53 protein-coding genes and 1 tRNA gene (1 of these 54 running past the window's edge) are annotated in these 40,904 nt (G+C 57.1%); 28 read left to right on the forward strand and 26 right to left on the reverse strand.

From position 1 onward, the window contains the following. Window positions 1–1,210 carry the start of an ATP-dependent helicase HrpB gene (hrpB, locus tag ACR0NJ_RS11620; protein WP_480817290.1) on the reverse strand. The gene continues 1,244 nt to the left of window position 1, outside the view, so only the first 1,210 of its 2,454 coding nucleotides appear in the window; the start codon lies at window positions 1,208–1,210; its stop codon lies beyond the left edge, outside the window. Window positions 1,211–1,383: 173 nt separating this feature from the next. On the opposite strand from hrpB, the gene meaB reads away from it, so the two are divergent. From meaB to ACR0NJ_RS11640, 4 genes are all read left to right on the forward strand, one after another. Beyond that, a complete protein-coding gene (meaB, locus tag ACR0NJ_RS11625; RefSeq protein WP_480817291.1) occupies window positions 1,384–2,355 on the forward strand; it encodes a methylmalonyl Co-A mutase-associated GTPase MeaB in 972 nt (323 codons plus the stop codon). Between the two features lie 234 nt (window positions 2,356–2,589). Further along, window positions 2,590–2,877 carry a 50S ribosomal protein L28 gene (gene rpmB, locus ACR0NJ_RS11630; protein WP_480746174.1) on the forward strand — a complete coding sequence of 96 codons (288 nt, stop codon included), beginning with the start codon at window positions 2,590–2,592 and terminating at the stop codon, window positions 2,875–2,877. 365 nt (window positions 2,878–3,242) lie between these two features. Next, window positions 3,243–3,632 carry a hypothetical protein gene (locus ACR0NJ_RS11635; RefSeq protein WP_480817292.1) on the forward strand — a complete coding sequence of 130 codons (390 nt, stop codon included), beginning with the start codon at window positions 3,243–3,245 and terminating at the stop codon, window positions 3,630–3,632. Window positions 3,633–3,671: 39 nt separating this feature from the next. Further along, the gene (locus ACR0NJ_RS11640) at window positions 3,672–4,145 is read left to right on the forward strand and encodes a copper chaperone PCu(A)C (RefSeq protein WP_480817293.1); all 474 of its coding nucleotides are present in this window, start codon (window positions 3,672–3,674) and stop codon (window positions 4,143–4,145) included. Window positions 4,146–4,226: 81 nt separating this feature from the next. Here ACR0NJ_RS11640 and ACR0NJ_RS11645 read toward each other — a convergent pair whose 3' ends face one another. Beyond that, the gene (locus ACR0NJ_RS11645; RefSeq protein WP_480817294.1) at window positions 4,227–4,835 is read right to left on the reverse strand and encodes an HdeD family acid-resistance protein; all 609 of its coding nucleotides are present in this window, start codon (window positions 4,833–4,835) and stop codon (window positions 4,227–4,229) included. 60 nt (window positions 4,836–4,895) lie between these two features. Beyond that, window positions 4,896–5,597: an NAD-dependent deacylase gene (locus tag ACR0NJ_RS11650; protein WP_480817295.1), complete on the reverse strand. Its 702-nt coding sequence runs from the start codon at window positions 5,595–5,597 to the stop codon at window positions 4,896–4,898. 28 nt (window positions 5,598–5,625) lie between these two features. Here ACR0NJ_RS11650 and ACR0NJ_RS11655 point away from each other — a divergent pair, with 28 nt between their 5' ends. Next, on the forward strand, window positions 5,626–6,069 hold the full coding sequence (locus tag ACR0NJ_RS11655) for a low molecular weight protein-tyrosine-phosphatase (protein ID WP_480817296.1): 444 nt from the start codon (window positions 5,626–5,628) through the stop codon (window positions 6,067–6,069). Here ACR0NJ_RS11655 and ACR0NJ_RS11660 read toward each other — a convergent pair. From ACR0NJ_RS11660 to ACR0NJ_RS11675, 4 genes are all read right to left on the reverse strand, one after another. Next, on the reverse strand, window positions 6,066–7,019 hold the full coding sequence (locus ACR0NJ_RS11660) for a LysR family transcriptional regulator (RefSeq protein ID WP_480817297.1): 954 nt from the start codon (window positions 7,017–7,019) through the stop codon (window positions 6,066–6,068). The two genes, ACR0NJ_RS11655 and ACR0NJ_RS11660, sit on opposite strands and share 4 nt — an antisense overlap. 65 nt (window positions 7,020–7,084) lie before the next feature. Further along, complete coding sequence (locus tag ACR0NJ_RS11665; RefSeq protein ID WP_480817298.1) at window positions 7,085–7,393, reverse strand: hypothetical protein; 309 nt, start codon at window positions 7,391–7,393, stop codon at window positions 7,085–7,087. 174 nt (window positions 7,394–7,567) lie between these two features. Then, a complete protein-coding gene (locus ACR0NJ_RS11670) occupies window positions 7,568–8,221 on the reverse strand; it encodes an MT-A70 family methyltransferase (protein WP_480817299.1) in 654 nt (217 codons plus the stop codon). After that, entirely contained in the window at window positions 8,218–8,910 is a 693-nt protein-coding gene (locus ACR0NJ_RS11675) for a BglII/BstYI family type II restriction endonuclease (protein WP_480817300.1), read from the reverse strand. Before ACR0NJ_RS11675 ends, ACR0NJ_RS11670 begins: the two co-directional genes overlap by 4 nt. A 29-nt stretch (window positions 8,911–8,939) precedes the next feature. Here ACR0NJ_RS11675 and lepA point away from each other — a divergent pair, with 29 nt between their 5' ends. The 5 genes from lepA to ACR0NJ_RS11700 all read left to right on the forward strand — a co-directional run bounded on the left by lepA (window position 8,940) and on the right by ACR0NJ_RS11700 (window position 13,371). After that, window positions 8,940–10,739 (forward strand): translation elongation factor 4, encoded by a 1,800-nt coding sequence (lepA, locus tag ACR0NJ_RS11680; protein WP_480817301.1) that lies wholly within the window; start codon window positions 8,940–8,942, stop codon window positions 10,737–10,739. After that, on the forward strand, window positions 10,740–11,942 hold the full coding sequence (locus ACR0NJ_RS11685; protein ID WP_480817302.1) for an AAA family ATPase: 1,203 nt from the start codon (window positions 10,740–10,742) through the stop codon (window positions 11,940–11,942). After that, window positions 11,935–12,345, forward strand: coding sequence for a hypothetical protein (locus tag ACR0NJ_RS11690; RefSeq protein WP_480817303.1), 411 nt, complete (start codon window positions 11,935–11,937; stop codon window positions 12,343–12,345). Before ACR0NJ_RS11685 ends, ACR0NJ_RS11690 begins: the two co-directional genes overlap by 8 nt. 133 nt (window positions 12,346–12,478) lie before the next feature. Continuing rightward, window positions 12,479–12,799 (forward strand): hypothetical protein, encoded by a 321-nt coding sequence (locus tag ACR0NJ_RS11695; protein ID WP_480817304.1) that lies wholly within the window; start codon window positions 12,479–12,481, stop codon window positions 12,797–12,799. Window positions 12,800–12,918: 119 nt separating this feature from the next. After that, window positions 12,919–13,371 carry a hypothetical protein gene (locus ACR0NJ_RS11700; RefSeq protein ID WP_480817305.1) on the forward strand — a complete coding sequence of 151 codons (453 nt, stop codon included), beginning with the start codon at window positions 12,919–12,921 and terminating at the stop codon, window positions 13,369–13,371. 1,090 nt (window positions 13,372–14,461) lie between these two features. On the opposite strand, the gene ACR0NJ_RS11705 is transcribed toward ACR0NJ_RS11700, so the two are convergent. Then, window positions 14,462–14,599: an entericidin A/B family lipoprotein gene (locus ACR0NJ_RS11705; protein WP_480817306.1), complete on the reverse strand. Its 138-nt coding sequence runs from the start codon at window positions 14,597–14,599 to the stop codon at window positions 14,462–14,464. 147 nt (window positions 14,600–14,746) lie between these two features. Further along, window positions 14,747–15,088 carry an ArsR/SmtB family transcription factor gene (locus ACR0NJ_RS11710; protein WP_480817307.1) on the reverse strand — a complete coding sequence of 114 codons (342 nt, stop codon included), beginning with the start codon at window positions 15,086–15,088 and terminating at the stop codon, window positions 14,747–14,749. A 344-nt stretch (window positions 15,089–15,432) separates the two neighbouring features. Here ACR0NJ_RS11710 and ACR0NJ_RS11715 point away from each other — a divergent pair, with 344 nt between their 5' ends. From ACR0NJ_RS11715 to ACR0NJ_RS11740, 6 genes are all read left to right on the forward strand, one after another. Beyond that, complete coding sequence (locus ACR0NJ_RS11715; RefSeq protein WP_480617214.1) at window positions 15,433–16,065, forward strand: ATP-dependent Clp protease proteolytic subunit; 633 nt, start codon at window positions 15,433–15,435, stop codon at window positions 16,063–16,065. 134 nt (window positions 16,066–16,199) lie between these two features. Further along, window positions 16,200–17,465, forward strand: coding sequence for an ATP-dependent Clp protease ATP-binding subunit ClpX (clpX, locus tag ACR0NJ_RS11720; protein ID WP_480817308.1), 1,266 nt, complete (start codon window positions 16,200–16,202; stop codon window positions 17,463–17,465). Window positions 17,466–17,665: 200 nt separating this feature from the next. Beyond that, window positions 17,666–18,028, forward strand: a complete 363-nt coding sequence (locus tag ACR0NJ_RS11725) for a RidA family protein (RefSeq protein ID WP_480817309.1) — start codon at window positions 17,666–17,668, stop codon at window positions 18,026–18,028. Between the two features lie 79 nt (window positions 18,029–18,107). Next, on the forward strand, window positions 18,108–18,491 hold the full coding sequence (locus tag ACR0NJ_RS11730) for an NADH:ubiquinone oxidoreductase subunit NDUFA12 (RefSeq protein WP_480617217.1): 384 nt from the start codon (window positions 18,108–18,110) through the stop codon (window positions 18,489–18,491). A 12-nt stretch (window positions 18,492–18,503) separates the two neighbouring features. Beyond that, window positions 18,504–18,956 (forward strand): outer membrane lipid asymmetry maintenance protein MlaD, encoded by a 453-nt coding sequence (gene mlaD / locus ACR0NJ_RS11735; protein ID WP_480817310.1) that lies wholly within the window; start codon window positions 18,504–18,506, stop codon window positions 18,954–18,956. Further along, the gene (locus ACR0NJ_RS11740; RefSeq protein WP_480817311.1) at window positions 18,953–19,321 is read left to right on the forward strand and encodes a DUF2155 domain-containing protein; all 369 of its coding nucleotides are present in this window, start codon (window positions 18,953–18,955) and stop codon (window positions 19,319–19,321) included. Before mlaD ends, ACR0NJ_RS11740 begins: the two co-directional genes overlap by 4 nt. Here the strand turns inward: ACR0NJ_RS11740 and aat are convergent. The 4 genes from aat to ACR0NJ_RS11760 all read right to left on the reverse strand — a co-directional run bounded on the left by aat (window position 19,276) and on the right by ACR0NJ_RS11760 (window position 22,494). Beyond that, window positions 19,276–19,908 (reverse strand): leucyl/phenylalanyl-tRNA--protein transferase, encoded by a 633-nt coding sequence (gene aat / locus ACR0NJ_RS11745; protein WP_480817312.1) that lies wholly within the window; start codon window positions 19,906–19,908, stop codon window positions 19,276–19,278. The two genes, ACR0NJ_RS11740 and aat, sit on opposite strands and share 46 nt — an antisense overlap. Before the next feature lie 42 nt (window positions 19,909–19,950). Further along, a complete protein-coding gene (gene accC, locus ACR0NJ_RS11750; protein WP_480817313.1) occupies window positions 19,951–21,300 on the reverse strand; it encodes an acetyl-CoA carboxylase biotin carboxylase subunit in 1,350 nt (449 codons plus the stop codon). A 9-nt stretch (window positions 21,301–21,309) separates the two neighbouring features. Further along, complete coding sequence (gene accB / locus ACR0NJ_RS11755; protein ID WP_480817314.1) at window positions 21,310–21,807, reverse strand: acetyl-CoA carboxylase biotin carboxyl carrier protein; 498 nt, start codon at window positions 21,805–21,807, stop codon at window positions 21,310–21,312. A gap of 150 nt (window positions 21,808–21,957) precedes the next feature. Next, on the reverse strand, window positions 21,958–22,494 hold the full coding sequence (locus tag ACR0NJ_RS11760; RefSeq protein ID WP_480817315.1) for a LuxR C-terminal-related transcriptional regulator: 537 nt from the start codon (window positions 22,492–22,494) through the stop codon (window positions 21,958–21,960). A gap of 226 nt (window positions 22,495–22,720) precedes the next feature. On the opposite strand from ACR0NJ_RS11760, the gene ACR0NJ_RS11765 reads away from it, so the two are divergent. From ACR0NJ_RS11765 to ACR0NJ_RS11785, 5 genes are all read left to right on the forward strand, one after another. After that, entirely contained in the window at window positions 22,721–24,016 is a 1,296-nt protein-coding gene (locus tag ACR0NJ_RS11765) for a helix-turn-helix domain-containing protein (RefSeq protein ID WP_480817316.1), read from the forward strand. Window positions 24,017–24,093: 77 nt separating this feature from the next. Next, window positions 24,094–24,474: a response regulator transcription factor gene (locus tag ACR0NJ_RS11770; RefSeq protein ID WP_480817317.1), complete on the forward strand. Its 381-nt coding sequence runs from the start codon at window positions 24,094–24,096 to the stop codon at window positions 24,472–24,474. Further along, the gene (locus ACR0NJ_RS11775) at window positions 24,471–24,779 is read left to right on the forward strand and encodes a hypothetical protein (protein WP_480817318.1); all 309 of its coding nucleotides are present in this window, start codon (window positions 24,471–24,473) and stop codon (window positions 24,777–24,779) included. Before ACR0NJ_RS11770 ends, ACR0NJ_RS11775 begins: the two co-directional genes overlap by 4 nt. Next, complete coding sequence (locus ACR0NJ_RS11780) at window positions 24,779–27,457, forward strand: ATP-binding protein (protein ID WP_480817319.1); 2,679 nt, start codon at window positions 24,779–24,781, stop codon at window positions 27,455–27,457. Before ACR0NJ_RS11775 ends, ACR0NJ_RS11780 begins: the two co-directional genes overlap by 1 nt. A 78-nt stretch (window positions 27,458–27,535) precedes the next feature. Beyond that, window positions 27,536–28,630 (forward strand): FliM/FliN family flagellar motor switch protein, encoded by a 1,095-nt coding sequence (locus ACR0NJ_RS11785; protein ID WP_480817320.1) that lies wholly within the window; start codon window positions 27,536–27,538, stop codon window positions 28,628–28,630. Between the two features lie 6 nt (window positions 28,631–28,636). On the opposite strand, the gene ACR0NJ_RS11790 is transcribed toward ACR0NJ_RS11785, so the two are convergent. From ACR0NJ_RS11790 to ACR0NJ_RS11800, 3 genes are read right to left on the reverse strand one after another with little or no spacing between them, the layout of a single operon-like run. Next, window positions 28,637–29,068 (reverse strand): protein tyrosine phosphatase family protein, encoded by a 432-nt coding sequence (locus ACR0NJ_RS11790; RefSeq protein ID WP_480817321.1) that lies wholly within the window; start codon window positions 29,066–29,068, stop codon window positions 28,637–28,639. A gap of 9 nt (window positions 29,069–29,077) precedes the next feature. Beyond that, on the reverse strand, window positions 29,078–29,509 hold the full coding sequence (locus ACR0NJ_RS11795; protein WP_480817322.1) for a DUF6691 family protein: 432 nt from the start codon (window positions 29,507–29,509) through the stop codon (window positions 29,078–29,080). Further along, window positions 29,509–29,937, reverse strand: a complete 429-nt coding sequence (locus tag ACR0NJ_RS11800) for a YeeE/YedE family protein (RefSeq protein ID WP_480817323.1) — start codon at window positions 29,935–29,937, stop codon at window positions 29,509–29,511. Before ACR0NJ_RS11800 ends, ACR0NJ_RS11795 begins: the two co-directional genes overlap by 1 nt. 384 nt (window positions 29,938–30,321) lie before the next feature. Here ACR0NJ_RS11800 and ACR0NJ_RS11805 point away from each other — a divergent pair, with 384 nt between their 5' ends. After that, window positions 30,322–30,537, forward strand: coding sequence for a hypothetical protein (locus ACR0NJ_RS11805; RefSeq protein WP_480817324.1), 216 nt, complete (start codon window positions 30,322–30,324; stop codon window positions 30,535–30,537). Between the two features lie 9 nt (window positions 30,538–30,546). On the opposite strand, the gene ACR0NJ_RS11810 is transcribed toward ACR0NJ_RS11805, so the two are convergent. Then, window positions 30,547–30,765, reverse strand: coding sequence for a hypothetical protein (locus ACR0NJ_RS11810; RefSeq protein WP_480617237.1), 219 nt, complete (start codon window positions 30,763–30,765; stop codon window positions 30,547–30,549). A gap of 164 nt (window positions 30,766–30,929) precedes the next feature. On the opposite strand from ACR0NJ_RS11810, the gene ACR0NJ_RS11815 reads away from it, so the two are divergent. Further along, the gene (locus ACR0NJ_RS11815) at window positions 30,930–31,196 is read left to right on the forward strand and encodes a DUF2312 domain-containing protein (protein ID WP_170530827.1); all 267 of its coding nucleotides are present in this window, start codon (window positions 30,930–30,932) and stop codon (window positions 31,194–31,196) included. Window positions 31,197–31,211: 15 nt separating this feature from the next. Here ACR0NJ_RS11815 and ACR0NJ_RS11820 read toward each other — a convergent pair whose 3' ends face one another. Beyond that, window positions 31,212–32,087 (reverse strand): hypothetical protein, encoded by an 876-nt coding sequence (locus tag ACR0NJ_RS11820; RefSeq protein WP_480817325.1) that lies wholly within the window; start codon window positions 32,085–32,087, stop codon window positions 31,212–31,214. Window positions 32,088–32,264: 177 nt separating this feature from the next. Between ACR0NJ_RS11820 and ACR0NJ_RS11825 the strand changes: the two genes are divergently transcribed. Next, window positions 32,265–32,340, forward strand: a tRNA-Thr gene (locus ACR0NJ_RS11825). 329 nt (window positions 32,341–32,669) lie between these two features. On the opposite strand, the gene ACR0NJ_RS11830 is transcribed toward ACR0NJ_RS11825, so the two are convergent. Continuing rightward, window positions 32,670–33,473, reverse strand: a complete 804-nt coding sequence (locus ACR0NJ_RS11830) for an alpha/beta hydrolase family protein (protein ID WP_480817326.1) — start codon at window positions 33,471–33,473, stop codon at window positions 32,670–32,672. A gap of 315 nt (window positions 33,474–33,788) precedes the next feature. Here ACR0NJ_RS11830 and ACR0NJ_RS11835 point away from each other — a divergent pair, with 315 nt between their 5' ends. Next, a complete protein-coding gene (locus ACR0NJ_RS11835; protein WP_480817327.1) occupies window positions 33,789–34,808 on the forward strand; it encodes an adenylate/guanylate cyclase domain-containing protein in 1,020 nt (339 codons plus the stop codon). Window positions 34,809–34,952: 144 nt separating this feature from the next. Here the strand turns inward: ACR0NJ_RS11835 and ACR0NJ_RS11840 are convergent, their stop codons facing one another. From ACR0NJ_RS11840 to ACR0NJ_RS11850, 3 genes are read right to left on the reverse strand one after another with little or no spacing between them, the layout of a single operon-like run. Further along, on the reverse strand, window positions 34,953–35,444 hold the full coding sequence (locus tag ACR0NJ_RS11840) for a hypothetical protein (RefSeq protein ID WP_480817328.1): 492 nt from the start codon (window positions 35,442–35,444) through the stop codon (window positions 34,953–34,955). Window positions 35,445–35,503: 59 nt separating this feature from the next. Next, window positions 35,504–35,752 carry a hypothetical protein gene (locus ACR0NJ_RS11845; protein WP_480817329.1) on the reverse strand — a complete coding sequence of 83 codons (249 nt, stop codon included), beginning with the start codon at window positions 35,750–35,752 and terminating at the stop codon, window positions 35,504–35,506. Next, the gene (locus tag ACR0NJ_RS11850) at window positions 35,749–35,991 is read right to left on the reverse strand and encodes a hypothetical protein (RefSeq protein WP_480817330.1); all 243 of its coding nucleotides are present in this window, start codon (window positions 35,989–35,991) and stop codon (window positions 35,749–35,751) included. Before ACR0NJ_RS11850 ends, ACR0NJ_RS11845 begins: the two co-directional genes overlap by 4 nt. Window positions 35,992–36,047: 56 nt before the next feature. Between ACR0NJ_RS11850 and ACR0NJ_RS11855 the strand changes: the two genes are divergently transcribed. Beyond that, entirely contained in the window at window positions 36,048–36,311 is a 264-nt protein-coding gene (locus tag ACR0NJ_RS11855; RefSeq protein WP_480817331.1) for a helix-turn-helix transcriptional regulator, read from the forward strand. A 264-nt stretch (window positions 36,312–36,575) separates the two neighbouring features. On the opposite strand, the gene ACR0NJ_RS11860 is transcribed toward ACR0NJ_RS11855, so the two are convergent. The 3 genes from ACR0NJ_RS11860 to ACR0NJ_RS11870 form a co-directional block, all read right to left on the reverse strand. Next, entirely contained in the window at window positions 36,576–37,355 is a 780-nt protein-coding gene (locus ACR0NJ_RS11860; protein WP_480817332.1) for a DUF3800 domain-containing protein, read from the reverse strand. Between the two features lie 167 nt (window positions 37,356–37,522). Next, window positions 37,523–38,215, reverse strand: a complete 693-nt coding sequence (locus tag ACR0NJ_RS11865) for a hypothetical protein (protein WP_480817333.1) — start codon at window positions 38,213–38,215, stop codon at window positions 37,523–37,525. A gap of 296 nt (window positions 38,216–38,511) precedes the next feature. Further along, complete coding sequence (locus ACR0NJ_RS11870; protein ID WP_480817334.1) at window positions 38,512–39,183, reverse strand: hypothetical protein; 672 nt, start codon at window positions 39,181–39,183, stop codon at window positions 38,512–38,514. A 339-nt stretch (window positions 39,184–39,522) separates the two neighbouring features. Here ACR0NJ_RS11870 and ACR0NJ_RS11875 point away from each other — a divergent pair, with 339 nt between their 5' ends. Together ACR0NJ_RS11875 and ACR0NJ_RS11880 are read left to right on the forward strand one after the other, a co-directional pair. Then, window positions 39,523–39,906, forward strand: coding sequence for a hypothetical protein (locus ACR0NJ_RS11875; protein ID WP_480817335.1), 384 nt, complete (start codon window positions 39,523–39,525; stop codon window positions 39,904–39,906). Next, window positions 39,899–40,378 (forward strand): hypothetical protein, encoded by a 480-nt coding sequence (locus ACR0NJ_RS11880; RefSeq protein ID WP_480817336.1) that lies wholly within the window; start codon window positions 39,899–39,901, stop codon window positions 40,376–40,378. The genes ACR0NJ_RS11875 and ACR0NJ_RS11880 overlap by 8 nt, the downstream gene beginning before the upstream one ends. Here ACR0NJ_RS11880 and ACR0NJ_RS11885 read toward each other — a convergent pair. Then, window positions 40,372–40,602 (reverse strand): HGGxSTG domain-containing protein, encoded by a 231-nt coding sequence (locus ACR0NJ_RS11885; RefSeq protein ID WP_480817337.1) that lies wholly within the window; start codon window positions 40,600–40,602, stop codon window positions 40,372–40,374. The two genes, ACR0NJ_RS11880 and ACR0NJ_RS11885, sit on opposite strands and share 7 nt — an antisense overlap. Between the last annotated feature and the right edge of the window lie 302 nt (window positions 40,603–40,904).

Here is a 40,904-nt window from a genome sequence, read left to right on the forward strand (position 1 = left end):
GATCCAGCGCGCCGAGCATCCCGAGCAACGCCCGCGCTTCGGCCATCGCGCCTTCGGGCGGCGGGGTCAGAAAGGCCAGATCGCCCGCATCTGCGCCCCACAGGGCCAGTTCCAGCGCCAGCCCTGTCAGGTCCGCCGCTTCGATTTCGGCAGGCGGATAGGCGGCCAATGCTCCGTCTTCGCCCTTGGACCACAGCCGGTAGCAAACTCCTTCGGCCACCCGCCCCGCGCGTCCCGCGCGCTGAGTCGCTTCGGCCCGCGTGACCCGTTCGGTCACCAGCCGTGACATGCCCGAGCCGGGATCGAACCGCGCCCGCCGCGCCTGTCCCATATCCACAACCACCCGAATGTCGGGAATGGTCAGTGAGGTTTCGGCAATCGAGGTCGCCAGAACCACCTTGCGCCCGGTTTCCACCGGGGAAATCGCCGCGCGCTGGGCGGCAAAGGGCAGGGCCCCGAAGAGGGGCCGCAGGGCGCAATCCTGCGGCAGGCGGCTGGTCAACCCGGCCTCGGCCCGCCGGATTTCACCCTCGCCCGGCAAAAACACCAACATACCGCCGCCGATGCCGCGCGTTTCATGCTCGGCCTGCACCACCAGATCGACAAGCGCATCCAAGCGCCGGGCCGTTGCGCCCATTGGCCGGTCCAGCCAGCGCGTTTCCACCGAGTAGCTGCGCCCCTCGGACGTCACCAGTGGGGCCTGCATCAACTGGCCCACGGGTTCCGCATCAAGCGTCGCTGACATCGCCAGAAGGATCAGGTCATCGCGCAGCGCCTCGGTAACCTCAAGGCACAGCGCCAGCCCCAGATCGGCGTTCAGTGAGCGTTCGTGGAATTCATCGAAAATCACCGCGCCAATGCCGGGCAGGTCGGGCTCGGATTGCAGCATTCGGTTCAGGATACCCTCGGTCACAACCTCAATCCGTGTCGCCTTTGACACTTTCGCATCGCCCCGCACGCGATAGCCCACGGTCTGCCCGGCGCGTTCGCCCAAGGTCTCGGCCATGCGTTCCGCCGCCGCCCGCGCGGCTAGACGGCGGGGCTCCAGCATCACGATCCTGCCGTCGCATAGGCCAGCCTCGAGCATCGCCAAAGGCACCTGCGTTGTCTTCCCCGCGCCCGGAGGGGCTTGCAGCACTGCACGGCCATGGGCTTTCAGCACGGCCAAAAGCTCAGGCATGGCGTCGTCGATGGGCAGGCGGTGCGTCATTACGGCTTTATCCGTCAAGTGGTAGCCGAGGTCTAGCGCCCCTGTTTCGCATGAGGATCAGCAGCAACAGACTCCGGCACACACTGTGTATGGAAGATTTCGCTACCCGTGCGGGCTGGACAAATCCCCCCCGGCGGCGGCAAGTAGGCGTGTCGCAACAAATCGGGGTCGACATGGACATTGATAGCCTCAGTGACAGGATTTTGAACGGAGAGCGCCGTGCGCTCGCCCGCGCCATCACGCTGGTCGAAAGCGGCCGCGCAGACCACCGCGCGCAGGCAGCCGAGTTGCTGGCCCTCCTGTCGCAATCTGACCGGCAATCCCTGCGCATCGGCCTGTCGGGCACGCCGGGGGTCGGCAAATCCACCTTCATCGAAAGCTTCGGGATGATGCTGACAGGGCAGGGTCTGCGCGTTGCGGTTCTGGCGGTTGACCCCAGTTCGGCCCGGTCTGGCGGCTCGATTCTGGGTGACAAAACCCGGATGGAGCGCCTGAGTCGCGATAAGAACGCTTTTATCCGTCCTTCCCCCAGCCAAACCCACCTGGGCGGCGTCGCCCGCCGGACCCGCGAAGCCATCGCGCTCTGCGAAGCGGCGGGGTATGACGTGGTCCTGATCGAAACCGTTGGGGTCGGCCAGTCGGAAACTGTGGTGTCCGAGATGTCCGACCTGTTCCTTCTGCTTCTGGCCCCCGCCGGAGGGGATGAGCTACAGGGCGTCAAGCGCGGCATCATGGAAATGGCCGACATGATCCTGATCAACAAGGCGGACGGAGACCTGAAGGCAACAGCCACCCGCACTTGCGCCGATTACGCGGGCGCGCTGCGCCTGCTGCGCAAACGGTCGCAGGATCCGGAGGGGTTTCCCAAAGCTATGACCGTCTCGGCGGTTGAGGAACATGGCCTGACTGATGCATGGACCGAAATGCAGACCCTCACCGAATGGCGGCGCGAGGCCGGGCACTGGGCTACAAACCGCGCGGCGCAAGCCCAATACTGGTTCGAGCAAGAAGTGCGCCACGCCCTGTTGGCAAAGCTAGAAACGGCGCAGGCCAAAGCCGATTTGGCGGCGCTGAACGAAAAGGTGTCAAAAGGCCAGATCAGCCCCGGAGCCGCCGCGAAGAAGATGCTGGCGAGCCTCACCTGACAAAGGCACCACAACCCCTTCATCTTTTCCCAAATACTCCCGCCGGAGGCATGGCCCGCAAGGGCCATTTCCATGCCAAAGACCAATGTCGAAGAATTCCTGCGATCCGTCTTGACCCTTCCGGCGATTCCCACTACACGCATCCAACCAGTTTTCGGGCGCGACTTCGGGTTGCGCCCCTTGTGATTTGGCCGCGGGCGGTTTGCCCGGCCTCCAGAAACAAAGGAAGAAACCATGTCGCGCCGTTGCGAACTGACCGGAAAAGGCCCGATGACTGGCAACAATGTCAGCCACGCCAAAAACAGAACTCGTCGTCGTTTCCTGCCCAACCTGAACGACGTTACCCTGCAGTCGGAAACCCTGGGCCGTGGCGTCAAGCTGCGCATCTCGGCGGCTGCGCTGCGTTCGGTGGACCACCGCGGTGGTCTGGACGCGTTCCTGGCCAAAGCCAAGGACGAGGACCTGTCCACGAACGCGCTGAAAGTGAAGAAAGAAATCGCCAAGGCACAAGCCTCGGCCTAAGCCTTTCGCACTTATTGAATTTTAGCCCTGTGCCCCCTTGGCGCAGGGCTTTTTCGTTATGGCGACCAAGCCTTTTTCGATTGTTCGTAATTTTTGAACAAAAGTTGGCGTTTCGTGACGTTGTTCACAGACGCCGCCCCGCCGCTTGGGCCAAACTGAGAGCACTCAATTGACGGGGCGAATAAATGACATTTAAGAGTTTCAATTTTTTTACCGTGCTTTCGTCGCTGTACCGCAACACGTTTACGACCTGTAACCGGATGCAAAGATGGGTGAACCGGTCGCATACAAGCCTTACAAAAGGCTCGGTCAAACGGCGGGGCATAGACTACTGAAAAACGGCTTCAAGCGCGACGGTTTGGCGCTTGAAGCCATTTGATGTCCGGGCCTATACCATCCGAAGGATGAAAACCGGGTTCGCCAAAATTCTACCTTTTGCGCTGTCGCTTCTGTTGATTGTGACAGGACAGGGCATTGCCGCATCGCGCGGGGTCAACAATGCTGTCGGCCAGATGGTGCTGTGCACCGGGACGGGGCCTGTTGTGGTCTATATGGACCGGGAAGGGCAACCGACGCGTGCGCCTCATTACTGTCCGGACTATGCGCTGTTTCTGCTCGGGGCGCTTGCTGCGCCACCAACGCTTTTGCCCGAGAAACCGCAGCAGGCCCTGCCTACGCCGGTGCGGAACACCGGAAACCTGATCGCGCTGCCGATTCCCAAAAGACCTGCGCGCGCACCGCCTGTTTCGGTTTGAAAACACCCAAATTTCAAACTGTTATACAGGAGAGGCACGATGTTCCTCAAAACTACTCTGCTTGCAACCCTGGCCGCTGTCACGCTGGCCGTTCCCGCCTTTGCCGAAGGCCCCATCGTGGTCGATGACGCCTATGCCCGCTCTGGCGGCAAGGCCGCCAAGGCCGGGGCCGCCTTTATGATCATCGAAAATCAGGGTGAGACCGATGATCGCCTGATCGGCGTCACATCGGACGCCGCGGCGCGGGTCGAGTTGCATACGCATAAAATCAATGACGACGGCGTTGCACAGATGGTGCATGTCGAGGAAGGCTTTGTGATTCCCGCAGGGGAGGCCCACAGCCTGAAACGCGGTGGGGATCACGTAATGTTCATGGGCTTGACCCAGCCGTTCGAACAGGGCGCGACCGTGCCCGTCACGCTGATCTTCGAACAGGCGGGCGAGGTTCAAGTAGAGATCCCGGTTGACCTAGAGCGTCACGACCAAGATGGCCACGGCGGGCATTCGAACTGAGGCCACGCCTGTCTTTGGGCCGCTTAGCGGCCGTCATCCACGCGTCAGGCCGGGCTTTGCCCGGCCTGCTGTCGTTGCGGGCTATCGGTGGATGTTTTTCATCCCGACCCGGTCGCCCGCTTTCCGAAAGCGCGATGCGAGCCAGAACATCACAACAGACATGGCCAGCGCGCCAAAGGCGATGACCCATCCCAAAGCGACAAAGACGAACGTTGGCCAGACCATCAGCATCAGTCCAAACAGAAGGGCAACAAACCCCGAAACCCGCATGGACCCGCGTTGAGGGTCGTTTTCATGCATCTGCTGGGTCGCCGCCAGCGAGCCGATCCCGATGATCAGCACCCAGACTCCGATGAGGAAAAAGGCTATCCTGACGGTGCCCTCGGGCCAGATCAGCAACACCAGACCGATCAGCGCCGCGCCGATCCCCACGCCGCCGATCAGGCCGCGCCGCCCGAAGCCCAGTAACGTCAGGCCGCCGTCCAGAACCAACAGCACTCCGACCAGCCGCACCAGCAGTTCGATGCCCTGTTTCGGCCAGAACAGTGCCGCGACACCCACCGCAGCGGCGGCAAGGCCCCGCAGCAGAAAGGTCCACCAAAGGCTGGCCAGTTGCTCGCTCAACTGGTCGCGGCCTTTCATGCTGCCGTCCTCCAGAATTTCACCGGTCCGGGGGTCTTGATCTGTCATGGGTCGCCCTGAAGTTGTTACGCGTTCACAATAGCCGGGAAAAAACCGGTCTGTCTGCAGTCATTGGGTGGGTTGGCTCAGCAATTGATCGACCCAGCGCGGCACTGTCTCGGTGGCCTTGCCCACAAGCCGTTGGGCAAACCCCGATGCGCCGAGGGAGGGTTCCAGATTGATCTCGACCGTATGCGCCCCGGCGGCGCGCGCCTCGTGTACGAAATTGGCCGCCGGATAAACCTGACCCGAGGTGCCGATGGCTGCAAAAACAGACGCGCTGGCCAGATGATCGAATATCTCGTCCATGTGATAGGGCATTTCGCCAAACCAGACGACGTCGGGCCGCGCCATCGGGGCGGCGCAGGCAGGGCAGGGCTCACCCACTGCCATCTCAGGCGGTGACGGCCAGCGATGGCCGCAACTGGCACAGAGCGCCCCAGCCAGAGTGCCATGCATGTGGATCACGTCCGTTGCCCCTCCGGCCTCGTGCAGTCCGTCCACGTTCTGGGTGACGATCACCACCTTTCCGGGCCACTCCCGCTGCAGCCGGGCCAGCGCCTGATGCGCCGCGTTGGGCTGCACCTTGGCCGCCTGTACGCGGCGGGCATTGTAGAACCCCTGCACCAGCGATGGGTTGCGGGCGAAGGCCTCGGGCGTGGCGACATCCTCGATCCGGTGTTTTGCCCACAGCCCGTCTTCGTCGCGAAACGTGCTGAGCCCGCTTTCGGCGGAAATCCCGGCCCCGGTGAGTATGACGATCTTTTCCATTTGCCCTCCGCGCGGTAAACCTTGGCGCATGACACACCGTATCCTCTTTGTCTGCTTGGGCAATATCTGCCGTTCCCCGGCGGCCGAGGGCGTCTTTCGCGCCCGCGCACCGCAATTTGAAACCGACAGTGCCGGAACCTCGGATTGGCATGTGGGCGGTCCCCCCTATGCCCCGATGCAATCAGCCGCCAGTGCGCGCGGATTTGATCTGAGCGACCTGCGCGCCCGGCAATTCACCGCCGCCGATTTCGATCGGTTCGACCTGATCATCGGCATGGACGCCAACAACATCGCGGATATCGAGGCCCTGCGCCCGCAGGGCAGCGAAACCCCGGTCCGCCTGATGACTGACTTTGCGCCCGAAACCGGTGCCAGCCACGTGCCCGACCCCTATTACACACGGGATTTCGACGGGGCGCTGGATCTGATCGAGACAGCGGTCGAGGGCCTTCGGGCTCATTTGGACGGCTAATCAGCCATCACCTTCAACTGCCCGCTTAGCCAGGGCAGTTTGGCCGTGGCGGGATCAACGATCTGGCTTTGCATCAGCCTGCGGATCATCCCGGCAACCTCTTGCGGCACCTGGTCCGACCAATCGGTTCGGGTGAACAGTGAGATTGTGCGAGCGAATTCCCCAAACCCGAGGGGGTAAGCCTCGAGCCCTTCATGGAACCGCGCGGCCCGCATAAAGCCCAGCGGCGTGGTGATCGACCAGCCCAGCCCGCGCGCGACCATTGCCATCAACGCCAGGTGAGAGCCGATTTCGAACCGTTCCTCGAAGACCATCTGCTGACGGGCCAAATGGCTTTCAATCTGGCGGCTGATCAGTTGCTCACGCGCATAGCGCAGAAACGGCAGATCCTGCATCACGGCCTCTGCCCCGTTAGCCCCTTTGGGTGCCACCAGAATGAACGGGTCCTGCACCAGAGGGTATTCGACGACCCCTTCAAGCACTTCGCCGCTATGGGCCGAAACCATTAGATGTAGGCGCTGCGCCTCTAATTCCTCGAACAGATCCAGGCTGGGCAGGGTGATCAGCTTGAATTTTGACCGGGTCAGATTGTCGGCCAGCAGGGTCGCCAGCCGGGGCGTCAGATCATTGTCGAAATCGTCGATCAGGCCGATGGACAAGGTGGTCAGATGGCCGAGGTCCATGACCGTCAGCTCGCTCTGGGCCATCTGCAGCTCGGCCAGAACCGCCTCGGCGCGGGCCAGAAAGCTGCGTCCGGCCTGCGTCAGCCGCATCGGCCGCCGCCCGTGATCCACCAGATCGGTGCCCAGAGCCTTTTCCAGATTGCGCAACTGCTGCGAAACCGAAGGCTGGCTGAGCCCCGTGATCTCGGCCGCTTGCGCCACCGATCCGGTCCGCGCCAGCGCCTCGAACACCTCAAGGCCCCGCAGGGTCAGCCCTTTCATCACCATAAGACACACCTTTCGCTGCGCCTTTTCTGGGGCGCAGGGCAGGTCAGGTCAAGGACTGACAGGGGTTAACTACAGATCGCCTGTGCCATCTGGCCGAAGTTCTGATACCGATCCCACAGTGCATCATCGCGTGCGGTCTGCGACATCTTCAACTCCTGCGCCTGATGGGGGTCTTCGAACCATTTCGACACGGTCTTCTGATCGCTGCGCGTCAACGCCTGATCCGCCACGCGCTGAATGCAAGAACACCGCGCCCGCGTCGCCGCCTCGCGGTCTGACGCCAGACACGCCCGCTTGATCTGCGCCGCGTCTGCAGTGGGGGCGACCGCCGTCAGCGATGCCGCACAAAATGCGATTAGGAGGAACTTTTTCATACTCGAGCCTCGTTTTTTGCCTGCCCGGAGGGGTCTTCTGCCCCTCTCGGTCTGCGGCGGAGTATGAATCAAAGTGGTTAAGGGATCAATCGGGTGGTGCGAAAAAGTGCATTCCCGACTCATAAACGCCCCATTCCCCACCCGTAGGCCGGGCTTCAGCCCGGCATTGGTCGATCACGCCTGTTTCTTGCGCGCCAGTTCTACCACATTGCTCTGAGAGTGGTTTGAGTAGGTCGCCCAATCCGGGGTGTATTCCTCCGATTGGTTTCCCCAGACCGTCCATCCGTCCCGAGGTCCTCTGGCAAACAACTCCAATCGCTCGCCAAAGCTGCATTGTTCGATGATATCGTATTGCTCGTCGGGCTTTCGGCTATGCTCACGCTTCTGAGTTGATATTATGTTCTCTTGCGATCTTCCGGGTGCGAGCGTTCTGGCGTTCTTGCCTCGGACGCCGAACAACAAGATCTCGGTAACGTTGCGAAAATAAAAGCCAACTCCGCGTCTGTCAGGCCCACCGTCTTTCCGGATCTTGTACCAGATCAGGTTGCTTTTGTATTTAAAGCCCCAGTGTTCCATCACCTTCAAACCTTCGGGGAGTAACGCGTTCGGCACCCACAGATATAGATGCGCAGGTTCACCCGCGATTGCCTCAACAGGCATGTCGCAAATGTCGTCCAGCGTCATTGTCGGATACCGGGACAGGCGTTTGTGTTCAGGTGCCATCTTCCCGGTTCGATTTTGAAACTGCCATGGCGGGTCGGCGAGGATTGTCTGAAACTTCCTCCCGCCAAGTGCGTTCATCAGGTCATCTGAGGCCTCAGACATCATTCGTTCTCCCTATACAGGCTTTTCTTGATGCCAAAGGTCAGTATTGGACACCCTCCGGCACCTCCGCCCTCAATTTTCGAAATTAGCTTCGACAAGATGGTTGTGGACGAACCGTAAGACGATCCTCTGTTAAGATCATTAAAAATGTCCTGCAGGTCGTCAGCCCGCGTCACAATTACGCCCGCGCTTACTGTCCGAAGCTGATGTAACAGGCGGAAGTTGTTCAGGTCTCGGTCGTAGAACTCGGTCTTGTTGTTCCACTCCAACTCAACCGCGACTCCGTTCTTGAACATATCGATCTTATGCGTTGGCGTTTTGAACTCTGTGTCATCCACCAGAACCCGGGTATCGAACTTGGTTTCTTTCCAGCCCCTTTTTGTGAAAACTGTATCAAAATCCGAGGCCAGCTTTGTTTTCCGACCACCGCCTGTCGAGATATAGGATTTCTTCAGGCGAAAATTCGTTAGCGCTTCAAGCAGGTCGGACCATTCGTCCGGATGGTCTCCTTCCAAAACTGCACTAGCGTGGTGCCATTCCCCGCAATAATAGTTTTCCTGAATAAACTCAGGAAGGCGATCTCGCAACATATAGTGGTTTTCTCCTTGAAGTACCCATAGGCTAGTTGAGCGCAGCACGTTGTGCAAGTGTGGTAACGCGGACTGGCGCTCCGAATTGAAACCATTGACCACAGCCCATTTCCGACGCATATCCCCAACCCATGACAGACCTCGCTCATATCCGCAATTTCTCCATCGTCGCGCATATCGACCATGGCAAATCCACCCTTGCTGACCGGCTCATCCAAGAGACCGGAACGGTCAAGGATCGCGACATGAAGGAACAGCTGCTCGACAGCATGGATATCGAGCGCGAGCGCGGCATCACCATCAAGGCCAACACGGTCCGCATCGACTATACCGCCGACAACGGCGAGGCCTACGTGCTGAACCTGATCGACACCCCCGGCCACGTGGACTTTGCCTATGAGGTCAGCCGGTCCATGCGCGCGGTCGAGGGTTCTCTGCTGGTCGTTGACTCGACCCAAGGGGTCGAGGCGCAGACGCTGGCGAATGTCTATCAGGCCATCGACGCGGATCATGAGATCGTGCCGGTGCTGAACAAGATCGACCTGCCCGCGTCCGATTGTGACCGCGTGGCCGAACAGATCGAGGATGTGATCGGCATCGACGCGACCGACGCCATTCAGGTCTCCGCCAAGACGGGGCAGGGCATCCACGAAACGCTGGAAGCCATCGTGCAGCAACTGCCTGCGCCGCAGGGCAATCTGGATGCGCCGCTCAAGGCGATGCTGGTGGATTCGTGGTACGACGCTTATCTGGGCGTCATCGTTCTGGTCCGCATCATGGACGGCACGCTGAAAAAGGGGATGCGGGTCAAGTTCATGTCGAACAACACCCTGCACCATGTCGACCGCGTCGGCGTTTTCCGGCCTGAGATGGAGATGGTGGACTCGCTCGGCCCCGGTGAGATCGGCTTTCTCACCGCATCAATCAAACAGGTCCGCGACACCCGCGTCGGCGACACTATCACCAATGACCGCAACGGCACCGAAGACGCGCTGGACGGGTTCAAACCCGCGCAGCCGGTGGTGTTCTGCGGCCTCTTCCCTGTCGACAGTTCCGAATTCGAAGATCTGCGCGACGCCATCGACAAACTGGCGCTGAACGACGCCTCGTTCTCGTTCGAAATGGAAACCTCGGCCGCGCTGGGCTTTGGCTTCCGCTGCGGCTTCCTCGGCCTTCTGCACCTTGAGGTCATCCGCGACCGCATCGAACGCGAATACGATATCGAGCTAATTACCACCGCGCCGTCGGTGATCTATCACGTCTACATGAAAGACGGCGAAATGATCGAGCTGCACAACCCCGCCGACATGCCTGACCCCTCCAAGGTCGACCATATCGAGGAACCGCGCATCAAGGCGACCATTCTGGTGCCAGACGAATACCTCGGCGACGTGCTGAAACTCTGCCAGGACCGCCGCGGCATTCAGCTGGACCTGACCTATGCGGGCACCCGCGCGATGGTTGTGTACGACCTTCCCCTCAACGAAGTTGTGTTCGATTTCTATGATCGCCTGAAATCGGTAACAAAAGGTTACGCCAGCTTTGACTACCAGATGACCGGCTACACGCAGGATAATCTGGTCAAGATGTCGGTGCTGGTGAATGACGAACCCGTTGACGCCCTGTCAACCATGGTCCACCGCGACCGGGCCGAGATGCGGGGTCGCGCGATGTGCGAAAAGCTCAAGGACCTGATCCCGCGCCATATGTTCAAAATCCCGATCCAGGCCGCCATCGGAGGCAAGGTCATCGCCCGCGAGACCCTCTCGGCCCTGCGCAAAGACGTGACCGCCAAATGCTACGGAGGCGACGCCACGCGGAAGCGCAAACTGCTGGACAAGCAGAAGGCGGGTAAGAAAAAGATGCGCCAGTTCGGGAAAGTTGATATCCCGCAGGAGGCGTTTATTTCAGCGTTGAAGATGGATGGGTAAATGCTAGCACCATTAGTTGAGCCGAGTACGGAAAAACTATATGTTGAAAACTTCTTTTCGATCAAAGAAGTTGACATAGTTCTGGGGCAAGTATCGGCAATCATCGGGCCACAGGCATCCGGAAAGAGTATCCTCGCTAAGGTTCTATTTTTTCTTCGTGAATATATAGACGATCTGTTTTTCTTTGCGGCCAATGAAACAGGTGGCAGAACTGAGTTCAATAACCATAAGATTGACGACTTCAGGAAATTATTTCCAGATGTTGAAACCGAAAACGGTAGTTTTGAACTTAGGTATCAATTCGACGACGAATACGTTTCTGTTGTTCGATCTGGTAGGAAATCAAGACCGCGAATAATCATTAGCGATGAACTCGTTAGAGTTTTCAACGGTTTTAAAAGAGATTTTAGGAAGTGGGCTGCGAGTCATAGTGAAGATGATATTCGGCGCAGGGGAATGCCTAGCGTTTTCTCCTATCGCAGATCGTCGGACGAAAGAAGGCTGTTTTGGTCGACTGTTCCAACATCTCTATACGTTCCTGCGTCACGATCCTTTTTTACGACAATCGAAAAAAACATTTTTTCGTTTCTGTCGGAACAAGATAGTTTAGACCCTTTAATGATACAGTTTGGCCGTTTCTTTGAATTCGGTAAGGATAATTTCTATTCGAGCGCTGACCAGAGCGACGAGCAGGATTTCCATGAATGGATGCAGATGGCGAATGAAGTTCTCTGCGGTGAGTACTCAAAGAGCAAGTTGGGCGAGTTCATTACTACACGCTGGGGTAAAGTTCGTCTCTCTGACGCATCTTCTGGTCAGCAAGAAGTTTTACCCCTTCTAATGGCTCTTCTTCTTTTCCCAAGTCGGCTTCGTTCGGATGAATTGATTGTGGTTGAAGAGCCCGAAGCGCACTTGTTTCCAAAAGCTCAGAAGATACTGCTGGAACTAATTGTTAGGGTGTCGGTCGCAGCTAAGTGCAAAATACTATTGACTACACACAGTCCCTATCTTTTGGCTTGCCTGAACAATGAGTTGCTTAGATCAAGCAAAGGAGATTTGAGTCTGACAGTCAGTTCTTATTATATACATGATGGAATTTCGGAAGACATCATGGACCAAGAGGACGGCATAATTGATATGTCTGCCATAGATAAAGTGTCGGAGGATATAGCATCAGAGTTTATGGATATATTTGATGAGTGATTGCCAGGAAATTAGAAGTGATAGCATCATTACTTTTAAAGAGAATAAATCATCAGTAACTTTTCATAACCCAGGTAAGAGTGCAGTACTTTGCGTGGACGTGGATGGTTGTTTGCTAGTAAACGAAGAAGCATGTGATAAACTGCTGTGCCACGCTGGCAAAAACTACTATATAGAATTGAAAGGGCGAAATAATGTTAAAGCCTTGCAGCAAATCGCCAGCACAATCGAGAAAATAAACAAGGACTTTGGTGGAGATGAGTGCATCGCCGTAATTTCTTCGACAAAAGTTCCAATGATTTCCGACATCCAGAAGGCTTACATCAAGCTTCGAAAACGAGTTCCAAACATGACTTCAAAGCCAATTGTTTCAAGCTCAGGAGTTGAAATAAAACTGGAGTAGTAAGTCGGTGCTCCGATATGTTTGACATTGCTTCCTCCACATCGTTTCTCCAGCCACTGTGACCTAATTCACACCGATAGCCCTCTATCTCTGCTATTGTTGACCCAACGGAAACACTCCGCAGGAGTCTCCAATGTCCGCGTCCATGATCCCCATCATCGCCCTCGGATCGGCTGGTCTCTATTCCGTTGCCATGATCGCGATGAAGTTCTGGTGGAAAATCCCCGGTGTCGGCCTCAGCCTGCTAATCGTTGCGACCCTGCTGGCGGGTGCGACGCTCGAACTGGCCGCGCTGCGCGAGGAGCGGTTGGGGATCATCTATACCGGCATTCTGGGGGCCGAGGTGATCCTGATCGCCATCGCCTCGTACTTTCTGTTCGGCGAGAATTTCTCGTATCGTGAAGTGTTCGGCATCGCGCTGGTTATTGTCGGCACGGCGCTGGCCTGGGCCTGACCGCGACCTGACGCGAAGCTGAACCCAAGATGAAGTCTCCTTTAGATATGTTGTAAGCGGCCCATAGCCTCCACATCTGTTCAGCAGGCCAGCGACGGCCCGACAGGAGGAGAGAGCCAATGACCAGATATATGACTGCCGGAGCAGCCGCCCTGGCCGCGACCCTCGCCCTTGGATCGGCTGCGATGGCCGAAACCCCTCCGGACCTGCGCGGCGTTTGGGCGGGCACGTACAACACGGTGTCGCCGTCGAACGCCGCCACGGGCGATGCGCCCAGGTTCAACAGTGCGGAATGGGTGCTGGATATCCAGAAGCAGCACGAAAACGTCTTTTGGGGTCCCAGCATGTGGCGTCGCAACGCGGCTGACGAATGGACCGTGTACGAGGCCACCGGCAATGTCAGCCTGGACGGGTCGGGTAAGATTGGGATCGTCGAAAGCTCATCCGAGCCGACGATCGGAGTGAACGCGCTGATTGATGCGCGGTACGAGGATGGCAAGATTTACGCCGATTTCCGTAGCCTGCGGTCCGGAACGACCTACAGCACCGTTCTGGAACGTCAGGTGAACTGAAGCGTCTCTGGCCCGACCGGCTGTAGGGGGTACGGACTGCCGTTGATCCAAGACTGCGGCAGAGAGTAGTAGGTAATCCCGGTCGGGTCGGGGCGCTTCTCATAACCAGGGTCTCCGAGGGGAGGAGACGGGCCGGGCGGCCAGTTCACCGCCTGCGAAAAGGTTCAGATGGTCTTGTGTTTGAATGCGGCGTTCCTCGGCACCGGGGCATCTGGATCTCGCGGACCTTCAGCGCGGCTTCGCGCGGTGGTGTGTAAGCTGTCCGGCCCCGATTTTGATAAGCGATTCGAAAGCTCAGGGGGTCGGAGAGTAGGTTGATCCGCGGAATCTGCCCTGACGCGCTGTTTGCACTTGCAGCATTGGTGGAATTCTAGGCGCGAAAGTCGGGTTGGGACTTTTCCATCTCCAAACCTGCTTGGCACCAGAACTTCTCGGCTTATCCACAAAGCTATCCCGCCGGATACCAACATCTTATCCCCGTCTAAATCTCATGCTGCAGTGCTATTTTCTTGCCGGTTGCACACCGCAGTGTAACAGTTCCGTTACCGCACAGGTTCTTCGGAGCCAAAGGTGGAACGCAAGGGCCAGGGGGTCTTGGCAGATATAGGCGAACTCTAGGGTTCTCCTTTTACTGCAGAGGCTTACCGGTAGGTGATTGTTTGGGTAGGGGGCTGGCCCCGTATTCGAATGATCAGCTTCTCAGACGGCCTGAGCATGCTGCGATGACCCTCGGGTTCAAAGCGGCGGCTGCAGCCCTTTCGGGGGCTGGGGCAACTGGATCGGAGCGCCCTTCGGGGCGCGTCGGCCCGGTAAGGCGTCAGGGGGTGTCCGAAAGGATGCATGCAAAGACCGCGTCTGCGCACCTGACGCCTTTTCTTTTGCCGGTTCCACGGCTTCATACAGGCTACCACTCACCCCCTTCGGAATGGGAACGGGGCTCTTCTGCGTGTGCAAAAGAGCCCCGATTTAGCGTCAGATGATGCAATGCCGCGTCTATGCACCTGTACGGGTAGATTTAACGGGTTTGCAGCCCTGAGGCAACCATATATCGCGGGCCGGTTTGCTGACCGCGCAATATATGGCTTTGTGGTTAGATGTTCTCCTGAACGTCAGAAGCGGCGTCCTGGATCGCGTCGCCAGCTTTCTCGATGTCTTTGCCAGCCCCTTTCGCGGTCTCGCAGGCGGTCAGGGCAAACAGGCTCAGGCCGATTAGAATTACGCGGATCATACTCATCTCCTTGGTGCTCGATCTTCTTTTCGGTAGCACCTTTTTTTGCGCCGAACCAGTGTTTTGGAGATGCGTTGAGACAGGATGATCCTCAGGGCGTCGCCCTACTGCCATGCGGCTTGTTCGACAGCCCCTGGACCCGAGGTTTCAATCCTTGCTGTCGGTGCAAAACAGTTCGTAAACCACTTCCAGCATGCGGCGGGGCCGGTCATCGGCAAGCCGATAATAGATCGCCTTGCCCTCGCGGCGCGGCGTGACCAGACCTTCGAGTCTCAGACGCGACAGTTGCTGGGACACGGCGGCTTGCCGTGCGGACAACAATTCTTCCAGTTCAGTTACAGATTTTTCACCGGAAACAAGATGGCACAAGATCATCAGCCGTCCTTCATGGCTGATCGCTTTCAGGAAATTCGAGGCGCGGGTCGCGTTGCCGACCATTCTGTCAAGTTCGTGTTTGGTCATGTCCGGGGACAACTGGGGCAGTGCCATACTCATCTGTTCCTTCAGGTCCGCGTTGCGCGAACGTTGTTTCCTCGACCCCAGTCGCATTGGACGGGTCACCTAATTACAAGTTTCGTACAATTCATTCCATATGCATGAATCAAAATACCGTGATGGAAGATAGCAAGCTGGCCGAAGTTTGCCGATGCCCGTCTTGCGGGGCCGAAACGCGGCGCCCTCGGCGTGGCGATTTTTGGGCCCGGCGGGAAGGATAACCACAATAGGTGCGCGAAACCGGCGGCCCCCCTTGCAGCCCCCCGGTGGCGACACTAAGACTCGGGTAACTCTTGTTGGGGTAACGTCCCGATCCATAGCAAAGCAGGCAGGTTCAAATGTTCGATCCAGTTGACACTTACATGAATACGCTCGTCCCCATGGTGGTCGAACAGACCAGCCGGGGCGAACGCGCTTACGACATTTTCTCGCGCCTGTTGAAAGAGCGGATCATTTTCATCAACGGCCCGATCCACGACGGAATGAGCCATCTTGTTGTGGCCCAGCTGCTGCATCTTGAGGCGGAGAACCCGAACAAGGAAATCTCGATCTACATCAATTCGCCTGGCGGTGTCGTGACCAGCGGTTTGTCGATTTACGACACAATGCAGTATATCAAGCCGAAATGTTCGACGCTGGTGATCGGTCAGGCGGCCTCGATGGGGTCGGTTCTGCTGGCCGGTGGCGAGACCGGGATGCGGTTTTCGCTGCCCAACAGCCGGATCATGGTGCACCAGCCCAGCGGTGGTTATCAGGGGCAGGCCAGCGATATCATGATCCACGCGGCCGAGACGCAAAAGCTGAAGGATCGCCTGTATGACATTTACGTGCGCCACACCGGTCAGACTAAAAAGGCGGTTGAAAAAGCGCTGGACCGTGACAATTTCATGAGCCCGGAAGAGGCCAAGGAATGGGGCCATATCGACGAGATCGTCGAAAACCGTGCAAAAATTGATACGGACGAGGCCTAGGTTCAAATCCTCGCGCTTCCGGCGCGAGGTGTGATTTTGAGATTGTAGCTGCCCCGGTGCTGCCCTAAGCTGCACCAAAAGGCGGCAAGCGGCCCGGTTTCGGGCGGCTGAGGATGGAGCCCGAAAGGTAGATCATGGCGACGAATTCAGGCGGCGACGGCAAGAACACGCTCTACTGCAGCTTCTGCGGCAAAAGCCAGCACGAGGTCCGCAAGCTGATCGCGGGACCCACCGTGTTCATCTGCGATGAATGTGTCGAACTGTGCATGGATATCATCCGGGAAGAGACCAAGGCCAGCGGTCTCAAGTCTTCGGACGGTGTGCCGACGCCCAAGGATATCTGCGAGGTTCTGGACGATTATGTGATCGGTCAGGCCACCGCCAAGCGGGTTCTGTCGGTTGCGGTGCACAACCACTACAAGCGTCTGAACCATGCCCAAAAAGCGGGCAGCGATATTGAACTGGCCAAGTCGAACATCCTGCTGATCGGCCCGACCGGCTGCGGTAAGACGTTGCTGGCGCAGACGCTGGCGCGGATTCTGGACGTGCCGTTTACCATGGCGGATGCGACCACGTTGACCGAAGCCGGTTACGTTGGGGAGGATGTCGAGAACATCATCCTCAAGCTTCTGCAAGCCAGCGAATACAACGTCGAACGCGCGCAGCGCGGCATCGTCTATATCGACGAGGTCGACAAGATCACGCGCAAGTCCGAGAACCCCTCGATCACACGCGATGTGTCAGGTGAAGGCGTGCAACAGGCTCTGCTAAAATTGATGGAAGGCACCGTTGCCAGCGTTCCGCCCCAGGGTGGCCGCAAGCATCCTCAGCAGGAGTTCCTGCAGGTGGACACCACCAACATCCTGTTCATCTGCGGCGGCGCGTTTGCAGGTCTCGACAAAATCATCGCACAGCGCGGCAAGGGTTCGGCCATGGGTTTCGGTGCGGATGTGCGGGACAATGACGAACGCGGCGTGGGTGAGATCTTCAAGGATCTCGAACCCGAAGACCTGCTGAAATTCGGTCTGATCCCTGAATTCGTGGGCCGTCTGCCGGTTCTGGCAACGCTTGAGGATCTGGACGAGGACGCTCTGGTCACGATCCTGACCAAGCCGAAGAACGCTCTGGTCAAGCAGTATCAGCGTCTGTTCGAGCTGGAAGACGCCGAACTGGCCTTTACCGACGACGCGCTGAAGTCGATTGCCAAAAAGGCGATTGAACGCAAAACCGGCGCGCGCGGGTTGCGGTCGATCCTCGAAGATATCTTGCTGGATACGATGTTCGAACTGCCGGGCATGAAAAACGTGACCGAGGTTGTGGTGAATGAAGAGGCGGTAACGTCCGACAAGCAGCCCTTGATCATCTACGAGGACTCTGCGGAATCTGCCTCGGCGGGCTAAACTCAGGTCATTTCATCCCATCGACCGGGTAGGGGGCGCTGCCCCCGCCGCGGCAAGCCGCGACTCCCCCGAAGTATTTTCGAACAGAAGAAGCAGGGGATCCGGACTTCATCTGGCCACAAATATCCCGGAGCGCGAGGCAGAGCCTCGCACCTGCGGATCGCTTTTCACAATAACGCGCATTTCATAAGAGAGGCCTAATGACAATTAAGCGCATTTCTTCTGGTGGCGAATTTGAAGCCAAAGCCGGGTATTGCCGGGCTGTCGTCGCGGGCGGTTGGGTGCATGTGGCCGGGACAGTCGGACGGGGTGATACGGTAACAGATCAATGCCGATCCGCTTTGGCCATAATCGAAAAGGTGCTGAAAGAGGCTGGGGCAAGTCTCTCGGATGTGGTGCGGGTCACGTATATGTTGCCGGATCGGTCCGAATTTGAACCCTGCTGGCCCATTCTGGCGGACACCTTTGGCAAGAACCCTCCGGCAGCGACGATGATCGAATGCGGGCTGATTGATCCGAAATATCGGATCGAGATCGAAGTGACCGCCTTTTTGCCGGAGTGACGCAGCCATCCCCGTTGCACTGGACCTCGGCGAGCCTTTGGTCCATACCTTCACCCAACCGAAACGCCGGAGGCAGATGATGGGAATCGTGAACACTCTTTTGCGGGCCGTGACCTGGTGGAACGGGGCCACCCTGAACACGCAGATTTTTACTGCACGCAAGGGCGTCAAGGTTGGCGAAGACGATGAAGGCAATGTCTTTTATCGCACCGCCGATGACAGCAAGCGCTGGGTGATTTTCAATGGTGAGGCCGAGGCCAGCCGGATCGACCCTGACTGGCATGGCTGGCTGCACCGGACCTGGGATGAGCCGCCGACGGATAAGCCGCTAAAGCACAAAGCCTGGGAAAAACCGCATCAGGAGAACCTGACCGGCACTGCACTGGCCTATGCGCCCGCAGGATCGCTGCGCCGAGCTGACCCGATTGAGCGCAAAGATTACGAGGCCTGGAGCCCGGAATAAACGAGGCAAGCGATGTCGACTCACAACTGGACCGAAGTATTTGTCGGCGGTGCCGTCTTGGCGTGTGCCGTCGCGTTTGGCGTCTATGCCAGCCAGTCCACCGGCCTTTCGCAAAGCAGCGCTGGGTATGAACTGGGCGCCTCTTTCCGTTCTCTCGAAGGAGTGGGGGTTGGCACTGACGTGCGTCTGGCTGGTGTGAAAATCGGCACCGTGACCAATGTCAGCCTGAACCCGGACACCTATCGCGCCGATACGACCTTTTCGATTGCGGACAGTATTCTTGTGCCGGATGACAGCGCCATCGTGATCTCGTCCGAAGGGCTGCTAGGCGGCAATTTTGTCGAGGTGATGCCCGGCGGGTCACCGTTTTTCTTTGAACCCGGCGATCAGATCGAGGACACGCAGGGCGCGGTCAGCCTGATTTCCCTGCTGGTCAAATTTGTGGCCGGAAGCGGCGACGAATGATGCGCTGCGCTCTGATTGCTCTGGCGCTGATGGCGACGGGCGCGGCGGCGCAGCAGAAGGTGCAATCAGGCCCCGGCGCGATATTGCGGGGTCTGGACAAGGTCAATGGCCAGACCGTCGATGTCGAGATGCAGAACGGCGCGACGCAGGCTATCTTTGGTCTGGATGTGGCATTGGGCGATTGCCGGTATCCGGTGGACAATCCAACCGGTGATGCCTTTGCCTATCTGACGGTCTGGGAAACCGGCAAGGCGGATCAGCTGTTTGACGGCTGGATGATCGCAACCTCTCCGGCGCTGAACGCGCTGGACCATTCCCGCTACGATGTCTGGGTGATCCGCTGTATCACCCCTTCGGCTGACTGAGGCACGGTTGCCGAGAAGTCGGCGCTGGCGCTGATAGCCTCATCCAGGTCTTGCCGGTATTGGCTGCGGGGGATCTCGATGGCTCCGAGCGTGGCCAGATGGGCTGTCAGGAACTGGGTGTCGAACAGTTGGAACCCGGTCTGCCGCAGGCGGTCGACCAGATAGGCCAGGGCGATCTTGGAGGCATCGGTGCGACGCGAAAACATGCTTTCGCCAAAGAACGCGGCCCCAAGAACCACGCCGTACACACCGCCCACCAGCCGGTCAGCTTCCCAGACTTCCAGAGAATGCGCGTGGCCCGAACGGTGTAGTTGCGCATACAGGTCGCGCAGTTCGGTGTTGATCCAGGTATCGGCCCGGTCAGCACAGCCATCCACGACGCTCATGAAATCGGTATCTATGGTGATCGTGAACCCGCAGTTCCGGATACGGCGCGCGAGGCTCCGTGAGATGTGGAACCCGTCCAGCGGAATGACCCCCCGGAACTTCGGATCGACCCAGAACAGGTCCGGGTCATCACGATGTTCCGCCATCGGGAAGATGCCGATGGAGTACCCATGCATCAAAAGCTCGGGGGACAGGCTCATACGGAACGCCCGAGGGCCGGCTGAGGCACCGGCCCTGTGGTCTTAATCGGCCATGTTCTCCGCAAGCCAGTGCTCCAGCCAGTGGATGTTGTAGTCGCCGCTGTGCAGGTCGGGCTCCTGCAGAAGGGCGTGGAACAGGGGCACGGTGGTGTCGATACCGTCCACGATCAGCTCACCCAACGCACGTTCCAGACGCGCCAAGGCTTCGGCCCGGTCGCGGCCTTGCACGATCAGCTTAGCGATCAGCGAGTCATAGTAGGGCGGGATCGAATAGCCGTCATAAAGCGCCGAATCCATCCGCACGCCCAGACCGCCCGGCGCGTGATATGCGGTGATCTTGCCGGGGCAGGGAGAGAAGTTGGGCAATTTTTCGGCGTTGATCCGGACCTCGATGGCGTGGCCGTTGATTTCGAGGTCGTCTTGGCCGAACGACATATCCTCGCCCGCCGCGACGCGGATTTGTTCGCGCACCAGATCGACGCCGAAGATGCCCTCGGTGACGGGGTGTTCGACCTGCAGGCGGGTGTTCATTTCAATGAAATAGAACTCGCCGTTTTCATAGAGGAACTCGATGGTGCCCGCGCCGATATAGTTGATCTTGGCCACGGCATCGGCGCAGATCTTGCCGATCTTGGCGCGCTCTTCGGGGCTGATGGCGGGGCCAGGGGCCTCTTCGAACACCTTCTGGTGGCGGCGCTGAAGCGAGCAGTCGCGTTCGCCCAGATGGACCGCCTTGCCCTTGCCGTCGCCAAAGACCTGAATCTCGATATGGCGCGGCGTGGTCAGGTATTTCTCGATATAGACCTCGTCATTGCCGAAGGCAGCCTTGCCCTCGGCGCGCGCGGTCATGAAGGCGCTTTCCATCTCATCAGCGGTCTGCGCAACTTTCATGCCGCGACCGCCGCCACCGGCGGTGGCCTTGATGATGACGGGATAGCCGAATTCTTCGCCGATCCGCTTGGCGTCGGCCAGCGTGGGAACGCCACCGTCCGAGCCGGGAACACAAGGCACACCCAGCGCTTTCATCGTGTCCTTGGCGGTGATCTTGTCGCCCATCACGCGGATATGTTCAGCGGTGGGGCCGATGAAGGTGATGCCGTGGTCTTCGACGATCTGCACAAACTCGGCATTCTCGGACAGGAAGCCATAGCCGGGATGGATCGCTTGTGCGCCGGTGATTTCGCAGGCCGAGATGATGGCGGGAACCGACAGATAGCTCTGCGGGCTGGGAGGGGGGCCGATGCAGACCGATTCGTCGGCCATGCGCACATGCATCGCGTCGCTGTCGGCGGTGGAATGCACGGCGACCGTCTTGATCCCCATCTCACGCGCGGCACGGATGACGCGCAGGGCGATCTCACCTCGGTTGGCAATCAGGATTTTATCGAACATCCGCCCGCCTTACTCGATGATGACCAGAGGGGTGCCGAATTCCACAGCATCGCCGTCGCCCACGAGAATGCGCTTGATGGTGCCCGATTTGGGTGCGTGGATGTGGTTCATGGTTTTCATCGCTTCGACGATCAGCAGCGTCTCGCCTTCGGACACGGATGCACCGACCGAGATGAACGAGGGCGCGCCGGGTTCCGGCTGCATGTACACGGTGCCAACCATGGGCGAGGTCACGGCACCCGGATGGCTGGCCGGATCATCGACGGCGGCAGGGGCTTCAGCCGGGGCAGCCGGGGCGGCTACGGGGGCCGGGGCAGGTGCGGCGGCGGGAACAGCGACCTGAACCGGGGCGGCCACGGTTTGCGACATGCGGCTGACGCGGACGTTCAGGCTGTCTTCCTCACCATATTCACGCTTGACCTGCAACTCGGTCAGGTCGTTTTCGCGCAGCAACTCGGCCAGTGCCTTGATGAACGCCACATCCGCTTCGTGTTTGGTATCTGTCATGAGTGTCCTCGACGGTTCCCCTTTGGCCCGTCTGTCCTTCGCGGGCTTTGGTCTGATTACGCGGCGTTATAAGCTATGCGCGCGGCCATGAAAAGCGCAGTCTGGGCTTGGCAAACTGGGTTTCAGACAGTTTACCACCCGCCGGACGGGTTAAAGCGGCATGCCCGACAGTTTTGCCACCAGTTCCGGCAATTTCCGGGCTCCGAATTTTTCCAGAAGCCGGGCGCGGTAGGCCTCGATCGTGCGGTAGCTGAGCCCCAGTTCAACGCCGATTTCCTTGGCCGACAGACCCCGGCAGGACAGGATCGCCACTTCACGTTCGCGCACGGTCAATTCGACCAGTGGGCGTTCTTCCGAGATGTCCGAGAAGCTCCAGATACCGTGCCGGAACGGGTCATCGGGCGTAAGGGATCGGCCGCGTGCCCGGCACCAGAACAGGTCTCCGTTACGGCGGCGCATGACCCGTTCGTCGGTATAGTATCCGGTGTCCTGCAGCGCGCGCAAGCCGCGTTGGCCGATCCTCTCCCAATCCGCGACCGAGGGGTAGAGGTGCAGCAGCGGCATGTTGCGATATTCGGCTTCCTCGCCACCGAAGGTCCGGGCAAACTGCAGGTTACAGCGCCGGATAATCCGGTTTTCCAGTTCCACCAGCCCAATCGGGGCGTATTCGAATGCGGGGTCGCTCATCTATTTATCGTGCCGGGAAACGGGGCGGAAATGAAGGGGCGATCGGAAATCTTGTTCAACGCGGCGGAAGGAGACCGATAAGGCTATTGGGTGGTTCGAGGCCCGCTCTTTTGTAAAGAATGTAAACTTTGATTGAAAACTGTGCGATAACTTATAGAAAAGGCAGGGCAGTCGTGAAAATTCCAAGGTGTAATACCAGATCGGCCCAAGGCGAAAGGAATTGCAGATGCCAAGTGCGCTGACCGGAAGCCGGATACGGGAACGCAGGCAGATCGCAGGTCTGCGGCAGGCCGAACTTGCGCGGCAGGTCGGAATCTCGGCGTCGTATTTGAACTTGATCGAACACAACCGCCGCCGGATCGGGGGCAAGTTGCTGGTCGATATCGCCGGGGCGCTGTCAGTCGAGCCGTCTCATCTGACGCAGGGGATCGAAGCGACGCTGATTTCGGCCCTTCGCGAAGCGGCGGTCGATGCGGTAGGCCAACAGGCCGAGGTAGATGGGTTAGAGGAGTTTGCGGGCCGCTTCCCTGGCTGGGCTGGCGTTCTGGCCCATATGCACCGCCGCGTCGTCTCGTTGGAGCGCACGGTTGCGACCCTGTCGGACCGGCTGACGCACGACCCTCAATTGGCAGCGTCCATGCATGAGGTGTTGTCGACTGCGGCTGCCATCCGGTCGACCGCTGCCATTCTTGCGGACACGCAGGACATTGATGCGGAATGGCAGGATCGGTTTCACAAGAACCTGCATCAGGATGCCGAACGCCTTGCCGACAGTTCCAAAGCGCTGGTCACATATCTGGATGAAAGTGACTCGGCCGCCGATCCACGCGGCGTGCCGTTGGAAGAGGTCGAGGCCTTTTGGGGCGCACAGGGGCATCACTTTCCCGAAATCGAGGCAAATGGTGATTGGTCGTCGATTGCGCTGGATGTTTTGGGCACGACCGCCGCCCGCGCCGTTGCCGAGGATGCGCTTCGGACTTACGCGGCGGATGCGCAGGTCATGCCTCTGGATGCGCTGACGGCTGCTTTGGGCGGGTCCGACCCCGACCCGATGGCACTCGCCGTTGAATTCTCGGTTGATCTGGCGACGGTTTTGCGGCGTCTGGCCTCGTTGCCCGAAGGCGCTCTGGCCCGCCCGGTGGGATTGGTTTTGTGTGACGCTTCAGGCAGTGTTTTGTTCCTGAAAACAATTCCGGGGTTTTCGGTTCCTCGCCATGGGGATGCTTGCCCGTTATGGCCACTGTACGCAGCCCTGAATCGGCCCCTGGTTCCGATTCGCAAGCGGGTTTTGCAAACAGGGCGCACCGCAGCCGAGTTTGACTGTTTCGCATTTGCCTGGCCCCAATCCCGTCCCGGGCACGACCTTGAGCCGGTCTACCGCTCAATCATGATGGTGCAGCCCGTGCCCGAGGGCCATACGGGGTCAAACGCAACGGCGCAGGTGGGTCCCGGTTGCCGTGTGTGCCCAAGCGCGGACTGTGCCTCGCGCCGCGAGCCTTCGATTCTAAGCGAAGGCTTTTGACAGTTTCCTGACAGAACGCTTAATCTGACTGAGGCGGATGGCAAATTGCGCGATCGGCTTTGGGAGGAACAGAAAATATGAGCCGAAAGGTTCTGCTGATAGAAGATGAGCCCAACATTGCCGAGGCCATCCGCTTTCTGCTGACTCGTGAAGGGTGGCAGGTGGAAACGCATGGCGATGGGGCGGATGCGGTGCAGGTCATCCAGAACGCGCGGCCTGATCTGGTTATTCTGGACGTCATGTTGCCGGGCAAAAGCGGCATGGACATCCTGCGCGACCTGCGGGATTTGGAAGACTTGCAGGGATTGCCGGTGCTAATGCTCACGGCGCGCGGTCAATCCCGCGACCGCCAGATGGCTGAAAACGCCGGGGTCAGCCGGTTCATGACCAAACCGTTTTCCAATGCCGAGGTGCTGACCGCCGTGCGCGATCTGCATGCTCAGGCCTCGCGGTTATGACCGGGGGAGGGGGCACAGGTCGTACGCCTTCAGGGCAAAGGCCTGCTCTGTTTCTGGAACGGCAAAGCTATCGCCGCCGAAGGCTGACGGATGCCGCCCGGCTGCTGCCGTTTTTGGGGGCGGCGATGCTGGCCATCCCCTTGCTGTGGCCAGATAATCAGGCCGAAGGTGCCGGGATGCCCCTGTCCGCGGCGATGATGTATATTTTCTTCTGCTGGGCGTTGCTGATCATTCTTGGGTTGGTCTTCGGCTTTGCCGCCCGGCGGTTCGGGGCGCGCGATGACGCGGATGCGGACGCAGACTGATGGCCACGCTGAATGTCCTGATACTGGTTTGTCTGGGCTATGTCGTTTTGCTGTTCGGGGTGGCGTTTGCCGCTGACAAGCTGGCCACGGGCAGACGCGGAAAATGGCTTCGGTCGCCTCTGTTCTACACGCTTTCCCTGTCGATTTATTGTACCGCCTGGACCTTTTACGGAGCGGTCGGAAGTGCCGCACGATCCGGGCTGGAATTTGTCACGATCTATCTGGGGCCGACGCTGGTCATGGTCAGTTGGTGGTGGGGCCTGCGCAAGCTGGTCCGGGTCGGGCGCAGCCAGCGCGTGACTTCAATCGCTGACCTGCTGTCGTCGCGCTATGGCAAGTCGAACACGCTGGCCGTGTGTGTGACCATTCTGGCGGTACTGGGTGGCACGCCCTACATCGCGCTGCAGTTGCAGTCGATCACGCTGTCCTTCTCGATCTTTGCCGAGGCCGATCCGACCGGTCTCTATCGCGAAGGGTCCAGCGTATTCTGGGTGGCGGCAGGCTTGGCGGTTTTCGCGATTCTGTTCGGGACCCGCAATCTGGACGCAAATGAACGGCATCACGGCGTCGTCACCGCAATCGCTTTGGAGGCGGTGGTCAAGCTGTTCGCCCTGCTGGCCGTTGGTGCTTTTGTGGTCTGGGGTGTGGCCGGCGGTGTAGGACCGATGCTGGACCGCATCGACGCGTCGGAAATCGGACAGTGGAACGTGGATGCCGGGCGTTGGACCACGCTGGTCTTCCTTTCAGCTGCCGCCTTTGTCTGCCTGCCGCGCATGTTTCAGGTCATGGTGGTCGAGAATGATGACGAAGGGCATCTAAGAACCGCCGCATGGGCCTTTCCGCTGTATTTACTGTTGATGAGCCTGTTTGTGATCCCGATCGCCGTGGTCGGGCTGGACCTGTTGCCCGCAGGTTCGAACCCGGATCTGTTTGTACTGACGGTGCCATTGTCGCAAGGCAATGAATGGCTTGCCATGCTGTCCTTTATCGGCGGGTTTTCCTCGGCCACGTCGATGGTGATCGTGACGGCGATGGCGCTGTCGATCATGGTGTCGAACCACGTGGTCATGCCGATCTGGCTGAGCACGCAGGAAGGCTCGGGGTCAGTGTCGGGTGACGTACGCAACATCGTTCTGATGGCGCGCCGGGTTTCCATCGCGGTCATCATGGCGCTGGGCTATTTCTACTATAGCCTGTCGGGCGGTGGCGCGGCGCTGGCCTCGATCGGGCTGATCGCCTTTGCCGGGATTTCGCAGATCCTGCCCGCTTTGGTCGGCGGGCTGTTCTGGCGCGGGGCCACGCGAACCGGCGCGCTGGTCGGCCTGACGGTCGGTTTCGTTCTTTGGATTTACACTCTGTTGCTGCCGGGCATGGGGAGCAGTTGGATGCCTGAATCGGTGTTGCAGAACGGCCCGTTCGGCATTGGCTGGCTGCGCCCGCATGCCCTGTTCGGCATCGAAGGGATAGACCCGATGGTGCATACGGTCATGTGGTCCATGTCGCTGAACACCGTCGCGTTCTGTGTCGCCTCTCTGCTGAGTTTTCCCAGCCCGCTGGAGCGGTTGCAGGGCGCCCAGTTCGTCAATGTGTTCGACCACTCGGTCGCGTTGCGCGGATGGACCGGATCGGTGGCGCAAAGCGAAGACCTGATGATCATGACCCAGCGGATTCTGGGCACCGGTCCGGCGCAAGAGTTCTTTCGGGCCGAGGTCGAGCAGCAGGGCGGCAGGACGCACCTGCCAGAGCCCACTCCGGGCTTTTTGGAACGTCTTGAACGCGAGCTAAGCGGTTCGGTCGGTGCGGCCACCGCACATGCGATGATCGGGCAGATCGTGGGCGGCTCGTCCGTTTCGGTCGAAGACCTGCTGGCTGTTGCGGATGAATCGGCCCAGCTTCTGGAATATTCCGGCCAGCTTGAGGTGAAATCCGCAGAGCTTAGCCGCACCGCGCGCAAGCTGCGCGAGGCAAATACCAAGTTGACCCAGATGTCCGAACAGAAGGACAGTTTTCTCAGTCAGGTCAGTCATGAGTTGCGGACGCCCATGACCTCGATCCGCGCTTTTTCCGAAATCATGCGCGATACAAGGGGCTTAAGCGGTGAGGATCAGACACGTTATGCCGCCATTATCCATGACGAAGCCCTGCGTTTGACGCGGTTATTGGATGATTTGCTGGACCTGAGCGTTCTGGAAAGTGGGCGGGTCAACCTGAACGTGGGTGATGACAGTCTGCGCTACGTTCTGGACCGGGCATTGTCCAGCGCTCTGGCCGGGTCCGATCAGACACTGAGGGTGCAACGCAGCAAGGCCTCGGAACGGATTGCGCTGCACACCGATCTGGACCGACTGGGGCAGGTGTTCATCAATCTGATCTCGAACGCGCAAAAGTACTGCGATGCGGAAGATCCGGTGCTGACCATCTCGGCCCATGATGTGGGGGGGCAGGTGGTGGTCGATTTCATGGATAATGGCAGCGGCATACCGCCCGAAGCCCAATCGCTGGTATTCGAGAAATTCGCGCGTGTGGGCGTCGACAAAGCGGGTGGGGCGGGGCTGGGCTTGGCCATCTGCCGCGAGATCATGCACCGCCTTGGGGGCGAGATCAGCTATCTGCCGGGGCAGGGAGGCGCTGCCTTCCGCGTCAGTCTTCCGCTGGCCTATCGGCAGGCCGCGCAATGATGTGTGTCTAAAGGACTTTGTAACCTTTGGTGCGGTAGACCAATAGGTGACCCTTGGACCTTTGAGTGAGCCAAATATATGGCACGGCCCGTCAACGCAGCTTTGGAACGAAAACTCTCCGCAGGGCGGGATGGTCCCGCCGAGGGCGCGCATTCGGTTCCACGCGCCTTGAGGTTGGGTTTTGCGCGGGCTGCGGGGGACCGGCTGAACCTGCCTCTGGCCGTGATTGGGGCGAAGCAGGGTCAACGCGCGCCCTGTGACCTGATTGGGATTGTTGGCGAAGATTGGTTGTTGTTGACGTTCAGCGGGTCCGAAGGGCTTGCTGCTGTATGCCTCGACCCCGCTGCCGTGTCCGCCATTGTCCAGATGCAGACCATAGGTGAGGTGATGCCTGGCGCTGTTGCCGTTCGCCCGTTCACGGACACCGACGCTGCGATGGTAGGCCCTTTGATCGAGGACGCACTGAAACGCGCGTCTGTGTTGGTAGAGGCTGCGGTGGACCAAAGCAGCTTGTCGGGCCATGAATTCTCGTCCCGTGCTTCGGATTTGCGCTCCTTGTCTCTGGCTCTGGCCGATGAGAGCTACCGTGCCTTTGAGTTAACCGTCGATCTAGCAGGCGGGTTGCGGCAAGGGCAGATCGCGGTTCTGCTGCCGGTGCGCCCGAGCGACTCAGAGGCGGGGGAAGACAGTCCGCTTAACGCTGGGCCAAGTCTTGAACAAGCGTCTGGCGTAGTCCGGGCCGAGTTGAACGCCATCCTGTGCAGGGTCACGCTTCCCTTGGGCGGGTTGTCTGGCTTGACAGTGGGTGAGGTGCTGACGCTGACCGGGGCCCGGCTTGACCGCACAGAAATCCTGACTATCGACAGGACACGCGCCGGGGTTGGACGGCTTGGCCAATGCGGCGGCATGCGCGCGGTTCGCTTGAATGAGCAGGCACCGGTACCCGAGTTGACCGAAGATCAGAGCTTTATCGAAAGCAGGTCGGGTGCGCGCCAGTCGGAAATCTGCGATGCGCCTGACCTGATTCCGGATACTCTGGATGACCCCGGCTACGCCATTGAGGCGGCACCCACGGGCTTGAACGAACCGCCGGGCGATTTGGGTCTGGTTGAGTCAGACAAGCTTGCCGCCGAAATCTCGCAACTGGCAGGCCTGACCGGCCCCGAGGGCTAAGTTTGGTCAGTCTGTCGATTTGCGTATCTGATCCAGCGCAGGGCGCAGGTTTTCCAATTGATAGCCTGCGTTGGTGGTCGCGGTCAGGATGTCATCAGTGCTCATCCGGTCACACTGCCCCAGCGCCCACACGACCGAGCATCTGGTGCCCGAGGCGCAATAGGCCAGAACCGGCCCGCCACAGCGTTCGGCCATATCCCGTTGCCGCGCTACGTTCTCGGGCGTCATGGTCTGATGCGTCAATTCCAGCACTTCGTATTCCAGGCCCGCCGCGCGCACCGCGTCCCCGATCGCATCCGACTGCATGTCTGCGGGGACCTCGGTATTGGGCCGGTTGCAGATGACCTTGACGAAGCCGGCCTCGGCGATGGCTGGCACATCATCAACGGTGATTTGCGGTGAAACGGCGTAGCGGGGGGTTATTGGTCGAATCTCCATGACAAATCCTTATGTCGCGTTTCGGACCCTGTCTAGCCGCGCGCCCATAGGCTGGGCCAGCAACATTCCCGCGATCATTGCGGCCAGAAATACGATCCCGCCAAGTCCGCCATAGCTTAGCGACGCAATCGCGGGCCCGGGGCACAGACCCGACAAGCCCCAGCCGATCCCGAACAGAGCCGACCCGACAATCAGCCTGCGATCCAGTTCCGGCTTGGCCTGTGTGGGAAACTGCCCACCGGTTAGCGGGCTGCGCCCTGCGGTCAGCCTCCAGGCGACCAGCATTGGTAGAATGGCACCGCCCATCACAAAGGCCAGGGTCGGGTCCCAGTTCCCGAAGATGTCCAGCCATCCCTGCACCTTGGTGGTGTCGGTCATACCCGAGATTAAAAGCCCCGCACCAAACAAACACCCGGCAATCAGCGAGATGAAAAACCGCATCAGATCACCCCCGACACATGACGCAGCAAGGCCACTGTCATCACTCCGGCGGCGATATAGACGAGTGTGGCAGCGATCCCGCGCAGGGAAAACCGCGAGATACCACAGACCCCATGTCCCGAAGTGCATCCATTCGCAACACGGGTGCCGATGCCAACACACAGCCCCGCGATGATCACAAGCCCCAGATTGGTGGTCAGGTGGGTTTCGGCCTGCGGTGCAACCAAAGGGCCCAGCAGCAGGGGCGTCCCAATAACGCCGACCAAAAAGACCAGACGTTCCGCGTTGCGCGACGGGTCGGTTCTGTCGACAAGACTGCCCAGAATTCCACTGGCCCCCATGATCCGACCATTGCCCAAAAGGTAAACTGCCGCCCCAAGGCCAATCAGCAACCCGCCGAGCGCTCCCCACATCCAAGCTGTGTTCATGTCAGATAGTTCCCTTTTCTTTCATCAGCGTTCGCTTCCTGCAGCATGGGCATACATTTGACGCACGAACCCCACTGCACGGTGGAACCCAGCGAGCATCGGAAGGCCGTGCGGAATACTAACGTGATCCCGTTGAATGTCAGGGTCGCTTGGCCTCACGACAGTACACATATAGAAAGCGGAATGCATTGCAATAAGCAGAGCCACTTTGACGCTTGTCAAGGAAACCCATGTTAAACTTGCTTAAACTTTAGCCAAACCGCGCCAGATTGCCGAAAAAGCCGAAATGCCCGGCAATTTTCCGCACAACGTAAAGTGAACCCCTTCGGGTCTTATTCTCGTTACATATATCTGTCATAGTGAGACATCGTGGGAGGATGGAATATGGCACACACAAATCTCTATTCCGAAGCCGAGCAGCTGGAACAAAAGCTTCAGGACGCCTGCCTTGATACGCGTCTGGCCTTGCAGCCGAGCTTTAGCAAGGTTGTGGATCGCATGCGTCAGCAGGGCATTCACATCCCGTCGCGCCTGCGTCGGTTGGATGCGGCATTGTGTGAGGACGCAATGGAAGCGCAGTTCGACAACTTGCCGATTTAAGTCAAACGGTCATCCGAAGGATATCCCGAGGATGACCAGCATCAGCCCGATCACCGACAAAAACAAAGACGCCAGGTTCCAGGGCAGAACGCCCTGAACGGCAGCTCTCAGTTCATCATCCGACAAACCGGCCTTGCGCGCTTTCATTACGCGCAGGATGCACCAGATCAAACCGGCAAGCCCGGCCAGAGACAGGGCTGCCCCGCCCCAGGTGATGAATTCGAACATGGTTCCCCACAATTCTCTGCCGATTTCCCCCGCGCTTAACGGATCAGGTTGGCCGGTACAAGCCCGCCGCCCGGATTGCGTGCTTGCGACCCGCGCGGCTGCGATGTATCCGGCATATTGCCCGCTGTCACAGCATCAGATTTCAGCCCTTGGGAGAGACGCATATGGAAGACATGACCGAAGATCAGGCCACCGCAAATTACCGGGTAACAGCAGGCGAGTTGCGCCAGTTCATCGAACGGTTCGAGCGGCTGGACGCGGAAAAGAAAGACCTCGCCGAGCAGCAGAAAGAGGTTATGGCCGAGGCCAAGGCGCGCGGCTACGACACCAAAGTCATGCGCAAGGTCATTGCGTTGCGCAAGCGTGATAAGGACGACATTGCCGAAGAAGAAGCTGTGCTCGAGATGTATAAGGAAGCGCTGGGCATGTAAGGCCCCAGAGGCGGGCTAAGGTTGCAAGAACCGAATATTCGGCATCGCCCTGATTTTCGCCAGATCCTGCTGGTACAGTTCCGAAAACGCCTCGACCACGTCAGCGCTCCAACCTGGAAGGTGCAGTTCTTCTTCGATCTGATCGGGCAGGGCGTGCTCTTCAAAGATGGTTTCCAGCTTTTCCCTGCGGTCGCGGGGATGCTGGGCTGTCTCTTCCCGGATAAGCTGCAGAAGCTGTTTCTTACCGGTTTCCGTCAGAAGCGAAGCCAGTAGCGCGTGTTCGTCCTTCAGCGCAACATCCTCGGGCAGATCGGCCATAGCGCGCAGGATGTCGCCCCAGATCAGAGGCGTGTCCTCGTTTTCCCACAGCGTTAGCTGCACATCGGGGGCCAGGTCCTGCAGATCTTCGATCATGCTGAGCCAGTTAAGGCAACTCAGGTCGGTACTGTGCAGGATTGCCTCTCGCTGTGTCTCGTGCAGCGACATTAGCACTTTGGGGATAAAACTGCCGGGGTTCATCAGGCCCACAAAAAGCTCGATGTCACAGTCCCCAAGCAGTTGCGCCGTGTATGCCGTGCGATGCCCGGCAAAGGGATAAATCTGCCCCTGCTGCAACGCGGTTCTTCTGGGGCCAAAAAACTTGTCACTGGACAGAACCACACGGCGGATCGCCTCGCCGTCGGGCAGGATACCCCGCAGAGTTTCCTGAGCCTCTACAAACGGTCTGTCCTGCACTTGAGCGTCCGACATTTCTTTCACGAACTGCCTGCAGGGACGCGGGCCCAGCACCGCAAGGCCCCGATCCGCCAGACCAGGCCTGTTCGCCAAAAGAGACCCCAACAATTGCCCGTGATCGGTAAAAGCCGCACCGGCGTGAATAACGACCTGCATTGTAATCCCTGCGCCCTGACGTCCTGTCGCGTGTGTTACAGCCTGTTTGCCGGCCCGTAAATGCCACGGTCCGGGTTTCGGAATGTTCCCGGGTTTTCAGAAATCCGAACAATCTCTGAGGTCGAGCGAAAAATGTGGCTTGCAGTCCCGCGCCAGAGACAGTAATCGACCCACAGCGCCCCTATAGCTCAGCTGGTAGAGCAACTGATTTGTAATCAGTAGGTCCGCGGTTCGAGTCCGTGTGGGGGCACCAGTCTTTTCCAAAAAATTTCAATTATTCAGGCAGTTAGCCTTGTTATAGGCGTTTCTATCCACCCTATTAACCACCTAATTAGATGATGATGCTCTAATTGTTTTATGTGCGTCCATCTACGTTCGCCTTAGGAAACCGCAGGTTCGATTCCTGCACGGCTCACCACTGTTTCCTAATAGAAATCTATTAGATAGGCGATGCTCCGTGTCACCCACTTAGGTGATCGTGACGCGTTTTCGTTGTTCTAGGGGACATATGGGGGACATGGTGGCTTGATTTTGACCCTTTGTAGCGCCTCAAGAATTGCTGTGTGAATCCATGCCCAGACTTTATTTCACAGCAATTCTTGTTTGCGAAATCGTGGCACGCCGCAGGTCTCCAACAAAGTTATGTCCCGCGCCGGGAACCGAGACTAATTTCGCTTCAATCCCGTGTTGTTGCAAGGCCGCTATATATCTGCGGGCCGTGGCGATGGGCGTGATATCGTCGTCAGCGCCCGTGATTGCAGTTACTGAGGTAGAAGCTTGAACACGCTTTGCGAACTTCATGGGATTCTGGCGGCGCTCGCTGCCAGAGCGCCCAAGGTGGCGCGCCCACCATTGTGTATCACAAAGGCACGATACGAGTATCGCGTGGTCTACCAAACCATGGTTTTGCCCAATTATCGCTCCAATCGTTAGGGCACCCGCAGAGTGCCCCACCATTACGACCTTCTCAGCGCGGTAATGATCCTTCAGGCGCTGCACGGCTGCTGCGATGGCCCTATTGTGAGACCTCGTTGTGTTGTCTCGTCGTCTGTTGTTTGTCCCTGAACTAAACCTATTGTCTGAGGTATAGTATCCCAAACGGATCATGTTAACGGTCACGACACGAGCTGTGTCTACCTTCGCTGCTGTGCCGTCCTTAGCAAAGTAATCCGCCGGACCGCCCCTTGATACATCCCCATGCAAGAACACAATCAATGTGTTCGCCGGAGCGACTCTTCCTACGACTTGGATTGCAATGCACTCCCGGTCCCCTTTGACGTAGGTCAACATATCTTCTTCGGCGCAATTGCGGCTTGGCCGAGTCTCTGACAGTGCCGCTGCGTTTAGAAGAAGCGTGAATATCGCAGTATAGAGTACAGCTCTCATGATATGCGTTTCAACAAATTGGTTGTGACACAGTAGAATGTGTGTGGTTCGATTGTCAAAATGACACTCTAAAAACACCCACCTAGGGCTGCGAGCATACAACCAGACGAAATCATCAAATGAGAAGTATTGCGTCTTACCTAGTCTTGTTTGGCGGTTTCTTAATATCCACCTGACTGCCTTTCGAGTCCTTTCTGCAAGTTTCCAAAGAAAAATAGATGGAACCCCTCAGGTGGAGGATCAATCAAGTATCTTACTCGTTCAATCCTATGGAGTGTATTGTTATTTTTGAGAATCACGGTGCAAGAGGTCCCAGTGGAACGCAAATTGAGTGCAATATTCGTGGCAGACATGGTCGAGTTTTCGAGACTGATGGAAGCCGACGAGATTGGCACGCTAAAGCGTCTAAAAATCTACAGAACTGAAATCATAAGCCCGGCCATCAACGATAGTCGTGGTCGAATAGTCAAAGACATGGGAGACGGAATACTAGCTGAATTCCCGTCCGTTGTAGAGGCAGTGCAATGCGCAGTTGCAATTCAAAAAGCACTCGCAGAACGGGAAGCGGCAACCTCAGAAGATCAGCGTATCCGATATCGAATAGGCGTCAACTTGGGCGACATTGTATGGGATCAGGGGGATATTTTTGGTGACGGGGTCAATGTTGCTGCTCGACTAGAACAATTGGCTGAGCCGGGTGGGATATGTATCTCAGGAACGGCATACGACCAAATGAGGTCTATCCTAGATGTAGGATACGCGCCGCTCGGGGATGTTCGCGTCAAGAATATCCAACGTCCAATCCGAGCCTACAAAGTTCTGACAGATCCCCAACATTCCGGCATGATCGTTAATGTGAACCATCGCGCTTTCAACGAAGTTCGTTGGCGTACCTTCGCCACTGTGGTTGTGATTTGTCTAACAGTTGTTTTTGGGGGAACGTGGTGGTGGATGTTTCAATCGGGATTGAACACCGTAGATCAGGATGCGCCCCCCGGCGCTCATTCACTGGAAGGAAGCGCAGCGAGCGTAATTCCTACCTCACTTCCTTTTGAGACGACTCCAGACCCAATGATATGCGATGTCGGCGATCCGTTTCATCCCGACTGGCACACAGAAGGAACCCGAAGCAAAAAGTCGCCTATCAGAGGAACCTTGTACATAGTCTGTCCTACTCAGCGCTTTGGCTGGAATAGTTTCACAATTCCCATAAATTGGTTCGACGAGGCTGGAAATGGGTATACCGATTGCGATTACAAGGACGCCAGCCGCCACTACTGCTGGATCACGGTTCCACAAAATCAGTTGAGAGATGGCCAGCGTCCGAGTAACTAATCGTGATGTGGAAAACAACTCGATTGAGGGTGTTAAGGGTGGCGACGGAGACTGCGCGAAGACAGCTATTGACTATTCGTCCAACCAAGAAATCGCAGGTATTGGTGGCGCAGCAACGGCCCATGATAGCAATCGACTTGCGGTTCAACCTCGCGCCACAACCAACGGTGGCTCCTTCGGAAACGACCGTATGTCGAACCACATGAAGCACGTCCCATCCGCGTTCCGCTTATCGCCCATCAGAAGATGCGCCCCTGTCGTTCTGTGCCGTATCAGCGCCGCTCTGAACGCCCGTAGGTCAATCAGCCACCAGCTATCGATAAGCTGCCCGTCCGGCCCTGCATGGCCGTAGAACATCCAGTCTCCGTGGCCATTCACTATCTTGGATAGCTCAGTCTCTGCACCCGTTGGCAGCTTGGCTCTGATGGTGAACTGGTGCGGGTATCTTTCTGCGAACCCATAGCGTCGGACCCTGGCTGCAATACGCATGTCTTTGGCGTCCAGCATCAACAGGTCGGTCGCCTGAAAGTGGTCCAAAGGATCAGGCGCGGCCTGTAGGATGTGGCTGCCGATGATACGTTTTATCTCAGGCAGGAACTGGTCCGACCAGTGCCGGTTGACGGTGCAATAGCTCATATCAAATCTCAAACATGAAAACGGGCGCAGGAAATGCCGCGCCCGAAAATGAAGTTGGATCAAGCTGCCTTATCGTCTGTTCCTCCTTTCTGCTGATATTGGGCAGTCTCCAAGCGGTCAATTGCATCAGCGGCTAGTTCCGCGATGGCTTCGAGCAGAGCGTCGTAGCCACCCTTGTTTACCAGGTCGATGTTCAACGCCGAGTCGCTGGCAGCAATCCCAACCCGACACAGGTTGAAGATGTCGTAGCAGTTACGTTCGGCTGAACGGGGAATTTTCGTGTCGTAGATTTCGTGTGTGTCGTTCATGATACCAACTCCGGTTCGTTCACTGAATCCAGCGCGACGTTGAGCTTGTGAGCCCGCTCCTGCGCAATGGTCAGGACTTCCACCATGTCTTCTTGCCCATCAACGCTGCTGCGCAACGCGATAGACGCGTCCAGTAAGCATTCAACGATTAAGGCCTCTTGCTGCAGTTCGGCACGAGTGCAGCCCTTCTTGGGATAAGATAATACTTCTCCGTTCGCGCTGGCGCGTTGTTCTTGCATTGCTATGTCCTCCGGTTATGGTATTGATAGAAATCATATCATAACGAGCAGCAAGAATGTCAATAGAAATTCTATCAATTAGGCAAATCAAAGCCGCAAGGGCACTGCTGGCTTGGTCTCAGGTTGATTTGGCTGAGCGTTCGGGAGTGTCTTACCCCACGATAGCCCGCCTAGAAACAAAAGACGGTCCATTGGGAGGCAGAAAGGAAACGGCCAAGGCGATCCGCGCTGCCTTCGAAGCTCAAGGAATCCAGTTCCTAGACGAAGGCGATACGGCCAATGGGGTTGGGGTGGTTCTAAAATCCCAAGTCATTGACTGAACGAGTTTTCGCCAATTTAGTCAGTAAGTGTACACATCTGTGACGGCTAAATTCTGCATAAGGATTGATTTTATGCACCGTCTGGTACGCGCGCAGAAAAAGGGTTTTAATTCATGAATTTGCGTGCACCACTTCGGATAACAGACTGATTCTCTTGACAAATAGTTCCAGAACTATTAGCTGTTAGTTAACCCGATGCGAAAGCGGTCGGTAGTTGACGGTACATAATCCATCGGGGGGAGCGCTTGCGCTCCCCTCTAGTCTTTACGGTATGTGCTTCGCGCCATAACCCCAAATTTTTCCGTAGGCTGACCTGTCGTACTTTTGTTTGCTTAGAATTTCAGAAACTTTAGACGCAAAAGGGGCCTTAATAACTTCATGGCCCATATTGTGTCGGATCGTATAGTGCGATGGATGCGCAAGTAGGTCGCACAGTTGAAGACCCGCAACATTATCCTTTTTGGTTCGAAACTTGAGATTTGAAGATGGTATGTGTTCCTGTATCAATTCCTTCGGAGCAAACCGAGTGCCGTTAGTTTTGAAGTGAAGCAACTCGGCTTGAAGCGCCTTGTCTTGGCCTTTTGACCTAGCCTCGGGCATTATGTCACCGGTACTGCGCTTGCGTTTCAATAACTGAGCACACTTTTCGACAATGACTTCCATCAACACGTGATATGGGTGCGTACGTTCCCAGTGGTTCTTTAGCTCAAGTTCCTGCTTGTCGACCAAAACAGTTATTACTGTGTAATCTGCGTCTAAGAAAACTCGAAGAATTTGGGCATCAAACTTCGACCGTACTTCCGGATACTTTAAGCACTCGAATGGTCCCTTACATTGCCTGATGTCCGAGCGGTGGAAACAAATTGGAGCATCTGGGTCCTCGTTGAACACCTCTGCCTTTATTCGATTGAAGGCTGGAACAAGATAGTCTCTGGCGTGTTCGATCTTCATGACAACGCCGGTCAAGCTAAGGAAACGATTTTTTTCTAAATCCAGACGTGTCATCTTGTCCACGCCGTGCTCGTCTAAGTACATTCTATGCATGAAAAAAACATGCCGACCTAGAGGTATGTGGTCAACATCGCAATCGGTGTTTTTGGGCGAGCTTGTGGTTGGTGCGCCCCGTTTGCTTAGGGCACACCGGTATCCCTAGTCAGGACGAACGTTTAGACTGGATAGCTGGATCATAACCGCCCAGTACGCGAGGCTTGTCACTCAATTAGTACACGCACCGCCCCATCTTTGTTTTTGCATGAGCGGTGCCGCACAAGGTCGTTTACATACTTCTCACTTATCGCCTGAATACGATTAAGTGACTCAACCACATCTCTCATTTCGAAAGTTTCCGAAAATCTTAATAACCCGTCGTCTGAAACTCCTGAAATCGTGATGGAATCGCTGGATTTAGCCAGTCCAGTGATATCAATGCCAAGCTTGACATCATGAGAATTGAAGCCGCTATCGCGGAATCCCCGGCCATCAGAAAGTTCAAAAGTCATAGTTATTTTGGTTGAAGCGAGCGCTTGTCTCCACGCACTATTCTGAAAAACGGGCTTATCAGACGCGAACTTTAGCGGGATGGGTAATGTATAGACTACAGTTTCCCACCCTCGGGAAGATGTGTAGAGCCGACCAGATTTTGAAAACCCTGGCACACCTTCGTGCTCTAAGTTCGTTCCAGTGTTGGTTGCATCCAAGACCAAAACAACACGCTCTTTCATTGTTTCAGTGGAGTCGGATGAACCCAATGGGTACATGAAATAGGACCAAGAGTTATACTCACCTGAAAGTTGACAGCTCGGCATAGCAAAAGCCGAGTGGCAAAGCAGCAGTGCAATGAAACTAGGCAATACCTGTCGAAAAAAAACCAACTTTGGAGGCAAAGCAAAAAATCGAAACCACATACAAACTCCTAACTTGATAACAAGATTGATTGCCAGAAAAGCAAGAACACAAATGGGAAATGAAATAAAGAGATTCAGACCGTGATGAGGTGTTTCCTACCGAACTTGTCCCCCGATGTTTCGCGCCCAGCCCCTGTAAATCCACCGTATTAAGAGGAAGCGGTGACATTCTGGCCGAGCCGGTATTTACCGGTGTTAACCGCCGTTGCCGAGTTGTCGGAACCGGCTAAACGCGCCTGACGGGCATATTTGGGGCCTGTGCGGCCAAATATAGCAACCTGTCTTGAATTTTGAACTTAGTTGTTGCCGGTGCATGCATCTATCCACTGCGAAAAATATTCTGCCCCCTTTGGTACGTCCTCCGGTTCAAGGACAAAGGGTACTAACATTGTCCTGAGCTCCAATGACTTGGAGTTTTGGGTCTGCTGACCGACCGGTTGTCCAAACATAGTTAATGTATCGCCGCCAATTCCTTCAAACTGGTTGGCTTCGAAGCCGATGCTTTCATCACGCTGCATTGAAATAGCGAACCCGTTGACCCGGCTGTCTAGTTGGTAGCTTTGCACCTTCGATAAATCGATGGAGTACGCATTGTATTCCAAAAGAAATGTGCCGTGGTAAAACCCAGGCCGGAATCCGCCATCAAGAATGTACGCATTGCAATAATTATTCTCATCTGCGTACACATTTGTGGCTTTGGCTCCAACGCTGGCACTAACTTGTCCTACCCCGTTGGTAGATATTCCAGAGGACAGCGGAGAGAATTGAATAAATTCCACATAAGCATTGTAGGGGCTTATCGAACTTGCCACCGGAACCTTGTTCGAAAATGCGTTATCAAAACACTCGAGTCGTGCAATGTCGTGCTCAATTGTCACGCAGTCGGCACCAGTTGTCTGAGCAGACACCACAAATGGACTAATGGAAGCCGAAACTACGACCCCAATACAAGTTACTGCCTTAAACACAATCAATCTCCCTCGTACCAAACAAAACTCTCACTGGCAGTCGGATGTTATTCAATATCAGTAAGTCTTCAAAGCTTGTTGCTTTCCATCTTTGTGGAAAGGCCGATTGTCTATTTCGCTCTACTTTAGACGCCGTTTCCGCGCCGCCATCTTGCGGCAGCCTTCCTTGCAATACTTGGCGTCGATGCGCTTCCATTCGGGCATGAGGTTGCCGCAATAGGCGCAGTGCCAGCCTCGGGAATCGTCCTGCGCGAACCTTATCTACCGTTCCACAATCATTGATTTTCGAGCCAATAAGAGTATGATGGTACGCATGTTTCTTTGAGTTTAGAGGTTAGCGTGAAGTTTCTTCCGTTGTTGTTCTTTTTTTCGCTCGCGGCATGCAATTCCACGTTGGATAGTTCAGTCGCAAAATCTCCTCCTTCTGCCGGAAACTTTGACTCTGCGTTAAGAATTTACGCAGATTGCTTATCGGAATCAGCTGGCGCACATATGAGCGGTTCCAGGGGTCTCACCGAAACCCAAGTAATCAACAAATCACTTGGAGATTGCCGAAAATCCGGCATGCAGGCTGCCGAGTTCTTACTCGATGAAGAGGCTACCGACTTACCTATTCGCTACCATGATTACTCGCATGCAAAGAAGTTCGCGCTGCCGATTATAGAGCAAGACGGGTACAAGTTCCTGCAAAACATAATCGCAAGGAGTCAGGCAAATGCCTAAGTCCTCTAAACTCCTCTTATCTTCCTGTGCACTAATTGTGTTTGCCGCAACTGGCGGCGTGGCAGCCCCTAGCGATCAAGATATCAATCGCATGGACACACGTAGCGAAAGCGGTTTCTTGCGTTTATTGGAGAACTCTAAACCGTTCATCGAGGCATTTCTGGAAGCTGGGGCAGCCATTGCGAAACACCGCGCGACAGGAGTGACGAGTTCCCCCGGTATTGGCGGTGCAATAAGCAACACAATAGTAAAAGGTGGCGAAGTCGGAGTAGAGTTAGGCATTACTGACTACAAAGTGTCCAGAGACCAACAACAAAAGATTGGTGTCTACGCACACGAAGTCGCCGATGGCAGAGTTAGCTTTGATGACGCCGTGGATCAAATCATGGGCAGCAATTACACCCGAGGTGCTGGACGAGCCAACGTGGAAAAGGCGTTGCGGGCCGAGGTTCTGAAAGTCCAGAATCAATAATTGGTCGACTTCAATCTTTGATCACTCCATTGCCGCGCCAGCGCAATCAAACGGTTGCGCTCAGCCCAAAGGGCGATATTTGCCTCTGAGATACGCTTGCGGCCTTCTGCTGTTTTTGCGCCGGTCGATAGCCCGCCATGCAGGCGGCAGCGGGTCTTGCCTGCGAGGGGTGTGGCCATGCAAGCACCGTTCTTTGTCTTGGCTCCGCAAATATTGGCTTTCATGACCAACCTCCTTGGAAATCTGGACGTTGTGCGCTTGGGTACTTAGATTGATGCCATGACCCCAGCCGAACCCTCGTTAGCTTTAGAAGTGGCCGCAGGCATTCTGATTGCCTACTGCGTGGTGTTCTGCGCCAAGTCTGCACTTGCACACTGGAACCGTGGCGAGGGGAACATGGCTATTTTCATAGGCTTTCCCGTTGTACTCGTTGGAGGCACCCTCATTCTTGCTGGTATGGGTACAATAAGCTGGTAGCAGTATTCCCTGCGAACACGCCTGCTGCAGCGCCGGGGATTGCCCCTGT

Source organism: Ruegeria sp. F11, from assembly GCF_056533855.1.

Excerpts from the sequence above, each read along its gene's own strand:
- ACR0NJ_RS11790 (WP_480817321.1), bottom strand. The coding sequence starts at position 29,068 with ATGGAGATTCGACCAATAACCCCCCGCTACGCCGTTTCACCGCAAATC.
- ACR0NJ_RS11800 (WP_480817323.1), bottom strand. The coding sequence starts at position 29,937 with ATGAACACAGCTTGGATGTGGGGAGCGCTCGGCGGGTTGCTGATTGGC.
- meaB (WP_480817291.1), top strand. The coding sequence starts at position 1,384 with ATGGACATTGATAGCCTCAGTGACAGGATTTTGAACGGAGAGCGCCGT.
- aat (WP_480817312.1), bottom strand. The coding sequence starts at position 19,908 with ATGAGCCTGTCCCCCGAGCTTTTGATGCATGGGTACTCCATCGGCATC.
- ACR0NJ_RS11685 (WP_480817302.1), top strand. The coding sequence starts at position 10,740 with ATGCTAGCACCATTAGTTGAGCCGAGTACGGAAAAACTATATGTTGAA.
- ACR0NJ_RS11885 (WP_480817337.1), bottom strand. The coding sequence starts at position 40,602 with ATGAAAGCCAATATTTGCGGAGCCAAGACAAAGAACGGTGCTTGCATG.
- ACR0NJ_RS11645 (WP_480817294.1), bottom strand. The coding sequence starts at position 4,835 with ATGACAGATCAAGACCCCCGGACCGGTGAAATTCTGGAGGACGGCAGC.
- ACR0NJ_RS11810 (WP_480617237.1), bottom strand. The coding sequence starts at position 30,765 with ATGTTCGAATTCATCACCTGGGGCGGGGCAGCCCTGTCTCTGGCCGGG.
- ACR0NJ_RS11695 (WP_480817304.1), top strand. The coding sequence starts at position 12,479 with ATGTCCGCGTCCATGATCCCCATCATCGCCCTCGGATCGGCTGGTCTC.
- ACR0NJ_RS11770 (WP_480817317.1), top strand. The coding sequence starts at position 24,094 with ATGAGCCGAAAGGTTCTGCTGATAGAAGATGAGCCCAACATTGCCGAG.
- ACR0NJ_RS11670 (WP_480817299.1), bottom strand. The coding sequence starts at position 8,221 with ATGATGTCTGAGGCCTCAGATGACCTGATGAACGCACTTGGCGGGAGG.
- ACR0NJ_RS11805 (WP_480817324.1), top strand. The coding sequence starts at position 30,322 with ATGGCACACACAAATCTCTATTCCGAAGCCGAGCAGCTGGAACAAAAG.
- ACR0NJ_RS11690 (WP_480817303.1), top strand. The coding sequence starts at position 11,935 with ATGAGTGATTGCCAGGAAATTAGAAGTGATAGCATCATTACTTTTAAA.
- ACR0NJ_RS11710 (WP_480817307.1), bottom strand. The coding sequence starts at position 15,088 with ATGGCACTGCCCCAGTTGTCCCCGGACATGACCAAACACGAACTTGAC.
- ACR0NJ_RS11705 (WP_480817306.1), bottom strand. The coding sequence starts at position 14,599 with ATGATCCGCGTAATTCTAATCGGCCTGAGCCTGTTTGCCCTGACCGCC.
- ACR0NJ_RS11850 (WP_480817330.1), bottom strand. The coding sequence starts at position 35,991 with ATGCAAGAACAACGCGCCAGCGCGAACGGAGAAGTATTATCTTATCCC.
- ACR0NJ_RS11665 (WP_480817298.1), bottom strand. The coding sequence starts at position 7,393 with ATGAAAAAGTTCCTCCTAATCGCATTTTGTGCGGCATCGCTGACGGCG.
- ACR0NJ_RS11650 (WP_480817295.1), bottom strand. The coding sequence starts at position 5,597 with ATGGAAAAGATCGTCATACTCACCGGGGCCGGGATTTCCGCCGAAAGC.
- ACR0NJ_RS11715 (WP_480617214.1), top strand. The coding sequence starts at position 15,433 with ATGTTCGATCCAGTTGACACTTACATGAATACGCTCGTCCCCATGGTG.
- ACR0NJ_RS11660 (WP_480817297.1), bottom strand. The coding sequence starts at position 7,019 with ATGGTGATGAAAGGGCTGACCCTGCGGGGCCTTGAGGTGTTCGAGGCG.
- ACR0NJ_RS11830 (WP_480817326.1), bottom strand. The coding sequence starts at position 33,473 with ATGAGAGCTGTACTCTATACTGCGATATTCACGCTTCTTCTAAACGCA.
- accC (WP_480817313.1), bottom strand. The coding sequence starts at position 21,300 with ATGTTCGATAAAATCCTGATTGCCAACCGAGGTGAGATCGCCCTGCGC.
- ACR0NJ_RS11795 (WP_480817322.1), bottom strand. The coding sequence starts at position 29,509 with ATGCGGTTTTTCATCTCGCTGATTGCCGGGTGTTTGTTTGGTGCGGGG.
- ACR0NJ_RS11860 (WP_480817332.1), bottom strand. The coding sequence starts at position 37,355 with ATGCATAGAATGTACTTAGACGAGCACGGCGTGGACAAGATGACACGT.
- ACR0NJ_RS11700 (WP_480817305.1), top strand. The coding sequence starts at position 12,919 with ATGACCAGATATATGACTGCCGGAGCAGCCGCCCTGGCCGCGACCCTC.
- ACR0NJ_RS11880 (WP_480817336.1), top strand. The coding sequence starts at position 39,899 with ATGCCTAAGTCCTCTAAACTCCTCTTATCTTCCTGTGCACTAATTGTG.
- ACR0NJ_RS11775 (WP_480817318.1), top strand. The coding sequence starts at position 24,471 with ATGACCGGGGGAGGGGGCACAGGTCGTACGCCTTCAGGGCAAAGGCCT.
- ACR0NJ_RS11740 (WP_480817311.1), top strand. The coding sequence starts at position 18,953 with ATGATGCGCTGCGCTCTGATTGCTCTGGCGCTGATGGCGACGGGCGCG.
- accB (WP_480817314.1), bottom strand. The coding sequence starts at position 21,807 with ATGACAGATACCAAACACGAAGCGGATGTGGCGTTCATCAAGGCACTG.
- ACR0NJ_RS11730 (WP_480617217.1), top strand. The coding sequence starts at position 18,108 with ATGGGAATCGTGAACACTCTTTTGCGGGCCGTGACCTGGTGGAACGGG.
- rpmB (WP_480746174.1), top strand. The coding sequence starts at position 2,590 with ATGTCGCGCCGTTGCGAACTGACCGGAAAAGGCCCGATGACTGGCAAC.
- ACR0NJ_RS11725 (WP_480817309.1), top strand. The coding sequence starts at position 17,666 with ATGACAATTAAGCGCATTTCTTCTGGTGGCGAATTTGAAGCCAAAGCC.
- ACR0NJ_RS11655 (WP_480817296.1), top strand. The coding sequence starts at position 5,626 with ATGACACACCGTATCCTCTTTGTCTGCTTGGGCAATATCTGCCGTTCC.
- ACR0NJ_RS11820 (WP_480817325.1), bottom strand. The coding sequence starts at position 32,087 with ATGCAGGTCGTTATTCACGCCGGTGCGGCTTTTACCGATCACGGGCAA.
- ACR0NJ_RS11840 (WP_480817328.1), bottom strand. The coding sequence starts at position 35,444 with ATGAGCTATTGCACCGTCAACCGGCACTGGTCGGACCAGTTCCTGCCT.
- ACR0NJ_RS11855 (WP_480817331.1), top strand. The coding sequence starts at position 36,048 with ATGTCAATAGAAATTCTATCAATTAGGCAAATCAAAGCCGCAAGGGCA.
- clpX (WP_480817308.1), top strand. The coding sequence starts at position 16,200 with ATGGCGACGAATTCAGGCGGCGACGGCAAGAACACGCTCTACTGCAGC.
- ACR0NJ_RS11865 (WP_480817333.1), bottom strand. The coding sequence starts at position 38,215 with ATGTGGTTTCGATTTTTTGCTTTGCCTCCAAAGTTGGTTTTTTTTCGA.
- ACR0NJ_RS11640 (WP_480817293.1), top strand. The coding sequence starts at position 3,672 with ATGTTCCTCAAAACTACTCTGCTTGCAACCCTGGCCGCTGTCACGCTG.
- lepA (WP_480817301.1), top strand. The coding sequence starts at position 8,940 with ATGACAGACCTCGCTCATATCCGCAATTTCTCCATCGTCGCGCATATC.
- ACR0NJ_RS11780 (WP_480817319.1), top strand. The coding sequence starts at position 24,779 with ATGGCCACGCTGAATGTCCTGATACTGGTTTGTCTGGGCTATGTCGTT.
- ACR0NJ_RS11760 (WP_480817315.1), bottom strand. The coding sequence starts at position 22,494 with ATGAGCGACCCCGCATTCGAATACGCCCCGATTGGGCTGGTGGAACTG.
- ACR0NJ_RS11765 (WP_480817316.1), top strand. The coding sequence starts at position 22,721 with ATGCCAAGTGCGCTGACCGGAAGCCGGATACGGGAACGCAGGCAGATC.
- ACR0NJ_RS11815 (WP_170530827.1), top strand. The coding sequence starts at position 30,930 with ATGGAAGACATGACCGAAGATCAGGCCACCGCAAATTACCGGGTAACA.
- mlaD (WP_480817310.1), top strand. The coding sequence starts at position 18,504 with ATGTCGACTCACAACTGGACCGAAGTATTTGTCGGCGGTGCCGTCTTG.
- ACR0NJ_RS11845 (WP_480817329.1), bottom strand. The coding sequence starts at position 35,752 with ATGAACGACACACACGAAATCTACGACACGAAAATTCCCCGTTCAGCC.
- ACR0NJ_RS11785 (WP_480817320.1), top strand. The coding sequence starts at position 27,536 with ATGGCACGGCCCGTCAACGCAGCTTTGGAACGAAAACTCTCCGCAGGG.